The organism is Rhizobium sp. SAFR-030 (genome assembly GCF_059415005.1).
Genome location: NZ_JBPFDO010000006.1, coordinates 280,919 through 338,589, shown reverse-complemented (window position 1 = coordinate 338,589; position 57,671 = coordinate 280,919). Strand labels below are relative to the sequence as shown.

Genomic DNA, 57,671 nt, shown 5'->3' with positions numbered 1-57,671 from the left:
TCATCGACATCATCCTCTCGGGCATGACCCGTCTCGAGGCGTTGATGGACGAGGGCCAGCGGTCGCGGATCGCCGGTGTCGGCATTGCAGCGCCCTTCGAGCTGTGGAGCTGGGCCGAGGAGGTTGGCGCTCCCCCGGGCGCCATGGATGAGTGGCGCGGCGTCGATCTGCACGCCGAAATGTCGTCACGGATCCGCCATCCGGTCTACCTGCAGAACGATGCGACTAGCGCCTGCGGTGCAGAACTCGTGTTTGGCGTCGGCTCGTCCTATCCCGACTTCGTGTATTTCTTCATCGGCTCCTTCATCGGCGGCGGCATCGTCCTCAATTCGGCAGTATTCTCCGGCCGCACCGGAACGGCCGGGGCGCTCGGGCCGCTGCCGGTTCGCGGCAAGCAAGGCGAGAACCGCCAGCTGCTCGACATTGCCTCGATCTTCGTGCTCGAGAAACTGCTGCTGGAACAGGGCATCGATCCACAGCCTCTCTGGTATTCGGCAGACGAGTGGATCGACTTCGGCGAGCCGATGGAAAGATGGATCCGCGATACCGCCGAGGCACTGGCGCAGGCGGTGGTGGCGGCGGCTTCTGTCATTGATTTTGGCGCCGCGGTGATCGATGGCGGCTTTCCTGCCTGGGTGCGCAAGCGGATCGTCGAGGCGACGATCGCCGCCGTTTCCAAGCTCGACCTGCAGGGCGTCCTCATTCCCGACATCATCGAGGGCGCCGTCGGCGCCCAGGCGCGCGCCATCGGCGGTGCGAGCCTACCGATCTTCGCCCGCTACCTGACAGACCAGAGTGTGCTGTTCAAGGACCTCGCCTAACGCGGCTGGATCGTCGTTCCGAGCAAATTGCATCGGCATGACGTTCCTGATACTGGACAAAGATCGTCAACTTTTGGTCCGCCGGCCATGAACTTCCAACCGCGCATGCGCAACACCATCGAGGGCTTCTCGGTAGGCAACGGTTTCAGCCGCCGTTACTGGAACGGCATGGTCGCCGACGTCTGGAACGTCGAATGCGCCGCCTATGCCGGCGGACACTATACGGCATCGGATCCGCGGCTGTTCATCCTCCTCGGCATGCAGGGCGTCGGGCGGCAGGTCGTCAAGCGAAAGGCACAGGAAAAGGGCCAGGTGCAGAGCGCCGATCTCAGCCCGATCTCCTTCGTGCCCGCCGGCATGGACCTGTGGGTCGACATCAACGGCATCCAGTCGGTCAGCCATCTCGACATCCACTTCGACGCCGACGTCATCTGCCAGCGACTGCTGGATGATCTCGATCCGCGCCGGCTGGAGGATCCGAAGCTGCTGTTCTTCGACGAGCGGGCCATGGCGCTTGCCCGGCTGATCGCTGCCGAGTGCACCAATCCAACGCCGCTGCACGATCTCTACGGGGACGGCCTGGCGCTGTCGCTCATCGTCAGTGTGCTTGGTCTGCAAAAGCCGGAACAGCGAAAGCGCACGGCGCTTGCCTCCTGGCAGCTGCGGCGTGCCACCGATTTTCTCGAGGCGCATTGCCAGCGGACCGTGCGGCTGGACGAACTGGCGCGGCTGACCGGGCTCTCGGCCTCGCAGTTCAGCCACTCGTTCAAGGCATCAACGGGCGTCGCGCCGCATCAGTGGCAGATGAAGGAGCGGCTGCGGCGGGCAAAAGCCTTCCTCCTCGAAAGCGACCAGCCGCTGCATCTGGTGGCCGCCGACACCGGGTTTGCCGACCAGGCGCATTTCACCCGGGTTTTCCGGCAGTATGTCGGCACGACCCCGGCACGGTGGCGAAAAGTCCACACCTGATCCGCAAGTTCTTCCAACAGGGCGACGCCTCGGTCATTGCCCAAGATGGTGCAAAAGTCGTCGGCATTCGACAAGCGCTGCCGGATAATATGAACTAATCACTCATCTTATGAAGCCGCGAGGGGTAGCGTCGGCGCATCAGGGGCAGATCAACATGCAGACGAAGACGATGGGCGCGCGAAAGTCGGGAATGGCAGCCGGTATTGCCGTGGCGGCCCTGGTGGCCGGTTCTCCGGCGCTGGCGCAGGATGCTATCCAGCTGGATCCGGTCCTCATCCAGGGGCAGAAGGGCCAGGCCGGCGGCACGGGTCCGGTTCAGGGCTACGTTCCCCGCCAGACGACGGCCGGTGCCAAGACCGGTGCTGATCTCAAGGACATCCCGCAATCGGTCTCGGTCGTCGGCCGCGAAGAACTCGACGACCGGGGCGTGACAAACAAGATCGACGAAGCCCTGCGCTACACGGCAGGGGTCTCGGCCGAACCGTTCGGCACGGATGCCGACACGGACTGGGTCTACATTCGGGGCTTCGACGCCACCCAGACCGGCGTCTTCTACGACGGGCTGAACCTCTACGGCTACGGCTTTGGCGGCTTCCAGCTCGACCCGTTCATGCTGGAGCGCGTCGAGGTGCTGAAGGGACCGGCTTCGGTTCTCTATGGCGGCGCAAACGCCGGCGGCATCGTCAACCTGGTGCGCAAGCGACCGACCGACGAGCCGCTGACCTACACCGAAGCCGGCATCAACACGAACGGCAACGCCTTCTTCGGCTTCGACCTGTCGGACGCCGTCGGATCCAGCGAGACAATGACCTACCGGCTGACCGGCAAGATCGCCGGCGGCGACAACTATTCGGACTTCTCGAACGATTTTCGCGGCTTCATCATGCCGCAGCTGACGATCGCGCCGGATGAGGCAACGAAGGTGACGCTCTGGGGATCGTTTTCGGGCCTGGACCAGTTGCATGGCGGCGGCGGCTTCTTTCCCTATGTGGGAACGGTGGTTGATGCTCCCGGCTTCGGCAGGATCGCGCGCGATGCCTTCTATGGCGAGCCGGGGATCGATACCGGCGTCTCCAATCAGGAGATGGTCGGCTACGAGGTCGAACACGAATTCGACAGCGGCTGGAAAGTCTCGCAGAACGCCCGCTACGCGCATCTCTACAAGTACGAGAACGCCCCCTACCTCTATGGCTGGTACAGCCCGACGCTCGGTTCGGTATCGTCGCCTGCGACGTCGGATTTCCAGCTCAACCGGCTCGGCTTCGACCAGACGTCGAAGGTCAACACATTCCTCATCGACAATCGCCTGGAAGGCGAGGTCGACACCGGCCCGCTGCAGCATGCGCTGCTGTTCGGCCTCGATTACAAGTACTACGAGCTTTCCAACTACCAGGCCTCGACGTCGGCAACGCCGATCAGCGCCTCGAACCCCATCTATGGTGCTGCGCAGTCGGCCAACAACTCCTACAGCAACCAGACGATCACCCAGAAGCAGATCGGGCTTTACGCGCAGGACCAGCTCCGCTTCGGCGACGGCTGGCTGGTGACCCTCAACGGCCGCTATGACCATGTGGAAACGTCCACCCGCAACGGTCCGACCTTCTGGTCGCCGACGCAGGACTTTACCTATGACTATTCGAAGAGCGCCTGGACGGGTCGCGCCGGCCTCGCCTACGAATTCGACAACGGCCTGACGCCTTATGTCAGCGTCGCGAGCTTCTTCAACCCGGTCATCGCCGTCTCCGCTACGCCCGACAACAAGCCGGAAGAGGGCGTACAGTACGAGGCCGGCCTCAAATACGAGCCGACCTTCGTCGACGGCCTGTTCACGGCCTCGCTCTTCCACCTCACCAAGAAGAACGTCGTGGTCACCGATCCGGGTACGTTCCTCTCCAGCCAGATCGGCGAGGTGGAATCGCGCGGCGTCGAACTGGAAGCCAAGGTCAACCTGAACGACGACTGGAAGCTGCTCGGCAGCTTCACCTATACGGACCTCGAGGTGAAGGAAGACATCGTGCCGGCCTATGTCGGCAAGAGCCCGTACATCGTGCCCGACGTCCAGGCCGCCCTTTGGCTCGACTACAGCGTCCCGGTGCCGGCTCTCGAAGGGCTGAGCATCGGTGCCGGCGTCCGCTACCAGGGCGAAAGCTGGGCCAACCGCGAAAATACGCTGAAGGTGCCGGACGCGACCGTGTTCGATGCGGCCATCCGCTACAAGAAGGATGGCTGGGAGGGCTCGATCAACGTCGCCAACGTGTTCGACAAGGAATACGTCAGGGGATGCGGCGGCGCCACCACCTGCGGCTATGGCGAGGCGCGCACTGTCTTGTTCAAGCTGAGCAAAAGCTGGTAGCCGCAGCTGAAATGACGGGAAAGCGAAGGGCCGGCGGAGTGATCCGCCGGCCCTTCGCTTGTCCAGATACGGCCCGCTGGATCAGCGGAACAGGCTCGGCAGCCACAGCGAGAGCGCCGGGATGTAGGTGACGAGCAGCAGTACGGCGACGCTGGCACCGAAGAACGGCCAGATCGTTCGCATCGCCTCGCGGATGGTGATGCCGCCCACCGCGCAACTGACGAACAGCACCGTTCCAACCGGCGGCGTGTTCAACCCGATGCCGGCATTGAGGATCATGATGACTCCGAAGTGTACCGGGTCGATGCCGAAGGCTTTCACGACGGGAAGCAGGATGGGTGTCGAGATGATGACCATCGGTGCCATGTCCATGAAGGTGCCCAGCACCAGCAGGATGACGTTGATCATCAGGAGAACGATGATCGGATTGTCCGAGATCGCCGAGATGGCGGCAATGATCAGCGTCTGAACCTGGAGGAAGGCCATCAGCCAGCCGAACGAGGCGGCAGTGCCGATGACCAGCAGGACCATTGCCGTGGTGCGCACGGCGCCCATCACTGCCTCGACGAAGCCGTCCCAGTTCAGTTCTCGATACACCAGCATGGCGACGAGAAGAGCATAGATGACGGCAATACAGGAGCTTTCGGTTGCCGTGAATACGCCGGAGCGGACGCCGCCGAAGATGATGGCGATCAGCAGGATCCCCGGCATCGAGGCCAGAAAGTAATAACCGACGCGGGCAAAGCCTGGGAACACGTCGGCCGGATAGCCGCGCTTCACCGCAACCCACCAGGCGGTGAACATCAGGGCGCCAGCCAGCAGCAGGCCGGGGATGATGCCGGCGGTGAAGAGGTCGGCAACCGAGACGTTGCCGCCGGCGGCGATCGAGTAGAGGATCATATTGTGCGACGGCGGGATCATCAGCGCGATGATCGCGGCGTTGGCCGTGACGTTCACCGCATAATCCCGGTCGTAGCCGCGGGCAGCCATTTGCGGGATCATCAATCCGCCGACGGCGGACGCATCGGCAACTGCCGATCCGGAAATGCCGCCGAACAGCGTGGACGCGACGACGTTGACCTGACCGAGGCCGCCCCGCAGATGGCCGACAAGTCCGGCCGCAAAGCGGATCAGGCGGTGGGCGATGCCGCCGCGCACCATCAGGTCGCCGGCGAAGATGAAGAACGGGATCGCCATCATGGCAAACACGTTCATGCCGGAATTCAGCTGCTGGAAGACGACGATCGGCGGCAGGCCGATGTAGAGGACCGTCGCAAAGGATGCGATGCCCAGGCAGAAGGCGATCGGCATGCCGATCAGCATCAGGAGGGTGAACGAGGCGAAGAGAATTGTGTAGGCCATTACGCAGCCTCCTGCACGAGGACGTCGGCGGCGATTTCCTCGCCGATCGCGACATCTGCGAACCGTTCGGCAGCAAAGACCGCGATCATCACGCCGCCGAAGATCATCGGGAAGAAGTCGGTGCCGCCCGGCCAGCCGAGAACCGGAATGCTGGCGGTCCAGGTGCCCATGGCGAGCAGCGTCGAGTAGTAGGCCATGCCGATGCCGAAGAGGATGATGAGGCCGAGGCTGATGAGGTCCATGCCCTTCTGGATCGCCGGCGGCATCACGTAGCGGACGATATCGAGCCCGAGATGGACGCTTTCGCGAACGCCGACAGCGGCGCCGAGCATGATGAACCAGGACATCAGATAGAGCGATAGTGGCTCTGACCAGCTGGGCGAGTCATTCAGCACGTAGCGGCCAAAGACCTGCCAGCCGACGATCAAGGTCATGGCAACGATTCCGATACCGGCGATGTAGAGCATTAGGCGGCTCAGCACGGCGAGTGCCGGCCTTATCGTCCGCATGAAGTTTCTCATTTCCCCTAGTCCTCCTGCGCTTTCTGAAACATGCGCATGTACAGAGAAAGGGCCGTTCCGCTTTCGCGAACCGGCCCTTTCGGCAGTGATGTTACTGGACGGCCTGGATGCGCTCGAGGAGGTCCTTCAGCTTGGCGTCGGTGACGAACTTGTCGTAGACCGGCTTCATCGCGGCCGAGAATTCCGCCTTGTCGACCTTGATGACGTTGACGCCACCGGCCCGAACCTTCTCCTCGGAGGCCTTTTCACGCGCAGTCCACAGTTCGCGCATCTTGGCGACCGAATCCTTGGCGGCCTGGCGAACCAGTTTCTGGTCGTCTGGGGTCAGCTTGTCCCAGCTCATCTTCGACATCACCAGGATTTCCGGGTTCAGCGAGTGTTCCGTCAGCGTGTAGTTCTTGGCCACTTCGTAGTGGCGCGCGGACTCGTAGGACGGCCAGTTATTCTCAGCCCCGTCGACGACACCGGTCTCGAGCGACGAATAGACTTCGCCCATCGGCATCGGCGTCGGGTTGGCGCCGAAGGCCTGCATCATGGCGATCCACAGGTCCGACTGCTGGACGCGGATCTTCATGCCCTTGAGGTCGGCCAGCTTCTCGATCGGCTTCTTGGTGGTGTAGAAGGAGCGGGCGCCGGAATCGTAGTAGGCGAGGCCGATCAGGCCGTGCGGTTCGAATGCGGCAAGGATCTCGTCGCCGATCGGGCCGTCGACCGTCTTGTGCATATGGTCGGTCGAGCGGAACAGGAAGGGCATGCCGAGAACGACGGTTTCCTTCACCAGGTTGTTGAAGGGTGCGGCGTTGACGCGGTTAAGGTCGATAACGCCGAACCGGGTCTGCTCGATGGTGTCCTTTTCGCTGCCGAGCACCGAATTGTTCATCACCTGGACATTGATGCGGCCGTTGGACCGCTCCGACAGCAGCTGGCCCATGTACTTGACCGCCTCGACGGTCGGATAGCCGTCCGGATGGATGTCGGCCGAGCGCAGGCTGATTTCCTGGGCCTGGGCCAGTGTCGTGCTCATGGCAAGGCCAAGGGCCAGCCCGAGAAGTTTCGTCAGTTTCATGTTCGTCCTCCACTTTCGTTGTGCCAGGGTCTCCCGCCCTGGCGTACGGTCATGCGTCTCCTGCCCGCCATTTCGGCAGGCCGAACAGGGTCTCGGGATTGTCGACCAGCGCCTTGCGGCGGCCGTCATCATCGGCGATCCAGCCAAGAACGGTGTCGGTGAGCGCCCGGTCGTCGGGGTAGTCGTTCTGCTCGCGCGCCAGGTTGTGCGGCCAGTTCGTGCCCCAGACGATGCGCTCCGGCGCATGGGCGGCAAGCAGGCGGGCCACTGCGGCGACATCCTCGTAACCGGGACCGCCGCTCTTCGATGATTCGTAGACGCCGGCGAACTTGAACCAGCACCGGCCGCCGTCGATCAGCCGCCGGGTGGCCGCGATCTGAGGGCTCTCCGGCGTCACGCCGCTGAAGAACTTGCCGTGGTGGTCGAACACCCACCGTGATTTCAGCGCGGCAAGGCGCGCCTCGTGATCGAGGATCTTGCTGCCGTCGAACTGCACGGCGAGCATCCATCCGCGTGCCGCAGCCTTGGCGTCGAGAGCCTCCAACGCCGACAGGTCGGTCGCGCCGCCCGGAAGGTCCATGATCCTGAGCCCGACCACGCCCGCTTCTCCAAGTGCGTCGAGTTCGGCATCCGAGACATCCGCGCCGACGGCAGCCACGCCGCGTGCGACATCGCCCATCTCCTTGAGGCAGGCGACCAGGTTGCGGTTGTCACGCTGCTGGGCATTGCCCTGGGTGATGATGACGCGGTCGATGCCCAGCCACTGCATGAACTGGCGGTACTGCTGCGGCGTCGGCAGGTCGCCGGCCGGCAGGCCCGGGCCGCCGGGAAGCGACGGAAAGCCCGGCAGGTACATGTGCATCTGGGTGTCGACGCTCCCCTCCGGCAGCGTGATCAGGGGCTTTTCTCCGGACAGGGTGCGAACCAGCATCATGCGTCTCCCATGCGATATTCGGCGAGTGCGGCGCGGTCGATCTCGATACCGAGGCCGGGGCCGTCCGGGATCGCCACCACGCCGTCGACGTGGTCGATCGGCGTCTTGACGATTGCCTGCCGGAAAGGATTGTGGGTCCGGTCGAACTCGAGGATCGGTTCGATCGGGTTGACCCGGACCGGGCTCGGCACCATGGCCGCCATGAACTGCAGGGCGGCGGCGATATGCACTGCCGTCCCCCACACATGCGGAACGACGCGGATGCCATGCAGCGCTGCCAGATCGGCGACACGCTTTGCCTCGGTGAAGCCGCCGACGCCGGCGAGATCGGGCTGCAGGATGTCGACGCAGCGCGTTTCGACCGGCTCGCGCATGCCCCAGCGGGTATGCCAGGTTTCGCCGCCGGCGACAGGGATCGGCTGGCGGGCGCGTACTTCGCGATAGGCGGCGAGTTGTTCCGGCACGACTGGTTCCTCGAACCAGTCGATATCGAGTTCGGCGGCCGCCTGACCGAAACGGATCGCTTCGACGGCATCATAGCCGTGATTGGCATCGACCATGATGCGCATGTCGGGACCAACCGCCTCACGGGCGGCGCGTACGACCCGCAGATCCTCCTCGACGCCGAAGCCGATCTTGATCTTGGTGGCGTGGAAACCTTCGGTCCAGTAGCGCGCGACGTCGGTCGCATTGTCTTCCACCCGATCGACGCCATCCCGCTTGAAGCTGCCGGTGGCATAGGCCCGGACGCTCTCGCGGAAACGTCCGCCGAGCAGCACGGAGACCGGCACACCGAAGCGCTTGCCCTTGATGTCCCAGAGAGCCATGTCGATGCCCGACAGAGCGGTGATCGTCAGGCCGCGCTGCCCCTGGTCGCGCAGTGCATTGTAGAGCCTCGCCCAGATCTTCTCGTTCTGCAGCGGATCCTCGCCGACCAGCCAGCCGGCATAGGCCGCCACCACCGCGGCATTCGGGCGCGCCGGGCCGAGGCATTCGCCCCAGCCGATCGTGCCGTCGTCGCACTCGATCTCGACCAGCACGTGGGCGCGGCGATCGAAGCGCATGGAAGCGCTTTCGAAGGCAACGTCGAGCTTGTGCTCAAGAAGGTGGGTGCGGACCGCGGCGATCTTCATCGGCACACCATCAGCTCCGCTTCCAGGGACCGATGAGATCGAGCAGCATGCCTTCCTCTTCTCGTGTCAGGTCGTCGAGCGGCGCACGCACCTTGCCGGCGTCGAAGCCCTGCAGGCGCACGCCGGCCTTAATGGCGGCGACGGCATAGCCCTTGCGGCGGTTGCGGATGGCCATGAACGGATAGAAGAAGTCGCGCAGGATCTTCTCGCAGTGCTCGCGCTCGCCGGCGCGCAGCGCCTTGTAGAACTCGACCGCGAGACCCGGCACGAAGTTGAAGACGGCGGATGAATAGGTTGTGAAGCCGGCGCCGAGATAGGCTTCGGCAAACAGTTCCGCCGTCGGCATGCCGCCGAGATAGGTCAGCCGGTCGCCCATGGTGGCGGTAACCTGGCGAACGAGGCCGATATCGCCCGTGCCATCCTTGAAGCCGACGAGGTTGGGGCACTCGTCACACAAGCGCTTCAACGTATCGACGGACAGGATGGAGTTGTCGCGGTTGTAGACCATGACGCCGATGCCGACGGACTGGCAGATCTTCTTGACGTGGTTGTAAAGGCCTTCCTGCGGCGCGTCGATCAGGTAGTGGGGCAGGAGCAGGATCCCGTCGGCGCCGGCCTTCTCGACCGATTTCGCCAGCTCGACACCGACATGGCTGCCGAAGCCGCAGCCCGAAACAATCGCCGTATCGCCGGCCGCTTCCTTGGCGGCAGCGATGATCCCGGGGATCTCGTCGGGCGAGAGAGAGAAGAATTCGCCGGTACCGCCGGCGGCGAAGAGGACCGGTGCGTCAAATCCCGAAAGCCACTCGACATGGCGGCGGTAGCTCTCCGGCTGAAACTGTCCTTCCGCATCGAAGTGCGTCACCGGAAAGGACAGAAGGCCAGCGCCGAGCGCCGCCTTGATCTCTTGTGGCGTCATTCTTGGATTTCCTCTCTGGTTGTAGCCTCCGTTGGTTGTCGTATATATTCACCATACAAGTGTCAATTAGTTATCTTACAAATTGCCGTTGGCCACGCAGCAGCGCCCGATAGCGCGATTGGCTGCCGCGCAGGTGCCGGCGCATGGCTTCCCGCGCCGTGTCCTCGTCGCCGGTCGAGATGGCGCTGACGATGGCATCGTGCTCCTCCGTCAGCAGGCGAATATAGGCCGCCTGGTCTTCCTCGCTTTCCTCGTTGCGCAGGGCGGCGCGCGGAATGACGCTCTTGCCGATCATCGACAGGAAGTCCCGGAAGCGCGGATTGTTGGTGGCTTCGGCGATCGCCAGGTGCAGCGAGAAATCGGCCTCGCTGCTCGGTCGGCCGGCCTCCAGACACGCCTGGACCGCATAGTGACAGTCGATGATCACCTCTTCCTGAGCCGGTGAACGGCGCAGAGCCGCAAGACCGGCCGCCTCCACCTCGACGGCAGTTCGGAGCTCGAGGAACTCGATAACCGAGGAAACGCGGGCGTGATCGACGTTCTCGATCGAAAGGCCGGCTCCGGTCGTGCCTGACGGAAGATCCAGCACGAAGACGCCGGCGCCCTGCCGGGCCTCAACCAGTCGGTCGGAGCGCAGCGCCGCAATCGCTTCCCGAACAACGGTCCGGCTCACGCCGTGCGCCTCTCCCAGCTGTGCCTCGCTCGGCAACTTGCTGCCGGGCGGGTACTGCCCGCCGGCAATCGACTGGCGCAAGGCCTCGCTCAGGCGCGATGCCAGCGTACCTGAGCCCTGGTGAGGCCTGCCCCGGGTGGCGACGCTCATGTCGTTTCCTTCGTGTTCGGACCCTGCCGGAAGAACAAGGTGTCTCAATCGTACTAGCTCTAGCGTGTTGACGCTCGTCTGCCAACATGTATGATAAATCATCCTGTCTGGGAGACAAGTTGGCGCTCCCACACCGCCATCCGAGGAGGAATTTGCGTGAAAAGACTGCTGATCACCGGTGCTGCCGGGGCACTTGGGCGGGCCATGCGCGCCCGCCTGGCGCCGCTGGCCGAGACGTTGCGCCTTTCCGACATCAGCGACCTCGGTACGGCTGCGCCGCATGAGGAGCTCGTCCAGTGCGACCTTGGCGATGCGGAGGCTGTCCATCGGCTGGTGTCGGGCTGCGACGCCATCCTGCACCTGGGCGGCATTTCAGTGGAGGACAAGTTCTCCAAGATCCTCAACGCCAACCTGCTGGGGATGTACAACCTCTACGAGGCGGCGCGGGCGAACGGCCACCCGCGCATACTGTTTGCCAGCTCCAACCACACGGTCGGCTTCTATCGCCAGGACCAGCACATCGACACCACCGCGCCGATGCGTCCGGACGGCCTTTACGGCGTCTCCAAGTGTTTTGGCGAGGCGATCGCCCGGATGTATTTCGAGAAGTTCGGCCAGGAGACAGCGCTGGTGCGCATCGGCAGCTGCATGGAAAAGCCGAGCAACCAACGCATGCTGTCGACCTGGATGTCCTACAATGACTTCAAGCTGCTGATCGAGGCGGTGTTCCGCGCGCCGATGCTCGGCTGCCCGATCGTCTGGGGCATTTCCAACAACGATAGCCGGTGGTGGGACAATTCGCACGCAGCCTATCTGGGCTGGAAGCCGCAGGACAATGCCGAGAGCTACCGCGCCGAGCTCGATGCGACGCTTGGCCGGCCGGATCCCACCGCACCGCTTGCGGTCTACCAGGGCGGCAACTTCGTCAGGGATCCGATCTTTCCGGAAGCCTGACCTCCTTTGCCAAAATTAATGAAGCAGCCGGCGCCCCCAGCGCCGGCTGCTTTCGTTTGGGCTGGCGGCGGTGGACGGGCTTCCGGAACATCAGGCTCATTCCATTGTTCGCGCAGCTTTGGCGGATGCCGGGTCCGTCTCGAAGGGAAGCCGCATGCCGCAAGATTTCACCAAAGCCAGCCTTGCCGAGACCCTGCAGGTTCTGACCCGCGTCATCGGGCCGACCTTCGCCAAAGGGGTGATCATCCGCCGGCCATCGATGGAACACAGTGCCGCCCGCTTCGGTCTCGACAGCCGTGCGATCGCGACGCTGCAGCGGTTGCGCGATGCACATGGCGGACGCGCGGTCCTGCTCAATCTTCCAGTCCGGCCGCATCTGGTGCTGCTCGATCCGGCGGATGTCGACCACGTGCTGCAGCGCTCGCCGGATCCCTTCGCGACCGCGACGCGCGAGAAACGGGCGGCGCTGAACCATCTGGAGCCGGGCAATGTGCTGATTTCCGGCGCGCCGCGGCGGGCGCAGCTTCGGCCGCTGCACGAGGCGGCGCTGGCGACGGCCGAGCGCGTGCATCCGTTGGCGGCACGGTGCACGGCGCTGGTCGAGGCGGAGTTCGGCGCGGTGGCAGGGCATATGCCGGGCAGCGAGTGGGGCTGGGAGGATTTCTCGACTGCCTGGTTCCGCATCGTCCGGCGGCTGGTACTGGGCGACGCGGCGCGAAACGACGAGGCGTTCACGGCGCTCCTCGACCGTGTGCGCGGCCGGGCGAACTGGGCCTATTTCCTGCGGCAGAACAGGGCTTTGCGGGAAGAGCTCCTGCGGCGGATCGGCACATACCAGGCGAATGCGGATCCGGGATCGCTTGCCGCCCGCATGCCGCGCGACGAAGCGATCGAGCCGGCAAGCCAGATCACCCAGTGGCTGTTCGCCTTCGACCCTGCAGGCATGGCGACCTTCCGCACGCTTGCGCTCCTGGCGCTGCATCCGCATATCGCCTCGCAAGCCCGCGCCGAGGCCGCCGCCGGTCACGGGGACCGGCCTTTCACCCGCCGCTGCTTTCTCGAATCGCTGCGCCTCTGGCCAACGACGCCGGCCATCCTGCGCGAGGCGACAACGGATGTTGCATGGGGTGGAACGCGGCTGGAGAAGGGGACCGGCATCCTGATCTTCACGCCGTTCTTCCACCGGGATCGGGCGCGGTTCACCGACGCCGACCGGATGAACCCGGACATCTGGCTCTCCGGCGACAGCTTGCCGCTGCAGGGGCTGGTGCCGTTCAGTGCCGGTCCGGGTCTTTGTCCGGCGCACAATCTCGTGCCGCTGCTTGCAAGCCTTGCGATCGGTTTCTTTCTGTCACGCAGCCAGTTGTCGCTCGTCGGGCCGCGCATGGATCCCGAACGCCTGCCCGGCACGCTCGATCACCGGGCCATCCGGCTCGCGCAGACGCAGACTTCGGCCTAGCAAGAAGGTCAGTCTTCCGAGTAGCGCTGCTCTGACCACGGGTCGCCGCGCATGTGGTAGCCGTTCTTTTCCCAGAAGCCCGGCCCGTCCTGGCGGGTAAACTCGATGCGCGTCAGCCATTTGGCGCTCTTCCAGAGGTACAGATGCGGCAGCACGAGGCGCATCGGGCCGCCATGCTCGCGGGTGATCGGCTGACCCTCCCAGTGCGTGGCGAGGATCGCATCTTCGGCGGCGAAATCCGACAGCAGCAGATTGGTGGTGTAGCCGTCGAAACTGGTCAGCATGACCGCATCCGCTTCCGGCTTCGGGTGAACCAGATCAAGCAGGTCGCGGACCATCACACCCGCCCAGGTGTTGTCGTAGCGCGACCAGGTCGTCACGCAGTGGATGTCGGACATGGTCTTTGCCTGCGGCAAAGCGAGGAACTGCTGCCAGTTCAGCGTCACCGCGTCGTCGACCTCGCCACGCACATCCAGTCGCCACTGCATCTCGGAGATCTGCGGCTGCTGCCCAAGATCGAGCACCGGCCAATTCTTGACGAGATGCTGGCCGGGCGGCAGGCGATCGGTCTCGGGGCGCGAGATGCGGCCGGTGAGGAAGCGGCCTTCGGCGGCCCATTTGCGCTTGGTGGTGGTCAGCTTGGTATTTTCGGGTTCGGAAGGATCATCCGTCATCGTCGCCTCCTCGCGCTCGGGCAGGGTCCGGCGCAGTCCGCGCCCGACCCATGCCGGAATAGGTGGATGTCCCGGCCTCTGCGTCAAGTCCGCCTCGGGCGAAGCAGGGTAACGAAGGTGCCTTTCGGCACGGCTATATTTCCCGGGATACAACGCTAGTCAAAAGCCATGATGTCGATATATTCAACCATATATCGCGCTCGAACCGTGGAGCTTCCATGTCCCAGACCCGCCGCCGCTTCCAGCAAACTCTGGCGGCGCTGCTTGCTGCAGGGTGCATGACTCCGCTGCCCGCTGCGGCGCAGGACGCCGGCAAGGTGACGGTGTTTGCCGCCGCCAGCCTGAAAACGGCGCTCGATGCCGCGAATGCAGCCTATCGGGCCGAGACGGGGACGCCCGTCACCGTCTCCTATGCTTCAAGCTCGGCACTCGCCAAGCAGATCGAGGCGGGCGCCCCGGCCGATATCTTCATCTCCGCCGATCTCGACTGGATGGATTATCTGGCGGGCAAGAACCTCATCCGCACCGAGACCCGCAGCAATATTCTCGGCAACCGGCTGGTTCTCGTCGCGCCCGAGGATTGCGCAAAGCCGGTCGACATCAGGCCCGGCTTCGACCTTGCCGGCCTGCTCGCCGGTGGCCGGCTGGCCATGGGTTCGGTGGACAGCGTTCCGGCCGGCAAATACGGCAAGGCGGCGCTGCAGATGCTCGGCATCTGGGAGAGCGTGGAGGACAAGGTGGCAGGGGCGGAAAACGTTCGCTCGGCACTGGCGCTGGTGTCGCGTGGCGAGGCGCCCTACGGGATCGTCTACCAGACCGATGCGGTCGCCGAAGCAGGGGTGGCCGTCGTCGGTACCTTCCCGCAGGAGACGCATCCGCCCATCATCTATCCGGCTGCCTTGCTGGCGGACTCCAAGAATGCCTCGGCCCAAGCCTACCTGGATTTCCTGAAGTCCGATCGGGCAACGCCGTTCTTCACCAAGCAGGGCTTTACGGTTCTGAAGTAGGTTTACCGCACAACTGGCGGATCTTGCGGCAGTCGGCCGTACAATGCGCGTAACGAGGTGGAATGAGCTGGCTGTCTCTCAGCGCTGAGGAATGGGATGCGATCCGGCTGAGCCTCCTGGTCTCCGTCGTCGCCATGCTGTGCAGCCTGCCATTCGGCGTCGTCATCGCCTATGCCCTGGCGCGGGGCCGCTTCTGGGGCAAGTCGATCCTCAACGGCCTCGTGCATCTGCCGCTGATCCTGCCGCCGGTGGTGACCGGTTATGTCCTGCTCATCCTGTTCGGCCGGCGTGGGCCGATCGGAGCGTTTCTCGCCGACCATTTCGGCATCGTCCTGTCGTTCCGCTGGACCGGCGCTGCGCTCGCCTGCGCAGTCATGGGTTTCCCGCTGCTCGTGCGGTCGATCCGGCTGTCCATCGAGGCGATCGACGCCAGGCTCGAGGAGGCGGCCGGAACGCTCGGTGCCTCGCCGATCATGGTGTTTGCGACGATCACCCTGCCGCTGATGCTGCCGGGCGTGGTCGCCGGCATGATCCTGTCGTTTGCCAAGGCGATGGGTGAGTTCGGCGCCACGATCACCTTCGTCTCCAACATCCCCGGCGAGACGCAGACCCTGTCCGCCGCCATCTACACCTTTACCCAGGTGCCGGGCGGCGATGCCGGCGCCTTGCGCCTGACCATCGTCGCGATCGTCATCTCGATGGCGGCGCTGCTGGCCTCGGAAGCGATGGCGCGCATCATCGGGCGAAGGATCCAGCCCGCATGACGCTGACCGTCGACATCCGGCACCGCCAGGGCGACTTCCAGCTCGACGTTTCCTTCACTTCGGAGCGCGGCGTGACCGCGCTGTTCGGACGCTCCGGCTCGGGCAAGACCAGCGTGCTGCGGATTGTCGGCGGGCTGGTGCGACCGACCGAGGGCCGCATCACCCTGGATGGCGACGTACTGCTGGATACCGCGGCGCAGATCCACACACCCAGCCACCAGCGGCGCTTCGGCTACGTCTTCCAGGAGCCGCGGCTGTTCCCGCACCTCACGGTTCGGCAGAACCTCCTCTATGGTCGCTGGCTGGCACCGAAGGCGCAACGTTCGCAGGAGCCTTTGCGGATCTTCGAGATGCTCGGGCTCGAAACTCTGCTGGAGCGGCGAACGGCCAACCTCTCCGGCGGCGAGCAGCAGCGAGTGGCGATCGGCCGGGCGCTTCTCGGTTCACCCCGGCTGCTTCTGATGGATGAGCCTCTGTCGGCGCTGGATGAGGCGCGAAAGGCTGAAATCCTCCCCTATCTGGAGCGGTTGCGCGACGAGCTCGACCTGCCGATCCTCTATGTCAGCCATTCGGTGCCGGAAGTCGCGCGCCTGGCGGACCGTGTCGTTGTGCTCGCCGACGGCTGTGTCGAGGGTGCGGGTAGCGCCTCCGACATGCTCGGCAGCGTCTCGCAAAGCACCGGCCGGGAAGCGGGCAGCGTGTTGTCGGGGATCGTCCAGTCGGTCGATGTAGAGGCCGGGCTTTCGACCATACGGCTTTCGCGTGACACGCTGCTCTTGCCGCGCATCGATCTCATCCCCGGAGTGAGGCTCCGGCTGCATGTTCCGGCGCGCGAAGTGCTGCTGGCGACGGTTCGGCCGCAGGGCATCAGCGCGCTCAACATTCTCGAAGGCCGGATCGTGACGATCGCTGCGACCGGCGATGGCGCAGCCGATATTGGCGTGCGCTGCGGTGACGATCTGCTGCAGGCGCGGATCACCGAGGTTTCCGTCCGCCGCCTCGGGCTCGTCCCCGGCATGTCGGTCTTTGCCATCGTCAAGACGGTGGCGCTCGACGGGCATTGAGCCAGGCCAGATCGTCGTCAAGGGCGTCTTCGAGCCGTTCCTCCATCGCCCGGAAACGTGCCACGAGTTCTTCGCCGAAAGCGGTCAACTGGGCGCCGCCGCCCTGCTTGCCGCCGCGCTGGGGTTCGACCGCCGGCTCATCGAACATCCGGTTCAGCGCGTCGACCAGCAGCCAGGCGCGCCGGTAGGACATGTCCATGGCACGGCCGGCGGCGGAGATCGAGCCTGTCTCGCGGATATGCTCGAGCAGCGCGATCTTGCCGCGACCCAGCCTGTCGGTCGGCGGAAAATCGATCCGCAGGATGGGTGCCAGGTCGCGGTTGATGGTGTTGGACGTCATCTCGTGTGCCTCATGGAACCGTGCATCGGAAGCCCTGCCACCGCGCCAGTGCAGCCGGCGTGGCGGCCTATCAATGTCGTAATCGTTTCAATTGACAACCGTCCGGTAAGTGCAGAGTGTTCGGCTCTCACAGACGCAGCTTTCCGGGGGGACATGATGTCTAAGCGCGCGTGGTTTGCACTGTCTCTTCTTGTTGCTGCTCTCGTTTCCGGCCAGCCCGCCGGGGCCCAGCAGACCCAACGCCAGATCGAGACGGTGGAAGAGAGCGATTACCTCGGTTTCGACTTGCGAACTGTGAAGAACGTGCCTCTCGCCGAGTGCGAGAAAGCCTGCATCGACGACAGGTCCTGCCGCGCCTTCACCTTCAACGTCAAGGCCAAGTGGTGCTTCCTCAAGTCCGACTACAACACGCTGAACGGCTTTCCTGGCGCCGTCGCGGGCAAGATCGTCACCCCCGCAAGCGATCCCGACATCGGCGCGCCGAAGGCGCTGACGATGATCACACCCGAAGTGCAGCAGCAGGCGGATGCACTTTACAACGACCTGGAGATGCCGGCCGAGCTGGCCGGTCAGGGGTTGGAAAGCCTGAAGGCGCTGGCGCAGCTGGACCTTGTCGGTGGCGACGTTCCCGGAGCAATCCTTGCACTCACCGGTGCCCTGTCCATCGAACCCGATGATTCCTCCCTGTGGATCGAGATGTCGCGCGCCGCCGGAACGGTCCGGGGCGATGCGGATCTTGCTGCCAAGGCGGTTCTTTCGGCAATCAATGCACACGACACGTCGCGCACCGTCCAGCGCCGGGCCGAGGCACTGGCTCTTCTGGGCGAAGGACTGGAGACACAGGAAAATCATCGCGGCGCCATCACCGCGCTGAAGGAGAGCCTCGACCTTGCGCGCTCCAGTATCGTCCAGGCGCGCTACAACGATCTGCGCGAACGCTTCGGTTTCCGCGTCACCGATCACTCGGTCGATGCCGACAGCGTAAGCCCGCGCGTCTGCGTGCAGTTTTCCGAAGCCCTGGTGAAGGCCGGCACGGACTACACGCCCTTCGTCACGCTGAACGGTGCCGCCCCCAAGGCGCTCGAAGCCAAGGACAAGCAGATCTGCGTCGAAGGCCTGGTGCATGGCGAACGCTACAAGCTGACGCTGCGCCGCGGGCTTCCCTCGTCGGTCGGTGAAAATCTCGAGGCGGCCATCGATCTCGACATCTACGTCAAGGATCGCTCGCCGACCGTCCGCTTCACCGGCGACAGCTTCGTGCTGCCGTCGACCGCCCGGCGCGGCATCCCCCTCGTTTCGGTCAACACCACCAGCGCCAACCTCAAGCTCTACCGCATCGGCGACCGCAATATCGCGCCGCTGCTCGCCAACTCGCAGTTCCTGACGCAGATGGACGGCTACACGGCCGACCAGATCCAGGAGAACAACGGCGAACTGGTGTGGCAGGGATCGATCGAGATCGGCCAGGAGGTCAACAAGGACGTCACCACCAGCTTCCCCGTCGACGAGGTTCTGCCGAAGCGAAAGCCGGGCGTCTACGTGCTGACGGCGACGGCTGCCACCGGCACGACCAACGAATGGGACAACCAGGCGACCCAGTGGTTCGTCGTCTCCGATCTCGGCCTGTCCACCTATGCCGGCACCGATGGGCTCAACGTCTTCGTCCGCTCGCTGGAGAGTGCGGCACCCGTGGCCGGCGTCGACCTGCAGCTGCTGGCCCGCAACAACGAGGTGCTGGGCACTGCGACGACCGATGCCGATGGACGTGCCACTTTCACCGCCGGCCTGATCCGCGGCACCGCGGGCATGGTGCCCGCCGTTCTGACGGCGAAGAAGACCGACGAGGATTACGTGTTCCTCGACATGACGCGGGCCGGCTTTGATCTGTCCGATCGCGGCGTGACGGGCCGTCCGGCGCCGGGCGCCATCGATGTCTATGCCTGGACCGAGCGCGGGATCTATCGCCCCGGCGAGACGGTGCATGCGGCGCTCCTGGCACGCGACGGCGAGGCGCGTTCGATCGACAGCCTGCCGCTCACCTTCGTCTTCCTGCGCCCGGACGGCGTCGAGGATCGCCGGATGACCGGCAACGGAACGCTCGGCGGCTATGCCGTCGACCTGCCGGTGCTGGCAACGGCGCTGCGTGGCACATGGACGATGCAGGTGTTCACCGATCCCAAGGGGTCGGCAATCTCCGAGAAGCGTTTTCTCGTCGACGACTTCGTGCCGGACCGCATCGAGTTCGACCTTGCCAGCGTGGCCAAGGAGATTGTCGTCGGCGAGGATGTCGCCGTGACCGTCAATGGTCGCTATCTCTACGGCGCTCCGGCCGCGGGCCTCGGCCTGGAAGGCGAGATCGTGCTGAAGCGCACCCGCGAGCGCGAGGCTTACAAGGGTTACGTCTTCGGCCTTGCCGACGAGGAGGCGAGCGAGGCGGAACGCCTGCCGCTCGACGGTCTCGACGTGCTGGACGAGGACGGCAAGGCAAGTTTCAACGCCAGCGTGGCCGAACTTGCGTCGACGACGCAATTGACCGACGCGGAGATCGTCGTGCGCCTCAAGGAAGGCGGCGGCCGCGCTGTCGAGCGGACGCTGAAGCTGCCTGTGCGCGCCGACGGGCCGCGGATCGGCATCAAGCCGGAATTCTCCGGCGATCTCGCCGAGAATTCCATCGGCAATTTCAACGTCATGATGATCGGCGAGGACGGCCAGCGCCAGGCTTCGTCCGATCTCGTCTGGAAGCTGGTGAAGATCGAGCGCGACTACCAGTGGTACCGCGAGGGCACGTCCTGGCGCTATGAGGCGGTCAATCGCACCAAGCAGGTCGGCAACGGCCAGGTCGACGTGACGGTCGCCGATGGCGGCAAGATCGCTGTTCCCGTGGAATGGGGCCGCTACCGGCTGGAAGTGGAAAGCCCGGACGCGGACGGGCCGGCGAGCAGCGTCGAGTTCGATGCCGGATGGTTCGTCACCGCCAGCTCCACAGAAACTCCGGATGCGCTGGAAGTGGCGCTCGACAAGCCTGCTTACAAGGTCGGCGAGACCGCTAGGCTCAAGGTGTCGTCGCGCTACGGTGGGCAGCTGATGGTGACGAGCGGTGCCGAAAGCCTGATCGCCGTGCAGAACGTCGCGATCGGTGAAAGCGGCGGCGAGGTGGACATCCCGGTGACCGAAGCCTACGGCGCCGGCGCCTACGTGACCGTGACGCTCTATCGTCCGGGTCAGGCACAACAGACGCGCATGCCGATGCGGGCGATCGGCATCAGCTGGCTGAAGGTCGATCCGCAAGAGCGCGATCTCACCGTCACCGTGACGGCGCCGGACAAGATCCTGCCACGTCAGCCGCTCGACGTTGACATTGCCGTCACCGGCGCGGGGGCGCTCGAGGAAGCCTATGTGACGGTTGCAGCCGTCGATGTCGGCATCCTCAACCTCACGCGCTATGAGCCTCCGGCGCCCGACGACTGGTACTTTGGCCAGCGCCGCCTTGGTCTGGAAATCCGCGACATCTATGGCCGGTTGATCGATGGATCGCTCGGTGCGACCGGGCGGTTGCGCACCGGCGGCGACGGCGGCAGCGTTGCCCTGCAGGGAAGCCCGCCGAAGGAAAAGCTGGTCGCCTTCTTCTCCGGTATCGTCAAGCTTGATGGCGACGGCAAGGCCCAGGTGTCGTTCGACATCCCGCAGTTCAACGGTACGGCCCGGTTGATGGCGGTCGCCTGGACTAGGGATGGCATCGGTCACGGCACGAAGGACGTGGTGATCCGCGATCCGGTGGTGCTGACGGCAAGCCTGCCGCGCTTCATGGCGCCCGGCGACGAAGCGAGCCTGCGCCTGGACATCGCCAACACCGATGCGCCGGCCGGCGATTACACGCTTTCGGTCGCCAGTAACGGTTTCGTCGGCGCCGACGGCGGCAGTGGCGGCCGGACGATTCGCCTGGAGGCGGGGGGCAAGCAGACGCTGCACCTGCCGCTCAAGGGCATCCGGACCGGCGACGGCTCCCTCACCCTGACGCTGTCAGGCAATGGGCTTGCGGCGATGGAGCAGCGGCTCGACCTGCCGGTGCGCCCAGCCGTGCTGCCGGTTACCGAGCGCCGCGTGATCGCGCTTGCGCCCGGACAGAGCCTGACGGTGGATGACAACCTGCTTGCCGACGCGCAGCTGTCGGGCGCTTCCGTTGCCCTCAGTGTCACCCGTTCGGCGGACTTCGACATCCCCGCGCTGCTGATGGCGCTCGACCGCTACCCCTACGGCTGCGCCGAGCAGACGACCAGCCGGGCACTGCCGCTCCTCTACCTCTCCGAATTGTCGCGCAAGAATGGCGTGGCGGACGATCCGGAGGTCAAGAAGCGGGTGCAGGACGCGATCTTGCGTGTCCTCTCCTACCAGTCCTCGTCCGGCAGTTTCGGCCTTTGGGGACCGGGCAGCGGCGATCGCTGGCTCGACGCCTATGTCACCGATTTCCTGACGCGCTCGCGCGAGCAGGGCTACGACGTGCCCGATCAGGCGCTGTCGCAGGCTCTCGAAAACCTGCAGAACGCGCTCGCCTACGACGTCAACATCAAGGATCAGGGCGGTTCCATCGCCTATTCGCTCTACGTGCTGGCGCGCAACCGCAAGGCCTCGATCAGCGATCTCCGTTACTACGCCGATACGATGCTGGCCGACTTCCCGACGCCGATGTCCAAGGCACATCTGGCCGCAGCGCTTTCGCTCTACGGCGATGCACCGCGCTCGCGAAACGTCTTCGCCTCGGCCCTGCAGATGACCGAGCAGTCCATCGCCAAGCCGGTCAGCCTGTCGCGGTCGGATTACGGATCCTCCCTGCGTGACGGGGCGGCGGTTCTGGCGCTGGCGGCGGAAAGCCGCCCCGTCCCGCCGGTCGTGCCGGCGCTTGCGGAAGCGGTCGCCAAGCAGGCGCGCAGCAAGCGCTATACCAGCACTCAGGAGCAGGCCTGGATGCTGCTTGCCGCCCGCGCCCTGCAAAAGGGCGATGACGGACTGAAGGTCGATGTCAACGGCAAGCCGCAGACCGGTGCGTACGAACAGCGGATCAGCGGCGACGACCTGCTGGCCAGCCCCGTGACGCTCGCCAACCGCAGCACGGACCCTGTTTCGGCCGTGGTGACGACGATCGCTGCACCGCGTCAGCCGCTGCCGGCAGGCGGCGACGGCTTCGCTATCGAGCGCGCCTACTACACGATGGATGGCGAGGCCGCCAATGTCAGCGAGGTGCAGCAGAACGAGCGCTATGTCGTGGTGCTGACGGTGACTGAAACCAACGACTGGCCGTCTCGCGTGCTGATCCAGGACCTGCTGCCGGCAGGCTTCGAGATCGACAATCCAAGCCTCGTCGACAGTGCCCAGATGACCAATTTCGAATGGGTGGGCGCGGTGACCGCCGCGCATACGGAGTTCCGCAACGACCGCTTCGTCGCCGCCTTCGATCGCAGCCAGGGAGACAATCGCGAGATCAAGCTCGCCTATGTGGTTCGGGCGGTGACGCCGGGCACCTATGATCATCCGGCGGCCTATGTGGAAGACATGTATCGCCCGCAGCTTTCCGCCCGCACGGCCACCGGTCGCATGCAGGTTCGGGAGGCTCAGTAGCGGCGATGCGGCGCGCCACGCGATGGGCGGTCGGGACGACGGTTGGTGTGCTTGTCTGCCTCGGGCTCGGTTTTGGGCTGGTGCACGGGCTCGAAGCCGCAGACCGCGCCTATCCGCCGCCGCTTGCCGCCGCAGAGGTTGCCTCGCGCGAGGTTTTGGATGCCGATGGCCAGTTGCTGCGGGCATTTGCGACGCCAGACGGCCTGTGGCGGCTGAAGACCGAGGCAGGCGAGGTCGATCCGGGCTTCGTGCGCATGCTGATCGCCTACGAGGACCGCCGCTTTTTCGAGCATGGCGGGATCGACACCTACGCACTGGGTCGGGCGGCCTGGCAGCTCATCACCCACGGCCGGATCGTCTCCGGCGCCTCGACGCTGTCGATGCAGGTGGCGCGGCTGATCGAGCCCCGTGATGGCCGGTCGATTCTGGCCAAGCTTCGGCAGATGGCGCGCGCGGTGCAGATCGAGCGGCGGCTGTCGAAGGCTGAAATCCTCGATCTCTACCTCACCCACGCACCTTATGGCGGCAACCTGGAAGGGGTGCGGTCGGCAAGCCTTGCCTATTTCGGCAAGGAGCCGCGCCGCCTTTCGGTGGCCGAGGCAGCCCTCCTGGTTGCCCTGCCGCAATCGCCCGAAGCGCGGCGGCCGGATCGCTTTCCGGAGGCTGCCAAGGCATCCCGGCAACGGGTGCTGGGACGCGATGCCGTTGCGGCTCTTGTCGGCGAAGGCGAGGCGGAGCGCGCAATGCTCGTCGCAATCCCCGGGCAGAGACGCCAGCTTCCGGCTCTTGCGGCGCATCTGGCGGAGGCGGCGCTGCGCAAGGATCCGGCGGGCCGCATTCACCGGACGACGCTCAAGCGTTCGGTACAGGAGAGGCTGGAGGGGGTCGCCAGTGCTGCCACGCAGCGGCTGCCGCCCAAGGTGTCGCTCGCCATGCTGATGGCGGATTCATCGACAGGCGAGATCATCGCCGAAGTCGGATCGGCGGATTATTTCGATGCCGGCCGCTCCGGCTGGATCGACATGACGCGGACGGTCCGGTCACCCGGCTCGACGCTGAAGCCATTCATCTACGGGCTCGGTTTCGAAGAGGGGATGGTGGCGCAGGAGACCATCATCGAAGACCGTCCGTCCGATTTCTCCGGCTATCGGCCGCGCAACTTCGACATGAGCTACCAGGGCGATGTCAGCATTCGCCAGGCGCTGCAGCTCTCCCTCAACGTGCCGGCGGTCAGGCTTCTCGATGCGGTGGGCCCGAGCCGTCTGATGATGCGCTTTCGCCGCGCCGAGGTGCGGCCGATCCTGCCGCCGGGCGAGGCGCCGGGACTGGCGATCGGCCTGGGCGGGGTCGGCATGACGCTGAAGGATCTTGTCCAACTCTATGCCGGGCTTGCCAATCAGGGCTGGCCGGTGCGGCTCGGCGATGGCATCCGGGATCTGCCCAGACGCGACGCCGACCTGCCGCTCCTGTCAACGACCGCCGTCTGGACCATCACCGACATTCTCTCCGACGTGCTTCCGCCGGGCGGCAGCCCACGGCTCGGCCTCGCCTACAAGACCGGCACCAGCTACGGCTACCGCGACGCCTGGTCGGTCGGATATGACGGGCGATACGTGCTCGGCGTCTGGGTCGGCCGGCCCGACAATGCCGCCGTTCCCGGCATTACCGGCTATGGTACGGCGGCGCCCGTTCTGTTCGAGGCGTTCTCGAGGTCGGGCGTGCCGCTCAGCGCCCATCCGTCACCGCCGCCGGGTGCGACCCGCGTCGCCGTCACGGACCTGCCGATCGGTTTGCGCCGGTTTGCCATGACTTCCAGCGGCCTTGTGCGCAGCACCTCGCGCGAACAGGCACCGCAGATCATCTATCCGCCGGAGGGGGCACGCGTCGATCTCGGTGCCAGATCCGGCACCGAGCTTTCGCCGCTGGTGCTGAAGCTGCAGGGCGGGCGGGCGCCGTTCCGCTGGCTTGCCAACGGCAGGCCGCTGGCGGAACTTTCCCGCAAGCGCATCTCGGAATGGCGGCCGGATGGTGCCGGCTATTCGACACTGACGGTGATCGACGCAATGGGCCGTGCCGCCACCGTGCGGGTTTTTATCGAATAGGCGCCGACGCCGTCACGCTACTGCGTCACCCGGGCGATGGCGTGGAAGAAGGTGCCGGTCACCTGTCCGCGGCGCCCGCCGGAGAGGCCGATCGGCTGCCCGGTGCCATCCGCAATGGTGGCAAAAGCCTCGTCGGTGCCCGGATCGCTGACGCTCGCATAATGAAACTCATGGCCGCGGATTACCTGGCCGGCCACGCCCATCGGTCCGTCGGCGATGAGTGTCGCCTGCCGGTAGCCGAGGTTCATCTTGCGCCGGGCAAAGCTTGTTGCATGCGACAGCAGACCGGTCATCGCGTGGCTCACACCCTCGGCGTCCTCCAGCCGCTCTCCCAGAACCATGTAGCCGCCGCACTCGCCGTGCACCGACTTGTTCTTCGCAAATGCTGCAAGACCCGTCCGGAAGCGGTCGGCAGCGGCAATCTTCCCGGCATGCAGCTCGGGATAACCACCGGGGATCCAGCAGACGTCGCAGTCGAGCGAGGGGGGCTCATTGGCAAGCGGCGAGAAGGGCACTAGCTCGGCACCCACCGCGCGCCAATGGGCGCCCAGATGCGGATAAAGGAAGGTGAAGGCGGCATCGGAGGCGATGGCGATCCGCTGGCCGGGCGGCGGCAGATGCGCGCGGCTGTCGCCGGCCTCAGGCGTGATCGGCACCGCCAGCGACAGGATGGCATCGAGGTCGAGCGAGGCTTCCATGACGTCCGCCAGCCGGTCGATATGGCCCTGGATGGCCGGATGCTCGCTCGCCTGCACCAGCCCCAGATGCCGCTCCGGCAGCGACAGCTCGCCGTTGCGCAGCACGGCACCGACGACCGACATGCCTGTGTCCTCGATCGCCGCCGTCGACAGTCGCACATGCCGTTCGCTGCCGGCCCGGTTCAGCACCACGCCGGCCATTCGCACCTTCGGATCGTAGTGCCGGAAGCCGATGGCAACAGCGGCCGCCGTCTGGCTCTGGCCCGAGACGTCGAGGACCAGCAGCACCGGGATGCCGAGCAGGCGCGCAAGGTCTGCCGCTGCACCGGTGCGGCCTTCTCCGCCGGCGATGCCGTCGAACAGGCCCATGGCGCTTTCGATCAGCAGCAGGTCGGCATCCTCGGCCGCCTGTCCGAGCAGTTGCGCAACGAGATCCGGCTCCATGGCCCAGCTGTCGAGGTTCAGCCCGGCGCGGCCGGTCGCCGCGTGATGGAAGCCGGGATCGATGTAATCCGGGCCGGATTTGACGCCCCGCACGCGCAAGCCCCGCCGGGCAAAGGCGCGCAAGAGACCGATGGTGACGCTGGTCTTGCCGGAGCCGGAGCGCGGTGCACCGATGATGAGGGCGCGGGTCATGGGGTTTCCCCCGCAGGGGAGGCCAGCAGGTCGCGCATCAGCACGATCTCGCCGATGACGATCAGGGCCGGTGCTGCAAATCCCTGGCGTTCCACTTCACCGGCAACCGTTGCAAGTGTTGCCGTCAGCAGTCGCTCCTCGCCGGTCGTCGCGGCCATGATCACCGCGACCGGCGTCTCGGCCGCCCGTCCGCCCTCGATCAGCAGCCGGCTGATGAGGTCGAGGTTCTTCAGCCCCATGTAGACGACGATCGGTTCGCCGGTGCGGGCGAGTGCTGCCCAGTCGAGATCGTCGTCGGTGCCGGCCGCGTGGCCGGTCGCCAGTGTAATCGCCTTGCTGATGCCGCGCATGGTGGCTGGAATGCGCACCGAGGCAAGTGCTGCCAGCGCCGAGGTCATGCCCGGAAGAACCCGGAACGGGATGCCGGCCTTGACCAGCGCCTCTGCCTCTTCGCCGCCGCGGCCGAAGATGAACGGGTCGCCGCCCTTTAGCCGCAGTACCCGGTGGCCTTCCCTCGCCAGGCGGATCAGCGAGAGCGTGATGTCGTCCTGCGCCGTCGACGGCTTGCCGCCGCGCTTGCCGGCATACAACACCTTCGCCTGCGGGGCGAAGGCCAGCACGTCCTCGGATACCAGTGCGTCATGGACGATCACGTCAGCCTTGCCCAGCGCGTCAATGACCTCCAGCGTCAGGTAGCGCGGATCCCCCGGGCCGGCGCCGGCGAGCCACACATGGCCCGGCTCGAAGGTGGGAAGGCGGCTCGCCAGATTGGCAAGGGCGGCGGCGATAGTCATGGTCAAACCTTTTGCCGGTGACGGACGAAGCGCTCACCGGTATAGAAACAATCATGGAAGCGGAAAGCAACGAAGCCGAAAGCAAGGACCTGCGCCGTGGCTGGACGACAGGCGCCTGTGCTGCGGCCGCGACCAAGGCGGCCTGCCTGGCGCTGACAGGCCAGGGCTTCCCCGATCTGGTCGAGATCACGCTGCCCGGAGGCCAGCGTCCCGGCTTCACGCTGGCGCTGGAAGAAACGGGTGAGGGTTTTGCCCGCGCCGGTATCGTCAAGGATGCCGGCGACGATCCGGACGTCACGCACGGCGCGCTGATCGTCAGCACCGTCCGCCGGGGAGTGCCGGGTGCCGGCATCCGGTTCCTCGCCGGCGAAGGCGTCGGCATGGTCACCCGCCCCGGCCTTCCGATCGCGCCCGGCGAGCCGGCCATCAATCCGATGCCCCGCCAGATGATCGCCGAGGCGATAGCCGAGGTGGCGGGCGGTGAGACCGACTTCGATGTCGAGATTTCCGTGCCCGGCGGAGAGATCCTGGCGCAGAAAACGCTGAACGGTCGGCTCGGCATCGTCGGCGGCCTGTCCATCCTCGGCACGACGGGCATCGTCATCCCGTTTTCCTGCTCCGCCTGGATCCATTCCATCTGGCGCGGCATCGACGTGGCGCGTGCCTCCGGCCTCACCCATGTGGCGGGTGCCACGGGGATGACGTCCGAGCAGGCCGTGCAGGCGCATCACCAACTGCCCGAGACCGCCCTCATCGACATGGGCGATTTCGTCGGCGGCATGCTCAAATACCTGCGCCGGCACCCGGTCGAGCACATCACCATTGCCGGCGGCGTGGCAAAGATGACGAAGCTGGCGCAGGGCATGCTGGACGTGCACTCCAAGCGTGGCCTGGCGGATCTCGAGGCGCTGGCGCGGCTGGCTCTTGAAGCGGGCGCCAGCGAGGTGCTGGCCGGTGAGATCCGCACGGCCAATACGGTGGCGCTTGCCTTCCAGATGGCGGCGCGCGACGGCGTACCGCTCGGCGATACGATCGCGGCGCTCGCCTGGCAGACGGCGGCGGGCACTCTGCGCAGCCACGACATCGCGCTCGAGATCCTGATCTTCGACCGCGATGGCAAGCTGGTTGGCGAAGCGCCGTTCACGCCGTCCGATCATCCCTCGTCCTTGCTCCCGCTCGCGTCCTTCGGCGACCGGAACCGGCGCACGTAGTCGGTGCTATAGAGGGCGCTCTCGCGAAAATCTTCCGCCTTCAGGCCCGGCCCGACGAAGATCAGCGCGGTGCGCTCGATCGGGTCGTCTTTTACCTTCGCGGCGATATCGGCAAGCGTGCCGCGCACGATCTTCTCGTCCGGCCAGCTCGCCTTGACGACGATCGCCACCGGGCATTCGGCGCCATAGAAGGGCACAAGCTCCTCGACGATGCGCTCCAGCGCATGGATGGCAAGGTGGATGGCGAGCGTCGATCCGGTGGCGGCGAAATTCTTCAGCGTCTCCTTCTCCGGCATCTTCGAGGCGCGACCGGAAATGCGGGTGAGCACGAGGCTTTGCGCCACTTCCGGAATGGTCAGTTCGCGCTTCAGCGCCGCGGCCGCCGCCGCAAAAGAAGGCACGCCCGGCGTCAGCGTGTAATCGATGCCGAGACGATCCAGCCGGCGCATCTGTTCGGCCACCGCGCTCCAGACGGAAAGATCACCGGAATGCAGCCGTGCCACGTCCTCGCCGGCCTGTTCGGCCCGCACATATTCCGCCTCGATCTCGTCCAGCGACAGCGATGCGGTGTCGATCACGCGGGCGCCGGGCGGGCAGTAGTCGATCAGTTCGCGCGGCACGATCGAGCCGGCAAACAGGCAGACGGGGCAGCGGGCGATGAGATCGCGACCGCGTACGGTGATGAGGTCGGCGGCACCGGGGCCGGCGCCGATGAAGTGAACCGTCATGCCGCATCCTCGGTGATGGCGATGGCGCAGGTGACGCCGTCGGCCACATAGCGTGGCCCGAGCAGCCTTGAGGCCTCGCCTGCCGCGGCCAATACGGCGGCTTCGCAGAAACTCGGGATACCCACATGCGCAACGCTGTGCGGCGAGAGCGTCAGCGTGCGCGGCGATGCTGCCTGCATGTCCGGCTCCGAGACGACGGTCAGGTCGACGCCCAGCTGGCGGGCGGCTTCCAGGAGCCCGCCTTCTGCAGCCTTCTGCGGGCCGGTGGCGAGGATCTGCGGGCGGCTTCCCGAGCGCCCATGGGCGGTCAGGGCGGCATCCAGCACCGCCAGAATTGTGTCTGCGCTGGTGCCCTTGCGGCACCCGATCCCTGCAGCCATCATGTCGGCAACTCCATCTTCGTGTAACTCCACTGCGTGACCGGCATCGCCGGACGCCAGCCGGTCATGCGGCCCACCGGCTCGGCCCGGTCGATCGACATGCGCGTCAAGGTGCCGCCGAACTCGGCCTGTGCCGCCAACAGCACGCGCTCCATCTCCAGCGTTACGGCATTGGCAACCAGTCGGCCGCCGGGTTTCAGCGCCGTCATCGCCGCTTCCAGCACGCCGTCGCCACTGCCGCCGCCACCAATGAACACGGCATCCGGTGCGGGCAGACCGGCCAGCGCTTCCGGCGCCCGGCCTTCGACAAGCCGCAGGCCCGGCACACCGAAATTCGCGGCATTACGGCGGGCGCGTTCGGCGCGCTCGGCGTGCTGCTCGATGGCGATGGCGCGCATCGACGGGTGCGCCAGCATCCACTCGATGCCGATCGACCCGGAGCCGGCGCCAATATCCCACAGCAATTCGCCGCGCCGGGGCGACAGGGCCGCAAGCGTCATTGCGCGGATCTCGCGCTTGGTGATCTGTCCGTTGTGCTCGAACAGATCGTCGGGAAGCCCGAAGCCGAGCGGCAGGACGCGGGCATCCCGCTCAGCCTCCACCTCCACGGCGACGATGTTCAGCGGGTCGATAGCGTCCAGGGCGAGATCATTGGCCTTGCCCGAGCGGATCCTCTCCTGCGGACCGCCCAGCGCCTCCAGGATCGTGAGCCGACTAAGTCCGAAGCCGCTGCCGGTGAGCAGCGCTGCCAGTGCGGCTGGCCCTTGGGCATCGGAGGTCAGCGCCAGCACCTTGCGGCCCGGATGCAAAAGAGGCCGGATCAGGTCCAGCGACCGGCCGTGGAGGGAAACCGTCTCGACATCCTGCAGGGCCCAGCCCAGACGGGAGGCGGCAAGCGAGAAGGCAGACGGCGCAGGATAGGCCACGAACTCGCCGGGTTGCAGGTGGCGTGAAAGCGTCACGCCGACACCGAAGAAGAACGGATCGCCGGAGGCCAGCACGCAGACTTTTCGCCCGCGCAGCGCCAGAACGTCCTCCATCGCTGGATCGAAGGGCTGCGGCCAGGCGCGTGCCTCGCCGGTGATCGACCCGGCGGCAAGATCCAGGTGCCGGCGGCCGCCGAAGACGATCTCGGCCTCCGAGATCGCCTGCCGGGCATTGTCGCCGAGGCCGGCCAGACCATCCTCGCCGATACCGGCGATGGACAACCAGGGGGCTTGCGCTACAAGAGGTCCGGGCAGATCAGGAGCCATCGTGCGACACTCCATTCTCATTCTCGGCGGAACCACCGAAGCGCGGCAGATCGCCGAGCGACTGATGGCGGTGGACCGTTTCCGGTTGCAACTGTCGCTCGCCGGTCGCACCCGCCAGCCGGCCGAGCAGCCGGTTCCGGTGCGGGTCGGCGGGTTCGGCGGCGCAGAGGGGCTTGCGGCATATCTGACCAACAGCAAGGTCGACCTGCTGATCGATGCGACGCATCCCTATGCGGCGCGGATTTCCGCTAACGCTGCAAAGGCCGCCAGCCTGTCCGGCACTCCTCTCGTCGCGCTGCGCCGTCCCGGCTGGGAGCGGCAGGCGGGTGACCGGTGGACCGAGGTGGACAGCGTCGAGCAGGCGGTGGCATCGCTCGGTACTAAGCCGCGCCGGGCTTTTCTGGCGCTCGGCCGTCAGGAGCTTCTGCCGTTTGAGGCGGCGCCGCAGCATGTCTATCTGGTGCGCAGCGTCGATCCGGTGGAGCCGCCCCTCGCTCTGCCGCAGGTTAACTACCTGACGGCACGCGGACCTTTTCGCGAGGCGGACGAGCGGGCGCTTCTTCAGGCAAGCGGCATCGAGGTGATCGTCTGCAAGAACTCCGGCGGTGCGGCAAGCCATGGCAAGATCGCCGCTGCCCGTGACCTGGGGCTGGAGGTCGTGATGATCCGCCGTCCGGTTCTGCCGGATGTCGCCTCGTTCGATAGCGTGGATGCGCTCGCCGATCATGTGGCTCAGGCCTTCCCCCAGGAACGTGGCGAATAGACGATCGGGCGCTGGCCGGGACGTTCGATCAGGCGGGTTTCCACCGAGCCGACGATGATGCAGGTCGACATGTCGGCCATGTCGGCGCGGGCGTCTGCGAGGGTTTCGATGCGGATCTTCTCGTCCGGGCGGCCGGCAGCCCGACCGAAAATCACCGGCACGCTGCCGGGAAGATGGGAGCGCAGGATGTCGAAGGCCTGATCGAGCTGGTGCGGCCGCGCCTTGCTGACGGGATTGTAGAAGGCCATGACGAAGCCGGCTTGCGCCGCTGCGACCAGCCGCTTTTCGATGATTTCCCAGGGCTTCAGGTTGTCGGAAAGCGAGATGGCGCAGAAGTCGTGGCCGAGCGGCGCGCCGGCCTTGGCGGCAACGGCCAGCATGGCGGTAATTCCGGGAACGACGGAAAACTCGACCTTGCGCCATTCGGCCGGCCCGGCTTCCAGCGCCTCGCAGACGGCAGCCGCCATGGCGAACACGCCCGGATCGCCGCCGGAGACGACGCAGACTTTCGCACCGGTTGCGGCAAGCTTAAGCGCCTGGCTGGCGCGCGACATTTCCTCGCGGTTGTCGGAGGCGTGGCGCCGCTGGTCGGCACGCAGGTCGAGACGCTCGACATAGGGGCCATAGCCGAAGAAGTCGGAAGCTGCCTCCACCGCCGACAGCGCTTCCGGCGTGACCTGCAATGCATTGCCGGGACCAAGCCCGACGACGGTCAGCTTACCGGTCATGGCCGATGCTTCCAGCCAGGCACCAGCACCAGCGAGAAATAGGGTGCAGGGGCTTCGTCGCGTTCCATGAGCGGCATGAACCCGCCATTCGGCATGGTGCCGCGCTCGACGTAGATCGCTCCCTGCAGCTTGCCCACAGCGGCGAGCGCCCGGCGGATTTTTGGCAGGTTGCGGCCAACCTTCATGATCACCGCGCCATCGGTGCCGGCCAGCCTTTCGGCAAGGATGTCTTCGGGCAGCGTACCCGGCAGGACGCTCAGGATATCGTCGCCTTGCACAAGCGGCATGTTGGCCATCGACCAGCAGCCGGACATCGCCGTGACGCCCGGAATGACTTCGGCCGGAAAATGCGGTGCAAGCCGCAGATGCAGGTGCATGTAGGATCCATAGAACAGCGGGTCGCCTTCGCTCAGCACCGCGACGGTGCGGCCGGCCTGCAGGTGGACGGCGATCGCTGCGGCAGACTGGTCGAAGAAGCCGTCGATCGCCCGCTTGTAGCTGTCGGTCTCCTTCTCCTCCTCGACGGTCACCGGGTAGACGAGCGGCAGCTCGATCACGTCGGCGCGCATATGGCCATCGACGATCGTGCGGCCATTGCCGCGCGAGCCGCGCTTGCAGAAGAACGCCAGCACGTCGGCGCCGTTCAGCGCCTTGACGGCCTTCAGCGTCAAGAGTTCGGGATCGCCGGGACCGGTGCCGACGCCAAAAACCTTGCCAGGCATGATATCGCTCACAGGCCCGCCCTCGCCAGCGCATTGACGGCAGCAGCGGTCATTGCGGACCCGCCCATGCGGCCCCGGACGATCGCGTAGGGGATCTTATGGGGGCTTTCGGCCAGCGCCTCCTTGCTTTCGGCGGCGCCGACGAAGCCGACCGGCATGCCGATGATGGCGGCGGGCTTCGGGCATCCGCGGTCGAGCATTTCGAGCAGGTAGAAGAGTGCCGTCGGCGCATTGCCGATAGCGACCACGGCGCCCTCCAGCCGGTCCGCCCAGAGTTCCAGCGCGGCCGCCGATCGCGTGTTGCCGACACGCCTGGCGATCTCCGGCACCTGCGGATCGCGCAGCGTGCAGACCACCTCGTTTCGGGCCGGCAGGCGCGCCCGGGTGATGCCGTGGGCGACCATCTGCGCGTCACAGAGAACCGGCTTTCCGGCAAGAAGCGCACCGCGCGCCGCCGTTACGAACTCCGGCGAAAAGCGGAAGTGCGCTGCGGCCTCCACCAGTCCGCAGGCATGGATCATCCGGATCGCCACATCCGCCTCGTCTGGCGCGAAGGCGGAGAGATCGGCTTCCTCGCGGATGATGGCAAAGGATTTCGTATAGATCGCGTCGCCGTCGCGAATGTAGTCGTAGTCGGTCATTGGGTACCTTTAGAAAGCGCCGCCGCGATCCGGGCAGGACCGAGGCGGGCAAGACAGTCGCGGCTCGTTTCGCCGGGCCGGCGCTCGGTCTCCATCAGGGCAGACAGAACAGCCAGTGCCGCAGCCTCGGAGCCGGAGGCCAGCAGTTGCAGCGGGGTATCGGTGGTTTTGCCATCGAAGACAAGATGCGTTCCATCGGCCGCGCCGGCGAGCGTCAGCGTCGCCCGGGTGGGATGGGCGCAGCCCTTCTCGCAGCCGGAAAGATGCAGCCGCACGGAGCCATCCAGCAGCGCTGCCGCATTGCGCGCCGCATCCCGGCCCGTCTCATGCGTCGCATAGCGTCCGGATCTGCAGGCGCCAATGCCAGGGCATGCCGAAATCTCCGCGAGCTGATCGCCGGCACGGGTGATGAAGCCCTGCCGCGCGGCATGCTCCACCAGCGCCTCGCAGGCTTGGGTGCTTCCGAAGGCGATCAGCGCATGGTCGGGAGCCGGCCTCAGCCGCGTTATTCCCATTAGCTCCGCCTCCTGCGCCAGCGCGTGCAGCCGCTCGGCGCCGCATTGACCGAACGCCACTGCAATGCGTGCCGCCGCCCTTGTTCGAAGATCGAAGGTGCCGAATGGGGCAGGCACCGACGCGGTCGGTCGGCCCAGCGGCGCCGTCACCTGCATCCGCATCTGGGCTGGCAGATCGCCAGCTGCGAGATCACGACCGCGGGCCTTGGGGCCTAGCAGCGCCAGCCGCTCCAGCAGCGCCAGGACGATGTCGGCGGCATCGGCATCCGCCACCTCGCCGATCATCTGGCCCGTCGCCGCGGTGCCGCCCAGGGTCAGCTGCCAATTGATCGTCCCGTCGCTCATGACGGCGCGCAGGCGGATGTCGGCGAGCAGGTGATCAAGGCCGATCAGCCCGCCGCCATCAATGACGACCGAGATCTTTGGGGCCAGATGACCGGCCAGCCGAGCGGCACGCGCGACGATGGCAAGGCTTAGAGGACGCGGATCGATCGCCTCCTCCGGATCGTCGCCGGCAAGCGGCGACCATTCCACGGCAAGCCCTTCGCGCAGCGGCAGGTCAAGGCTGCGGACGTCGCGCTCGAGTGCCTGGGCGGACGTTTCGGTCAGACCGCGGATCTGCAGGTTGCCGCGGGCGGTGATATCCACCGTCGCATTGCCGTGGCGCTCCGACAGCGTGCAGAGCGACTGGAGCTGCTGCGGCGTCAAAGCGTCGGAGAACGCCAACCGGGTCAGATAACCGTCGCCGGTCAGCATCGGCGCGTCGAGCGCCGGGCAGGCGCCGCGGACGAAGGATGGGCGGGCAGCGGGGGCGGCGAGAGGAGAGGTTGGGGAGAGCGCGGTCATGCCCGCTCCCTTTCTCTCGCCCTGTCGCGCAGCAGTTCCAGATCACGATCCACAGAATTGCGGCGCGGTTGCCAGAGGCCGCGACGGCGGGCCGAGATCAGCCGGTCAGCGATGGCGCCGGCAGCTTCCGGGTTCTGGTCGAGCACGAAGTCGCGAATCCGTTCGTCGGCGACATAGGCATCGTAGACGGCGTCGATCAGGCTCTGCGGCACGGCCTGCGTGGTCTCGGCAAAGCCGACCAGCCGGTCGACGGTTTCGGCAAATTCGGCAGCTCCGCGCGGCCCGTGGCGCATCTGCCCGTCGATGAAGCGCGGGTTGACGGCGCGCGCCCGCACCACGCGCGTCACGGCCTCGGCAAGCGAGCGGGCGCGGGGGCGGGCCGGGTCGGTGGTGTCCAGCGCGATGATATCGGCCTTGCCGCCAAGAGCCGCCACGGCTGCGGCGAAACCGCCGATGAAGGCAACGTCGCCTGACCCGTCGAGCAGGTCGCGCCCGGGGTCGTCGCCCGTATGCACAAGCAGATCGGCGGAGCGCACCCGCTCCTCGAAATCGGCGGCAGCTGGCCGTTCCTCACCCTCCGGCCCACCGAAGGCGTGGCTGGTCATGGCGAGATAGGCGCGGCCAAGGTCCTCGCGCTCCTGCCAGTCGCCCGACGCCAGTTGCTCCTCGATCCCCGACCCGTAGGTGCCGGGTGCGGAGCCGAAGATGCGCGGTGGAATGACGCCCGCCGCCCGTGCGGCCTGGGCCAGCGGATTGTCACCGTCGGCCTCGTGCTCGCGCGCCGCGATGGCGCGGGCGGCGGCGTCCAGCAATGCGATCAGCGACGGGAACATGTCGCGGAACAGCCCGGAAATGCGGAAGGTCACATCGACGCGCGGGCGGCCGAGCACCGCCGGCGGCAGGACCTCGATGCCGGTGACGCGGCCGGTTGCCGGATCCTGAACCGGTCTTGCGCCCATCAGCGCCAGACCCTGCGCCACCTCTTCGCCGCCGCTGCGTAAGGTCGCGCTGCCCCAGAGGTCGATGACCAGGCTTTTCGGCCAGTCGCCGTGGTCCTGCATGTAGCGCCGGATGATTTCTTCCGCCGCCAGCCGGCCGAGCTCGAAGGCCGTCGGCGTCGGCATGGTGCGTGGATCGGAGGCGTAGAGGTTGCGGCCGGTCGGCAGCACGTCACGGCGTCCTCGGGCCGGCGCGCCGGACGGCCCGGGAGCAATGTAGCGACCGTCGAGTGCGGCGATCAGGCTCATCTGCTCGGCCCGGGCGCTGTCGATCCGCAGGCCATCCGTTTCCAGCGGGTCCGCATGGCCGAAGACGTGCTGGCCGTCCTTGATGGCGAAGTCCTTCAAGTCGCAGAGGAACGCGTCGATCCGCGCCAGGGCGGCCTCGGGATCGTCGGCCCGGCTTATCCCGGCCTCTCCGGCCAGGCCGGTTTCTTCCGCCGTCTCGACGATCAGCCTTGACAACCGGTCGCGGCGGCGGCGATCCAGCCCGTCGGCCTGCGCATATTCGTCGACCAGCAGTTCGAGCTTCTGCTGCTGCGGCGACAGACCCGCCTCGGCCAGCATCGGCGGCAGATGGCCGATGGTGAGTGCCCCGATGCGCCGCTTGGCAACCGCAGCCTCGCCGGGATTGGAGACGATGAACGGGTAGATGACCGGCAGGTTGCCGGTGACAATCTCCGGAAAGCAGGCGCTGGTCAGCGCAACATTCTTGCCCGGCAGCCATTCCAGCGTCCCGTGTGCGCCGACATGAACGATCGCGTTGCTTTGCAGCGTGGTCTGCATCCAGCAGCCGAAGGCGAGCAGCGCGTGGCGTGGCGGGCGGGCCGGATCGTGATAGTCGGTGCGTCGGTCCGCCTCGCGGCCGCGATCCGGCGCGAGCGCCACGGTGACATTGCCGAAACGGGCGGCCCGGAAACGGAAACCGTCGCCATCGGATGCTTCGTCGGCTAACGGATCACCCCAAGCGGCGCTGCCCGCGTCGCGAGATTCGGCCGGAAGTCCTTTGAAGTATCCGACATAGGCCGCTGCCGGCAGACGCTCGGCCCCCTTGAGGACCCGGTCCATGAGATCCTTCGCCGTCTCGGGCACGGCAGAGACTGCGTATCCCTCGGCCTGCAACAGTCGCAGCATGTGGAGTACGCTTTCCGGCACGTCCAGTCCGACGGCATAGCCGGTGCGCCCGGCAGCGCCCGGATAATCCGGCATCAGAATGGTGATGCGGCGTTTTTCGCGCGGCGTTTCCTTGAGCGTCAGATGTCGTGCGATGCGATCCGCCACGGCCTCGACGCGATCCGGCTCCGGGCGGTTGGCATAGCCGGAAAAGCCGTGGTCGCTCTGCGCTTCACGCGCATCCTTGAACGAGATCACGCCAGCCAGCACACGCCCGTCGAGTTCCGGCAGCACCACATGCATGGCAAGGTCGGAGGGGCCGAGCCCGCGGCGACCTTCCAGCCAGCCTTGGCGCCTGGTCGTCGCGATCACCGCCTGGAAAACGGGCACGCCGAGGACCTCGAACAGCGTCCTGCCGTCAAGCGCGGCATTGCTGGCAAAGGCGGTGGCGGTAACGATGGCGGCGGGCTGCATCTCGGCGAAGCTGTCGCGCAGGAAGGACAGGGTCTGTCGGTCCTTCAGCCCGGGAACGAAGACGGGCAGGGGTGCAAATCCGCGGGCTTCGAGCGCCTTCGCCAGTGCGTCGATCGGTGCCACGTCGGCTGCGAGCAGCATCGACCGGTAAAACAGCAGCGGCAGGATCTTGCGGCCTTCAAGGCCGCACAGAGCATCCGCCTGCGACACGACTCCAAGGCCCGGTCGATAGAAGCCGATCTTCGGCACTCTGACGGCAGAGATGCCGTCGGATGCGTTGCCGAGCGCAAGCCCGCGAAGCTCGTCCGTCAGCCGCTGCAGATTGTCCGGCCCGCCCTCACGGAAGAAAGACAGCAGCCGGGCGATCTCGGCCTCGCTCACCGTCGAGGCGGAAGCGAGCCTCTCATCCGTCTCGCTGCATTCACCCGGCAGCAGCACCAGCGGAATGCCCCGGCTCCTGGCCAGCCGCGAGAGTTCATCGACGCCGTAGCGCCACCGGTCATAGCCGCCCAGCACCCGCACCAGGATGACGCGCGCGTGGCGCGCCACCTTGTCGATCCACAGGTCGACCGACATCGGATGTCTGAGGTCGGACAGTTGCGCCAGGCGCAGCGTCAGCCCGTCGATCGTGCTGCGAGCCTCAGCCGCAGCCCAGGCGGACGCGATGCCGTTCAGATCGCTGTCGGTAAACGACAGCACCACCACATCGCCCGGCGTCTGGTCGAGGTCGACCGGTTCGATCAGGTCGTCGAGCGACGAGGATGTGGTGGCAAGGATATGCATCAGGCGGCCAGCATCCTCCCGATCCGGTCGACATCGATGCCCTTCTCACCGATGATGACCAAGCGCGAGCGACGGTCCTCGCCGTTCGCCCAGGGGCGATCGAAGTAGTGGTTGACGCGTGGGCCGACCGCCTGCACCAGAAGCCGCATCGGCTTGCCGGCAACTTCCACGTAACCCTTGATGCGCAGCACCTTCTCCGCCTCGGTCACCTGGGCGATGCGCAGGCTGAGTGCTTCCGGATCGGCGATCGCCGGAATGTCGAGGACAAAACTGTCGAAGTCGTCGTGCTCGTGGTCCAGTTCCCCGTCGTGGTGCGTCTTGCGGTTCTCGATGTCGTCTTCCACCGCAAGGCCGAGGCCGATGAAGACGGCCGGGTCGACGACACCATTGGCCGCTTCGACGATGCGCACGGCACGCGGCAGGTGGTCGCTGACATGCGCCCGCGCCCGGTCCAGGCCGTCAGCGGACAAAAGGTCGGCCTTGGTCAGGATGACGAGGTCGGCGCAGGCGATCTGGTCCTCGAAGACTTCCTCGACCGGATCGTCGTGATCCAGCGCCTCGTCTCCCGCACGCTGTGCGGCAAGCGCCTGCATGTCGTCGGCGACGCGACCCTCGGCCAGCGCCAGACCATCGACGACGGCGATGACGCCGTCCACCGTCACGCGGCTCTTGACGCTCGGCCACTGGAAGGCCTGCACCAGGGGCTTGGGCAGTGCCAGGCCGGAGGTTTCGATGAGGATGTGGTCGACCTTCGGCTGCATCGCCAGAATGCGGTCGATGGCGGGGACGAAATCTTCGGCGACCGTGCAGCAGATGCAGCCATTGGCCAGCTCGATGATGTTGTCTTCCGGGCAGCTCTCGACGCCGCAGCCCTTGAGGATCTCTCCGTCGATCCCGACATCGCCGAACTCGTTGACGATCACCGCCAGCCGCTTGCCCTCCAGGTTCTGCAGGGCATGGCGCAGCAGCGTCGTCTTGCCGGCGCCGAGAAAGCCGGTAACGACGGTGCAGGGGATGCGGGCGAGCGAAGAGGTCATGGACTGTCCTTTATGGCTTCTGATGGGGCGTGAAATCGAGGGGAGGCACGCGGGCGATCATGCCGCGTTTCAGGCTGTCGGGACGCCCCTTCCAGGGCATCAGGCCGTCCGTCGATCCGGCCAGCAGGCGGGCTCCGGTCAGCAGATCCTCGGCGCTTTCCGTCGTCAGGTCGCCGAAGACGTAGCTCCAGCCGTCAGGGTTGAGAATTGCGGCGCTGAGCCCGCGTTTGCAGTTGGCAAGGCAGGATACGCCGCGGACTTCGATCCCTGCGGCGGCCAGATCACGGGTTGCCTCGGCAAGCCGCGACCCGTCGCGCGGCAAGTCAGTGCCGTCTGCGGTGCCGCGGCATGTTTCGCAGACGTGGATCACCACGCGTGCCGGCTCGACCGCCTGCGTCGCGTCGCGTTCGTTCAATTGCCGAGAAAGATCCAAACCGACACCCCAAGCGTGCTTCATGGTGGGGCGCACATTCACGGCCACACGCCGGAATGTCAGGTAACATCCGTGCCGGAGCACCCCGCCCGGCTGGATTCATGATCGTCAACGGCAGGTCTCCTGGCTCGCGGATTGTCGCCCTTGCGCGGCCTTCCCGAAGGTATCCCTCCAGTGGCCTGGTGCGCCGGGTTCCCGCTCGTGATGGCGGGGGCCGCTTACAGTTGCGGGGGCAGCCGCGGTCTTGGCACTGATGCCGCACCGCGTTCCCTCTTAGCTTTCCCCGTTGCCGGGAAAAGACCGTTGCCATTCCACTATGCGCTTAGGCGCGGATGTGTCAATGGCGGCAGTCGGCCATTGCCGGAGCGGGCGCATCGACTATAGTCCCGCCTCCGCCTCAAAGCCTGCCGACAGGGGAGCCGCATATGAAAGACATCGAGGTCTCGGAGGCCGAGCGCCACAAGCGCAAGATGGAAAACCGCAAGGCCGTCCAGGATGCAGAAGTGGCCTCGAAGACCATCGAGAAGGGGCTGCTGATCGTCAATACCGGACCCGGCAAGGGCAAGTCGACGGCTGCCTTCGGGCTGGCGCTGCGCATGCTCGGGCATGGCCGCAAGGTCGCCGTCATCCAGTTCATCAAGGGCGCCTGGGATACCGGCGAGCGCGTCGCCATGCAGGCGTTCGGCGACCGGGTGATCTGGCGCACGATGGGCGAGGGGTTCACCTGGGACACCCAGGACCTGAAGCGCGACGTCGAGGCCGCCGAACGCGCCTGGGAGAAGGCGCTGGAGGTGATGGCGCAGCCGGAGGTTGGGCTCGTCATCCTCGACGAGTTGAACATCGCGTTGCGCTACGACTATCTGGATCTGGAAAAGGTGGTCGCCGATCTCGTCGCGCGCCGACCGGACCTGCACGTCATCGTTACCGGCCGCAATGCCAAGCCGGCGCTGGTGGAAGCCGCCGACATGGTGACCGAGATGACGCTGGTGAAGCATCACTTCAAGGCCGGCGTGAAGGCGCAGGCCGGGATCGAGTTCTGATGACTGCCGTGGCGACGGCAAGGGCGCTGATGTTCCAGGGCACCGGCTCCGACGTCGGCAAGTCGCTGATCGTCGCCGGCCTGGCGCGGGCGTTTACCCTGCGCGGGCTTCGCGTCCTGCCGTTCAAGCCGCAGAACATGTCCAACAATGCCGCCGTCACGGCAGACGGCGGCGAGATCGGACGGGCGCAGGCCCTGCAGGCGCGTGCCGCGAGAGTGCCGCTGTCGGTGCACATGAACCCGGTGCTGCTGAAGCCGCAGAGCGATGTCGGCGCCCAGCTGGTGGTTCAGGGCAAGGTCGAGGGAAATGCGAAAGCCGCAGAATACCAGCAGATGAAGGCCGGCCTCATGCCGCGCGTGCTCGACAGCTTTGCGCGGTTGAAGGCGGCGGCGGATCTGGTGCTGGTCGAAGGTGCGGGGAGCGCCTCGGAGATCAACCTACGGCGCAACGACATCGCCAATATGGGGTTTGCCCGCGCCGCCGAGGTACCCGTCGTGCTGATCGGCGATATCGACCGCGGCGGCGTGATCGCCAGCATCGCCGGCACCAAGCTGGTGCTCGATCCCGAGGACGCAGCGATGATCCGCGGCTTCATCGTCAACCGGTTTCGGGGCGACCCGACGCTGTTTGCCGAGGGCATGCGGATGATCGAAGGCTTTACCGGCTGGTCGCCGATCGGTCTCCTGCCGCATTTCGCCGAGGCCATTCGCCTGCCGGCCGAAGATGCGCTGGCTTTGAACTCGGCACCCGCCGAGAAGGCCGGTGCGAGGATCCGCATCGCCGTGCCGCTGCTGCCGCATGTGTCGAATTTCGACGATCTGGATCCGCTTGACGCCGAGCCGCAGGTGCAACTGGTTCGGGTCCGGCCGGGCGAGGTGCTGCCGGCGGATGCGGATCTCATCCTGCTGCTGGGATCGAAAGCCACTATCGCCGATCTGCGGGCTCTGAAGGGCGCCGGCTTCGACATCGACATCGCTGCCCATGTGCGGCGCGGCCGGCCGGTGCTCGGATTGTGCGGTGGGTACCAGATGCTCGGCCAGTCGGTCGGCGATCCTGACGGCATCGAGGGACCGGCCGGCGCCGTGGAGACGGGGCTCGGGCTGCTCGACGTGGCGACGCGGCTGACCGGCGAAAAACATCTGGTTGCCGTTGCCGGCGAGACTTCGGACGGTACGTCGTTTGCCGGCTATGAAATGCATGTCGGCGAAACCGACGGTCCCGATCGAGCGCGACCTTTCGGCCGGATCGACGGCACTCGGGAGGGCGCGATATCCGCTTCGGGCCTCGTCAGCGGCACCTATGTCCACGGGTTGTTTTCGAACGATCGGCAGCGGTCCGCCTGGCTGAAGCGGCTGGGTGGAACGTCGAGCCGGCTCGATTACGAGCAGGGTGTCGAAGAGGTGCTCGACCGGCTGGCCGCGCACATGGAGAAGCACCTCGATCTCGACCGGCTGCTCACCCTAGCACGCTGAATCCGTCGGCCAGCAGGCCGAAGAGGATGATCAGCAGCAGGTCGGCGACGCGCGCCAGCGCCAGCGCCCGTCTTATGTCATCGGCAGTCGCCTCGCGGCGCCCGCCTTCGCCCATCATGTGGTCGTCGACCAGCACGCCGTCGTAGACACGCGGGCCGGCAAGTGCCAGCCCCAGCGCGCCGGCCATTGCTGCCTCCGGCCAGCCGGCATTCGGCGACTTGTGCTTTCGGGCGTCACGCCGGACGGCCGCCCATGCGGCCTTCGCCGAGGTGCCGGGCACGATGGCGGCCGCGGCGATGAACAACAGCGCCGTCAGCCGTGAGGCCGGCAAGTTGACGAGGTCGTCGAAGCGCGCGGCGGCCCAGCCGAAGGCGCCGTAGCGGGCGTTCCGGTGGCCGATCATGCTGTCGGCAGTGTTCGTTGCCTTGTAGAGCGCGGCACCGGGCAGACCGAGCAGGCCGAGCCAGACGACGGGCGCGGTGATGCCATCGGAAAAGTTCTCGGCCAGGCTCTCGATCGCCGCACGGCTGACGCCCGCCTCATCCAGTTGATCGGGATCGCGGCCGACAATCATCGATACGGCCTTGCGCCCGCCATCCAGGCCGCCTGTCTCCAGGCCGACGGCGACCGCCTTCACATGCGCTTCCAGGCTTTTCTGGGCAATCAGGCTCGACGAGACGATCGCGACGACGAACAGACCGAACGGCAGCCAGAGGAGGCTGCGCTCGACGAACAGTGCGATGATGAGCGTGACGGCGGCGAGGATCAGGAAGGCGATGACGCCATTGCGGCGCCGGTGGCCGAAGGACAGCGACAGGTCGTTGAAGCGCTTCTCCAGCCTGTCGATCAGCGCCCCGATCCACATCACCGGATGGCCGATCCGGGCAACCAGCCATTGCGGATAGCCGACAAGCCGTTCAATAAGCAGGGCGAGGAAGGCGAGAGAAAAGGCCATGGATCTCAAACAGGGCAAGCAGGACGGACAGGCGATCGAGCACGGCGGCAATCTGGCGCGTGCGCAGCAGATGTTTCCGGATGCGCCGACACCGTGGATCGACCTGTCCACCGGCATCAACCCGCACTCCTATCCCTATTCCCCCCCTCCGGCCACCGCTTTTTCCCGGCTGCCGGAGCCCGCCGATCTGGCCTGCCTGAGGGTCGAGGCGGCACGGGCCTATGGCGCGCCGTCGGCTGATCACCTGGCCGCGGCACCCGGCACGCACATCCTGCTGCCGCTGATCATCGAGGCGGTTTTCGGCCCCTCCGGCCCCTCCGGCAGAACTGCCGCGATTCTGTCGCCCACCTATGCCGAGCATGCGCGCCTCGCCCGTCTCTGCGGCTTCACCGTCCACGAGACCGCCCATTTCGAAGACCTGTCCTCCGCCGATCTGGCAATCGTGGTGAACCCCAACAATCCCGACGGCCGGCTGATCGGGCGCGACGATCTGCTTGCTCTGTCGCGTCGCCTGTCGAGCAAGGGTGGCCTGCTGCTGGTCGACGAGGCCTTCATGGAGGTGATCGCGCCATCACACAGTGTCGTGGATGGCGTGCATGACGGGCTGATCGTGCTGCGCTCGTTCGGCAAGTTCTATGGGCTTGCCGGCGTGCGGCTGGGCTTTGCCGTTGCGCCTCAACCGATCGCCGAATGGCTGTCGGCACGGCTCGGACCCTGGGCTATTCCAGGACCGACCTTGCATGTGGGACGCGAAGCGTTTCGCGACCATGCGTGGCAGGCGCAAATGCGCGAGCGTCTGACAAAAGACGCAGGCCGCCTGGATGGACTGCTCGCCACCGCCGGCCTCAATGTCTGTGGCGGCACCTCGCTGTTCCGCTATCTGCGCGATCGGCGCGCACAGGCCGTGTTTGAGCATCTGGGAGAGGCCGGCATCCTCGTCCGGCGCTTCTCCGACCATCCGGACGTGCTGCGCATCGGCCTGCCTGGCGTGGACGGCTGGGGACGTCTGGAATCCGCGCTCTGCGCAAAAATGCGGCATTCCTGATCGCTGCAAGAAAGGTTGGCGTTTGGCTTCGGCTGGAGTAGGGTCGCCGTCGTTTTCCGTTATCGCATGCAGGTGAAATTCGATGTCCATGAGCAGCAGCAACCATCCCGAAATCTTCGATGCCGTCGACAGAAAAAGGGAGGTGTTCAAGGAGCTCGCGGACCGCGTCTGGGCGACGCCCGAGACCTGCTACATGGAAGTCGAGTCTGCTGCAGCCCACCGCGAGATGCTGGAGACGCAGGGTTTCACGATCACCCAGAACGTCGCCGGCATTCCGACCGCTTTGATCGGCGAGGCGGGCGAGGGCGGACCGGTCATCGCCTTCCTCGGCGAATATGATGCGCTGGCCGGCCTCAGCCAGAAGGCCGGCACCACGGATCACGATCCGCTGACGCCGGGCGCCAACGGTCACGGCTGCGGCCACAACCTGCTCGGCTCCGCGTCACTGCTGGCGGCGACCGCGCTCAAGGACTGGCTGGAGGAGACGGGCACTCCGGGACGGGTGCGCTATTATGGCTGCCCGGCCGAAGAAGGCGGTGCCGCCAAGGCATTCATGGTTCGCGCCGGCGCCTTCGAAGATGTCGATGTGGCGATCTGCTGGCATCCGAGCAATTTTGCCGGGGTACAGCGCGAGACATCGCTCGCCAATTGCCGAATCGATTTCACCTTCTCCGGTCGCGCCTCGCATGCGTCGGCCAGCCCCGAACTTGGCCGCAGCGCGCTTGATGCGGTCGAGCTGATGAATGTCGGCGTCAACTATCTGCGCGAGCACATGCAGCAGGATTGCCGCATCCACTACGCACTTCTGGATGCCGGCGGTATTTCGCCGAACGTCGTGCAGGCGCATGCCAAGGTCCGTTACGTCGTGCGGGCACCGGAGCTCGCGGGCCTGTTTTCGCTGATCGAGCGGGTGAAGAAGGTTGCCGAGGGCGCGGCACTGATGACCGAGACGAAGATGGAAAACATCGTCCTCTCCGGCGTGTCGAACCTGATCGTCAACACGCCGCTGATGGACACCATGCAGGATATCTGGGAGAGCCTCGGCGCGCCCGATTTCGATGACAAGGACCACGCCTTCGCGCAGGCCATCCGCGATACGCTGACCGGCGAGGATATCGCCGCAAGCTGGGCGCAGGAGCGGCTGGAGGAGCGCGACATCCCGCTTGCCGACTTCATTTTGCCGCGCCACAACGAGGTGCGGCAGATGGGCGGCTCCACCGACGTTTCGGACGTTAGCTGGGTGGTGCCGACGGTGCAGGCCTACGGCCCGACGCTTGCCATCGGCACCCAGCTGCACACGTGGCAGGTCGTCTCGCAGGGCAAGAGCCCGCTCGCCCACAAGGGAATGATCTCGGCTGCCAAGGCGATGGCGGCGACGGGGCTGGCGGCACTGCAGAGCGAGCAACTGCGAGAGGCCGCCTGGGCGGATCTGAAGCGCCGGCTGAAGGGCCAGACCTATCGCAGCCCGATCCCGGCAGGCACCGAGCCGCCGATCGTTGCCATGGGCGGTCGCCTGAACTGAGGTCGGCCTATCTTGCCGTCCGCTGCTCCAGCTGGCAGCGGATGGCATCGTCGCTCTCGGTTTCCTGAACCACGACACCGCACCATCCGAGCCCGTCATAATCCTCGTAGCCGAGCGTGCGGGCATAGGCGACGATCGCTCCGTCGTCGTTGTAGTAGCTGCCTTTCTGACGGTCGCCGTCGCGGCGAAGCGCGAAATGCGAGAACAGCTGCTCCGGACGGTTGCAGGCAATCACTCGTGCATTCTCGTCGAGCAGCATGACTGTCGAACGCTGCGCCTGCTGCTCGGGCAGGTTCGCCTCCTTCTCGACGATCGCGTGGCCCTGGTTCTGCCAGTCGAAATAGACGCCCAGCGTGCCGATCAGCCTGCCATCGCCCGTGCCGCCCTCGCGGACGCCGGTGGCGTAGACCAGAACATGGTGACCGTTGTGAAGCGGGCTCTCCTTCACCTCGTCGACGATATAGTCGTCCCCTGACCGGCATTGGGCCGCCTTCTGGAACCACGGATCTCCGGCCAGCGAGCGTCCGGCGATCCTGCGCTGGTGGGCGGGATTGGCAGAGGCGATGATGCGGCCGGAAAGATCGGTGAGGACCAGGTCGTGATAGACGGTGTAGAACCGGTTGATCACGCCGAGCCGGCTTGCGGCAAACTCCGATCGTTCCGAACCGGGCTCCTGCAGCGCCTGCCACAGCGCCGGGTCCGTCGCCCACCAGCGGACATCGGCTGTGCGCTCGAAAAGGTTGCGGACAATCAGCTGCACCAGCGTCTGGGCGAGGTCCGTCAGCCGCACGCCCTCCATCTCGTTGACCAGGGCATCTGCCATCAGCTGGCCGACGCCGATGCGTCCCAGCACGTTGCTCTCGAAGCGGCCGGCGATGTCGGTCGCCACATGCGCAAGACGCTGCACCTCGTTGGCGACCACGGCAAAACCCTTACCGGTCTCGCCGGCGCGCGCCGCCTCGATCAGCGCGTTAATGGCCAGAAGCTTGATCTGCTTCACCACATGCGTGTTGTCGGCACTGAAGCGCGAGAGCTCGGTGCTGATGCTGCCGGTGACGACGCGCATCGAGCGCGGAGTGGCTGCAACAGTCTGCTGAAGAACGGGCATGCCATGTGCGGTCGTCATGATGACCTCGTTGCAGACGTCGGCGGGAAAGCGGGTCTCTCTGGGCGGCTACTGTGCCTGTTTATGGTTATCAGTCGGTAAATATGTCCGATACCGTACAGTGGCTCCAGATGTCGGGCTGCCATCCCCGTCTCGGACGATGTTCGAAATAGCCGATTGCGGGCTTGGGGCTCCTGCGTATATCTGGGGCATGCTGGATCTCCTGTCGCCCTACTGGCCGCACATCGTCTTTGCCCTGTCGGTGCTGATGGGGGCGACGGCTGCCATCCATGCGGCCATGACCAAGGAAGAGGTACGCTCGGCGATCGGCTGGGTCGGCGTCATCGTGCTGTCGCCACTGATCGGCGCGCTTCTCTACCTGGTGGTCGGCATCAACCGGATCCGGCGCACCGCGGTGTTCAACCAGCGTCTCCTGCGGCAGGGCGATTTCTCCGGCCACATGGCCTCCTTCGACGCTTCGGACGATATCGTCGCGCTGCAGTTCGGCCGGCGCTTCATGGCGATGAAGACGCTGGGCGACCGGGTTGCCCGACGGCTGGTGACGACCGGCAATAGCGTCGCCGTCCTGGACGGCGGCGATGCCGCCTACGCCTCGATGCTGGAGGCGATCGGCAGTGCCCGGCGCAGCATCATCCTCGAAACCTACATCTTCGACCGCGACCGGATCGGCCGGCGCATCGTCAAGGCGCTGTCGGAAGCTGCATCGCGCGGCGTCGAGGTGCGGGTGCTGATCGATGCCGTCGGTGCCCGCTATTCGGTGCCGAGCGTGCTCGGCATGCTGCGCGACGGCGGCGTGACCGTCGATGTGTTCAACGGCAACGTCATCATGGGGCTGCGCATGCCCTATGCCAATCTGCGCACGCACCGCAAGATCATGGTGGTGGACGGCGCGACCGCGTTTACCGGCGGCATCAATATCCGCGAGGCATTCTCGCGTGAGTTCACCGGCGACGACTGCGCCATCGACACACATTTCAGGATCACCGGCCCGGCCGTCGCTGATCTGTTCGCCGTGGCTGCCGAAGACTGGCGTTTCGCCAATGGCGAGGTGCTGACAGACGAACCCTGGCGGATAGAACCGCCGTCTGGCGAGCCTGGCGAGGCGCTCCTGGCGCGCGTTGTGGCGTCCGGCCCCGACCGCAGCCTTGAGACAAACCATAAGATGCTGATGGGCGCGGTATCCGTCGCCCGCTCGTCGATCAAGATTATTTCGCCCTATTTCCTGCCGGACCGCGAACTGATCAGCGCCATGGCGACGGCGGCGCGACGCGGCGTCGAGGTCGACATCATCGTGCCGGCGTCAAACAATCTGACGCTTGTCGACCGGGCGATGACTGCGCAGTTCGACCAGATCCTCAAGGGTGACTGCCGTATCTGGCGCGCCTCGGGGCCCTTCAACCACTCCAAGCTGATGGTGGTCGACGGACGCTGGGCCTATGTCGGCTCGTCGAACATGGACCCGAGATCGCTGCGCCTCAACTTCGAGGTCGACGTCGAGATTTTCGACAGCGCGTTTGCCGAAGCCCTGGAGGCCCGGTTCGTCAAGGCTCTGGAAAGCTCGGCGCCGGTGCTGCTCGACGTGCTGCGCGCGCGGCCACTGCCGGTGCGGCTGTTCGAGCGCATCCTCTGGCTCGGCTCGCCCTATCTTTGATCCGGGACTGGAAGCAGGTCGCCGCCGCGCTATACTGGCATCATGGTTTTCGATCCCACCCGACGGTCCTCTGGACAGAGGCCCAATCTCCCCGCCAGCATCATCTCATCGCTGCGCAATCGCAAGCAACGCGGCCTTGAAGGAAGCGCGGCTTCGGAGCGGGATGCCGCCGCGCTTCTCGTCGCCTCCTACAATGTCCACAAATGCGTCGGAGTCGATGGACGGTTCGACCCGAGCCGCATTGCCAACGTTATCCGCGAGATCGGCCCGGACGTATTGGCGCTGCAGGAGGCGGACAGCCGGTTCGGCGAACGGCGGGGTCTCCTCGATCTCGGCTGGATGGAGCGCGAGGCGGGACTGCTGCCGGTGCCGATCGGCGGTGTCAGCAAGGCGCATGGATGGCACGGCAATGTGCTGTTCTTCCGCGAAGGAATAGTGCGCGACGTGCATCCGCTGCGGCTGCCCGGACTTGAGCCGCGCGGCGCGCTGATGACCGAACTGGAGCTGAAGGACGGCACCGTGCTGCGGGTGATTGCCGCCCATCTCGGTCTGCTCAACCGGTCACGTCAGCAGCAGGCCCGGATGATCCTCGACATTCTCAGTTCCCGAGACGATCACCCGACACTGCTGATGGGCGACCTCAACGAATGGCGCCTGGGCGATCGCTCCTCGCTGAATTCGCTGGCAAGGACCTTCCGCGGCATGCCGGCTGCGGTTCCAAGCTTTCCATCGCGGTTGCCGGTGCTGGCGCTCGACCGCATCATGAGCAACCGGCCCGGCCTCATCGATGCGGTGAAGGTGCATGATTCGGCGCTTGCCCGCGTGGCGTCCGATCACCTGCCGATCAAGGCGCTCATCCGGCCGAACATGGCAGACGAGGGCCTCAGCGAGACGGAACGCCGCTAGCGGCCTGGCGACGGTCCGGGAGGATCAGGTCAGCCACATGGCCGGCGATGGCGAGCGATGCCGTCAGCCCCGGGCTCTCGATGCCGAACAGGTTGACGAGCCCGGGGACGCCATGCATTTGCGGGCCATCGACGCGGAAATCTGCAGCCGGGTCGGCAGGCCTGCTGATCTTCGGACGGATGCCGGAATAGCCCGGCACCAGGGCATCGTCCGGCAGGTCTGGCCAGTAGCGGCGGATCGCTTCGTCGAACCCCGCGCGGCGGGCCGGATCGACGGCGTAGTCGATCGTTTCCACCCATTCGACGTCGGGACCGAAGCGCGCCTGGCCGCCGAGGTCGAGCGTCAGGTGAACGCCCAGACCATGGGCGTGCGGTGCCGGATAGATGAGATGCGTGAACGGCGCCTTGCCGGTCAGCATGAAATAGCTGCCCTTGGCATAGCGCGTCGGCGGGATGTGTTGCGGAGCCAGGCCCTCGATGCTCCCGGCAACCGTTGAGGCGGCTAGGCCTGCGGCGTTAATCAGCATGCGGCAGGAGAGCTCAAGCGGATCGGCTCCACCGGCGCTGACGATGAAACCCTCGGGCTCGATCCGGGCACTCAGAAGCGGTGCCCGCAGAGCGATCTGTGCGCCGGCATCCTCGGCGTCACCCTGGAGCGCCAGCATGTAGGCGTGGCTGTCGATGATGCCGGTCGACGGCGACAAAAGGGCGCCGACGCAGGCGAGCGATGGTTCGAGCCGTCGCGCCTCGTCCGCGGACAGCAGGCGCAGATCGGTGCAGCCATTGGCCTCGCCCTTCTGCCTGAGATTCTCGATCACCGGGAGCTCCTGATCGGTGGATGCGACAATCAGCTTGCCGCAGCGCCGATGCGCAACACCGTGCGTCTGGCAGAAATCGTACAGCCGTTCGCGTCCTTCCAGGCACAACCGGGCCTTCAGGCTGCCGTGCGGATAGTAGAGCCCGGCATGGATGACTTCGCTGTTGCGTGACGAGGTGCCGGCGCCGATAGCGGTCTCGCCTTCGAGGATCAGGACCGATGCACCCGACAGCGCCAGTTCGCGGGCGCAGGCAAGGCCTATCACGCCCGCACCGACCACAACCGCATCGATATCCGCCATGCAATCCCTCTCCCACCCGTTCTGGGACGCACTCTTCCGCTTCCGGTCTGCCGGTCAAGTCGGTTGGAAGAATTTTCCCGAAGTGCCGGTCTCGGTGGAAGATGATCTCTACCAATCCGGTAGAGATCAATTAACATCTGTGACGTGATTGTGACGCAGGAGGAGCGACAATGACCCATCGACATCAAAGGGTATCGGTACGACGCGACGGTGTTGCGAGCCTTGTCCTCGACCGGGGGGTGCTGCGGACCTGCTACGGGGCGCTCACCGTTGCTGCCTTCGGGTTCGTCGGCGCGCTGGTGCTCGGCCTCGTCCACTGAGCAAAACGACACTCTCGATCCTCCCGGAGAAAGCCTTCCGCACGCAGCGGGAGGCTTTTTTGTTTGCGTGGGAAGTCCTCAGGCGGGCTTGAGGAAGGTTTCCGCGATTTCCACCCACATCGCCACGCCGATTGGCAGCGCGTCGTCGTTGAAGTCGAAGCGCGGGTGGTGAAGCGGCGGGTCGTTGTCCGTCCGGCCGGTGCCGAGCAGGAAGTAGCTGCCGGGACGTTCGGCGAGCATGAAGGCGAAGTCTTCGCTGCCCATTGACGGCCGCGGCAGGTCGACCACGTTCTCCTGACCGACCACCCGCTGCGCCACGCTGCGCACGAAGTCGGTCTCTGCCGCGTGGTTGATGGTCGGCTCGTAGCCGCGCTCGTAGGTGATCGTGACGCTCATGCCGTAGCTTGCCGCCTGGCCCTCGGCGACTTCCCGAATACGCGTCTCCAGCATGTCGCGCACCGTCTGGTCGAAAGAGCGGATGGTGATCGCCATCTCCGCCCGCTCGGGGATGACGTTGCTCGCCTTGCCGGCGTTGAAGGCGCCGATCGTCACGACGGCCTGCTCCATCGGGTGCAGGTTGCGCGACACAACGGTCTGCAGCGCCATGATGATGCTGGCGCCGCAGACGATCGGGTCGGAGGCGTCCTGCGGCTCGGCGCCATGTCCGCCGCGACCGTTGACGACGATCAGGCACTCGTCCGCCGCAGCCATGATCGGGCCTTCCTTGACGGCAATCTTGCCGAACGGAAGCGCCGGCTCGTTGTGCAGGCCGAACACCGCGTCGCAGGGGAAACGGTCGAACAGCCCGTCGTCAATCATCAGCTTGGCGCCGGCGAAGTTCTCTTCGGCGGGCTGGAAGATCAGATGCACCGTGCCGTCAAAATTACGGCGCTCCGACAGGGATTTCGCCGCGCCGAGCAGCATCGCCGTGTGTCCGTCGTGGCCGCAGGCATGCATCATGCCGGTGTTCAGGCTCGTGTGTTCGGCGCCAGTTTCCTCGGTGATCGGCAGGGCATCGATATCGGCACGGATGCCGATGGCGCGGGTGCCGGATCCGTTCCTCAGCGTTGCGACGAGGCCGGTCTGGCCAAGGCCACGCGTCACCTCGTAGCCAAGAGCCGTCAGTTGCGCGGCAATGAAATCGGAGGTCTTGAACTCGGAAAGCCCAAGCTCGGGGTGCTGGTGGAGATAGCGGCGCACCGCCACGAGTTCGGGCATGTCATTGGAGAACTGGATCGTCATGGGTCTCACCATTCACAGCGTCTTTGCGCGTTCCGCGCAGTCTTGGCAGGCCGATAGCTCTAGCAGGATAGCCTGACGTCGGTAAGGGTCTTGCACGCCGACGACGGCGAGGGGGCCGTGCGCCGGCACGCCTGCCGGAGGGCCGGAGGGCGTCGATCCGGCGCTTGCCGTGCCATGGAACCAAGTGAAGGTTCGCGGCTTTACGCGCTGAGCGGCGTTCCGCGTCATGCCTTCCATGCACAAACAGGTCATATTATCGATTCCAAGCGGCTGAATACGTTCAGGATTCATTCATGCCTTCAGGAATAGAGGCGAGAGGTCATAGTTTTGGAGAAACTGGTGTACAGGTTTTGCCTTTCTGCTTGCTCTGCCAACGTCACCTGTCTGCGGCACCTGCCGCGCGCATCCCTCTTTGCTACGAGGTCTTCCGGTTCGTTCGCGCGGTAATCCGCACGCCTGCGAACATCCGGGTCTTCCTTGCCTCGACAGTGCCCCTCATTCTCAGAAGCCGACACCATGTCATTTCATAATACGCCCGCTGCCACCTCGCGCGAAACCGAAGGCAAGCAGATCGACCACAACGAGGCGATCCGAGCGACCTACTACAATGCCGAGGCGTTGAAGACCTGCGGCGAGGCGCTGGCGCGCGACGGTGCGCAGACGCTGCCGGGCTTCATGGCATTCGACTTCCGCGAGCGGCACAAGGAGAACGAGCGGGAGATCCTGCGCGTCTACCGGTCGACGGCCAAGGATGTCGAGGCGGGCGCGGCGATCACGCCAGCAGCCGAGTGGCTGCTCGACAACCACTACATCGTCGAGGAAGCGATCCAGGAGGTGCGGCGCGACTTCCCGCGCAAGTTCTACAAGCAGTTGCCGACGATGATGGTCGGCAGCATCGAAATCCCGCGCGTGCTGGCGGTCGCCTGGCTGTATGTGGCGCACACCCACAGCACCGTGTCGCGCGATAACCTGACGGCGATGACGGAAGGCTTCCAGATCCACCAGTCGCTGGAAATCGGCGAACTCTGGGCCCTGCCGTCCTTCCTGCGCTTCGTGCTGATCGAGAACCTGCGTCGCATTTCCAGCCGCGTCGAGCGTTCGCGTCGAATGCGCCAGCAGGCCAACGAGGCCGCCGACGAGATCATCCGCCTGAACGACGAGGCGGCGAGCGCCGAGCTGCTGCGCAAGATCGAGCCGCTCACTGAAGACAACACGTTCTCGACGCAGTTCCTCTACCGCCTGCGCAATGCCTCCCAGTCGCCGGGCTTCGCCATCGCATGGCTCGAGGCGCGGCTGGAAAAGGCTGGCACGGACACCGAAGAAGTGATGATGGCGGAACACAACCGCCTGTCCTCCGGCAACGTGACGATGGGCAACATCATCAAGAGCCTGCGGGAGATCGACGACACCGAGTGGAGCGTCTGGTTCGAGGATGTCTGCCTCGTCGACCGGGTTCTGCGCGACCAGAGCGACTACAGCGACCTCGATTTCGGTTCGCGCAACTCCTACCGGAACCGCATCGAGAAGCTTGCCCGCGAGAGCGGCATGAGCGAAATCGAGGTGGCCAAAGTGGCGATCGCGCTGGCCGAAGAGGCCAAGCGCGCGCCGGAACCGGATCCGCACAAGGCCAATGTCGGCGCCTTCCTCACCGGCATGTACCGGCCGGAACTGGAGCAGGCGGTCGGTTATCGCCCGACCGTGGCGCAGCGGGTCATCCGTGCCGTCCAGAAGATGAACTGGTTCGCGGTTGCCGGGCCGGTTCTGCTTCTCACCTTCCTGGCGCTCGCACTGGTGGGCCTGTTCCTGTCCGGAACCGGCATGAGCTGGCCGCTCATCCTGCTGTTCCTGCTGATGTTCTCGCTGCCGGCCTCCGAAGGAGCGACGGGTCTCTTCAACACGCTCGTCACGTATATCGTGAAGCCCTCGCGGCTGGTCGGCTACGAGTTCAAGACTGGCATCCCCGAAGAAGCCCGCACCCTGGTCGCCGTCCCGTGCATGATCACCAACCGCGATACGGTCGATGAACTGGTGCGCAATCTCGAGGTTCACTACCTCGCCAACCCGCACGGCGAAATCTACTTCGCGTTGTTGAGCGACTGGCGCGACAGCGCCATCGAACAGACGGACGCCGATCTGGAGGTGCTGGAATATGCCCGCCAGGAAGTGGCACAGCTCAGCGCCCGCTACGCGTTCGACGGCAAGACGCGCTTCTATCTCCTGCATCGCCGCCGGCTCTACAATCCGTCCGAAGGCGCCTGGATGGGCTGGGAACGCAAGCGCGGCAAGCTGCATGAGCTGAACCTCCTGTTGCGCGGCGATAAGGACACCACCTATCTGCCCGGCGCCAACACCGTGCCGGAAAACGTCCAGTACGTGATGACGCTCGATGCCGACACGCGCCTGATGCGCGATGCGGTGACCAAGCTCGTCGGCAAGCTGCACCATCCGATCAACCAGCCGGTTCACGACCCGCATTCCGGCCGCGTCATCCATGGCTACGGCCTGTTGCAGCCGCGCGTCACGCCGTCGCTGACCACCGGCAAGGATGCCTCCGTCTTCCAGCGGGTCTATTCGATCAGCCGCGGCATCGACCCTTACGTGTTCACCGTCTCCGACGTCTATCAGGATCTGACCGGCGAAGGCTCGTTCACCGGCAAGGGCCTCTATCACGTCGATGCCTTCGAGACGGCCCTTCGCGGCCGCATCGAAGAGAACGCCGTCCTCAGCCACGACCTTCTCGAAGGTTCGTTCGCCCGCTGCGCGCTGGTCACCGACGTCGAACTGGTCGAGGATTTCCCGACCCGCTACGAGGTCGAAGTGTCGCGCCAGCATCGCTGGGCCCGTGGCGACTGGCAGCTCCTGCCTTACATCCTCGATCCGATGCGCGGCGTCACCGCGCTCGGGCGTTGGAAGATGGTCGACAACCTGCGCCGTTCGCTGACACCCATCGCCTGGTTCTTTGCCTCGGTGCTCGGCTGGTACTTCATGGACCCGTTCGGCGCACTGGTCTGGCAGATCCTGCTGATCTTCTCGCTGTTCGTCGCGCCGACCGTGTCCCTGGTGACCGGCATCGTGCCGCGCTCCACCGACATCGTGCCGCGGGCGCACTTCTATTCGGTCTGGTCGGACATTCGTTCCGCCAACGCGCAGGTTGCGCTGCGCATCGTGTTCATCGCCGATTCGGCGTTCATGATGCTGGATGCCATCATCCGCTCGGTCTACCGCCTGTTCGTGTCGCGCAAGATGATGCTGGAATGGCGCACCGCCGCCAGCATCCAGTCGTCTGCGCAGGGCAGCCCGCAGGCCTATTACCGCTCGATGTGGCACGCGCCGCTGGCCGCCGTGCTGGGCCTGATGCTGGCCTCGCTTCCCGACGACAACGCCTTCCTGGTCGGCCTGCCCTTCGTGCTTCTCTGGGTCCTGTCGCCGATCGTCGCCTGGTATGTCAGCCAGTCGGCTGAAACCGAGGACCGGCTGTTCGTGCCGGAAGCCGTCTCGGTCGAACTGCGCAAGATCTCGCGGCGCACCTGGCGCTACTACGAAGCCTTCGTCACCGAAGACCAGCATTTCCTGCCGCCGGACAATTTCCAGGAAAAGCCGGAGCCGGTCGTCGCCAAGCGCACCTCGCCGACAAATATCGGCGTCTATCTTCTGTCGGTGGTATCTGCCCGTCACTTCGGCTGGATCAGCTTCCAGGAAACGCTGAGCCGCATCGAGGCGACGGTTGCCACGGTCGACAAGATGGAGAAGTTCCGCGGCCATCTGTACAACTGGTACTACACCGACACGCTTCTGACGCTTGGCCCGCGCTATGTATCGACGGTCGACAGCGGAAACCTTGCCGGCCATCTGATTGCCGTGTCGTCGGCCTGCCGCGAATGGGCGGAGGCGCCGTCCGCGCATCTGCAGGCGAGCCTTGACGGCATTGGAGACGTTGCCGGCATTCTGTCTGAAGCGCTGAACGAGCTGCCCGACGACCGGAAGACGGTTCGCCCGCTGCGCCGGCGTCTCGAAGAGCGGATCATCGGCTTCGGCAATGCGCTGGTCTCGGTCAAGCGGGAGCACGAGTTCGCCTCGATCCGCATCATCAACCTGTCGGTGCTGGCGCGCGACATCCAGAAGCTCGCCGCCAATCTCGACCACGAAGTCGGCTCAATACAGAGCTCGGAAGTCACCCGGTGGGCGGAATCGCTCGTCCAGGCCTGTGAGGCGCATATCGCCGACACGACCTTCGACATGACCAATATCGAACCGCTGCGCCAGCGGCTGATCCAGCTGCGCGACAAGGCGCGCCAGCTGGCCTTCTCGATGGACTTCACCTTCCTCTATCGGAAGGACCGCCGTCTGCTGTCGATCGGCTACCGGGTGGACAGCAATGATCTCGACGAGGCGTGCTACGACCTTCTGGCGTCCGAATGCCGGCTGACCAGCCTGTTTGCCATCGCCAAGGGCGATCTGCCGACCGAGCACTGGTATCGCCTCGGCCGCCAGGTCGTGCCGATCGGCGCGCGCGGCGCGCTGATCTCGTGGTCCGGCTCGATGTTCGAATACCTGATGCCGCCGCTCGTCATGCAGGAGCGCCAGGGCGGCATCCTCAACCAGACGAACAATCTGATCGTCGAGGAGCAGATGAACCACGGCCGCCGTCTGAACATCCCCTGGGGGATTTCGGAGGCCGCGTTCAATGCCCGCGACCATAACCTCAATTATCAGTACACCAACTTCGGCGTGCCGACGCTCGGCCTGAAGCGCGGGCTTGGCCAGAATGCCGTCATCGCGCCCTACGCGTCGATCCTCGCCAGCCAGTACAAGCCGCTCGAGGCGCTCGAGAACCTGCAGAGACTGCGGGCGGTCGGCGCGCTCGGCAAATACGGCTTCCACGATGCAGTCGATTTCACTCCGACACGCGTGCCGGAAGGCAAGAAGTGCGCGGTGGTGTTCAACTATTATGCCCACCACCATGGGATGTCGATCGCGGCGATCGCCAACGTCGTCAACAATGGCAAGCTGCGCGAACTCTTCCACTCCGACCCGGTGGTCGAAGCCGCCGAACTGCTGCTGCAGGAAAAGGCGCCGCGCGACGTTCCGGTGATGGGCTCGAAATACGAGCCGGAAACGCCCGGCAAGGGCCAGGCCGACCTGTTGCGTCCCGAGGTCCGCACGGTTCAGGATCCGGCCAGCCGCGACCGCGAGATGGTGTTCCTCTCCAACGGCCACTACTCGACCATGCTGACCGCAACAGGTACCGGCTATTCGCGCTGGAACGGTCTGGCCGTGTCGCGCTGGAAGGCCGATCCGGTCGAGGACCGCTGGGGCAACTTCTTGTTCCTGCGCGATACGGCGACCGGCGAATGGTGGTCGACGACCACCGAGCCGCGGCGCGCCGAAGGCGAAAAGAGCAAGACCGTCTTCAGTGACGAGAAGGCCGAGTTCCACAAGACCGTCGGCACGCTGACCAGCACCGTCGAATGCATCGTGGCGACCGAGCACGATGCTGAAGGCCGACGCCTGACGCTGCTCAACACCGGCAGCGAGGACCGTTTCATAGAGGTCACGTCCTACCTTGAGCCGGTGATTGCTCACGAAGACGACGACAACGCCCACCCGGTTTTCTCGCGGATGTTCATCCGCACCGAGATCGGCC

45 protein-coding genes and 1 riboswitch (2 of these 46 running past the window's edge) are annotated in these 57,671 nt (G+C 65.8%); of the genes, 20 read left to right on the top strand and 25 right to left on the bottom strand.

Annotation, left to right across the window (positions count from 1 at the left end):
* The 3 genes from ACR65N_RS19635 to ACR65N_RS19625 form a co-directional block, all read left to right on the top strand.
* Positions 1–821, top strand: the 3' portion of a protein-coding gene (locus tag ACR65N_RS19635) for an ROK family transcriptional regulator (RefSeq protein WP_440458362.1). Its footprint begins 412 nt before the window's first position; 821 of the gene's 1,233 nt are visible here — the last part of the coding sequence; its start codon lies off the left edge, out of view; its stop codon occupies positions 819–821.
* Between the two features lie 87 nt (positions 822–908).
* Positions 909–1,790, top strand: a complete 882-nt coding sequence (locus ACR65N_RS19630; protein WP_440458361.1) for a helix-turn-helix domain-containing protein — start codon at positions 909–911, stop codon at positions 1,788–1,790.
* A gap of 154 nt (positions 1,791–1,944) precedes the next feature.
* Positions 1,945–4,143 (top strand): TonB-dependent siderophore receptor, encoded by a 2,199-nt coding sequence (locus ACR65N_RS19625; RefSeq protein ID WP_440458360.1) that lies wholly within the window; start codon positions 1,945–1,947, stop codon positions 4,141–4,143.
* An 81-nt stretch (positions 4,144–4,224) separates the two neighbouring features.
* Here ACR65N_RS19625 and ACR65N_RS19620 read toward each other — a convergent pair whose 3' ends face one another.
* The 7 genes from ACR65N_RS19620 to ACR65N_RS19590 all read right to left on the bottom strand — a co-directional run bounded on the left by ACR65N_RS19620 (position 4,225) and on the right by ACR65N_RS19590 (position 10,901).
* Positions 4,225–5,505 carry a TRAP transporter large permease gene (locus tag ACR65N_RS19620; protein WP_430307725.1) on the bottom strand — a complete coding sequence of 427 codons (1,281 nt, stop codon included), beginning with the start codon at positions 5,503–5,505 and terminating at the stop codon, positions 4,225–4,227.
* Complete coding sequence (locus ACR65N_RS19615) at positions 5,505–6,026, bottom strand: TRAP transporter small permease (protein WP_430307724.1); 522 nt, start codon at positions 6,024–6,026, stop codon at positions 5,505–5,507. Before ACR65N_RS19615 ends, ACR65N_RS19620 begins: the two co-directional genes overlap by 1 nt.
* Positions 6,027–6,117: 91 nt before the next feature.
* A complete protein-coding gene (locus tag ACR65N_RS19610) occupies positions 6,118–7,092 on the bottom strand; it encodes a TRAP transporter substrate-binding protein (RefSeq protein ID WP_440458359.1) in 975 nt (324 codons plus the stop codon).
* Between the two features lie 49 nt (positions 7,093–7,141).
* A complete protein-coding gene (locus tag ACR65N_RS19605; protein ID WP_440458394.1) occupies positions 7,142–8,023 on the bottom strand; it encodes an amidohydrolase family protein in 882 nt (293 codons plus the stop codon).
* Positions 8,023–9,159 carry a mandelate racemase/muconate lactonizing enzyme family protein gene (locus ACR65N_RS19600; protein WP_440458393.1) on the bottom strand — a complete coding sequence of 379 codons (1,137 nt, stop codon included), beginning with the start codon at positions 9,157–9,159 and terminating at the stop codon, positions 8,023–8,025. Before ACR65N_RS19600 ends, ACR65N_RS19605 begins: the two co-directional genes overlap by 1 nt.
* A gap of 10 nt (positions 9,160–9,169) precedes the next feature.
* Complete coding sequence (gene kdgD, locus ACR65N_RS19595) at positions 9,170–10,078, bottom strand: 5-dehydro-4-deoxyglucarate dehydratase (protein ID WP_430307721.1); 909 nt, start codon at positions 10,076–10,078, stop codon at positions 9,170–9,172.
* Positions 10,079–10,148: 70 nt separating this feature from the next.
* Positions 10,149–10,901, bottom strand: a complete 753-nt coding sequence (locus ACR65N_RS19590) for a FadR/GntR family transcriptional regulator (RefSeq protein ID WP_440458358.1) — start codon at positions 10,899–10,901, stop codon at positions 10,149–10,151.
* A 156-nt stretch (positions 10,902–11,057) separates the two neighbouring features.
* On the opposite strand from ACR65N_RS19590, the gene ACR65N_RS19585 reads away from it, so the two are divergent.
* Positions 11,058–11,855 (top strand): NAD-dependent epimerase/dehydratase family protein, encoded by a 798-nt coding sequence (locus tag ACR65N_RS19585; RefSeq protein WP_440458357.1) that lies wholly within the window; start codon positions 11,058–11,060, stop codon positions 11,853–11,855.
* 154 nt (positions 11,856–12,009) lie between these two features.
* The gene (locus tag ACR65N_RS19580) at positions 12,010–13,314 is read left to right on the top strand and encodes a cytochrome P450 (RefSeq protein ID WP_440458356.1); all 1,305 of its coding nucleotides are present in this window, start codon (positions 12,010–12,012) and stop codon (positions 13,312–13,314) included.
* An 8-nt stretch (positions 13,315–13,322) separates the two neighbouring features.
* Here the strand turns inward: ACR65N_RS19580 and ACR65N_RS19575 are convergent, their stop codons facing one another.
* Entirely contained in the window at positions 13,323–13,988 is a 666-nt protein-coding gene (locus ACR65N_RS19575; RefSeq protein ID WP_440458355.1) for a sulfite oxidase-like oxidoreductase, read from the bottom strand.
* A gap of 218 nt (positions 13,989–14,206) precedes the next feature.
* Between ACR65N_RS19575 and modA the strand changes: the two genes are divergently transcribed.
* The 3 genes from modA (at position 14,207) to modC (ending at position 16,823) form a co-directional block, all read left to right on the top strand.
* On the top strand, positions 14,207–14,995 hold the full coding sequence (gene modA / locus ACR65N_RS19570) for a molybdate ABC transporter substrate-binding protein (RefSeq protein WP_440458354.1): 789 nt from the start codon (positions 14,207–14,209) through the stop codon (positions 14,993–14,995).
* Positions 14,996–15,057: 62 nt separating this feature from the next.
* Complete coding sequence (gene modB, locus ACR65N_RS19565; protein ID WP_440458353.1) at positions 15,058–15,759, top strand: molybdate ABC transporter permease subunit; 702 nt, start codon at positions 15,058–15,060, stop codon at positions 15,757–15,759.
* Positions 15,756–16,823 carry a molybdenum ABC transporter ATP-binding protein gene (gene modC / locus ACR65N_RS19560; RefSeq protein WP_440458352.1) on the top strand — a complete coding sequence of 356 codons (1,068 nt, stop codon included), beginning with the start codon at positions 15,756–15,758 and terminating at the stop codon, positions 16,821–16,823. The genes modB and modC overlap by 4 nt, the downstream gene beginning before the upstream one ends.
* On the opposite strand, the gene ACR65N_RS19555 is transcribed toward modC, so the two are convergent.
* A complete protein-coding gene (locus tag ACR65N_RS19555; RefSeq protein WP_440458351.1) occupies positions 16,795–17,163 on the bottom strand; it encodes a winged helix-turn-helix domain-containing protein in 369 nt (122 codons plus the stop codon). The two genes, modC and ACR65N_RS19555, sit on opposite strands and share 29 nt — an antisense overlap.
* Positions 17,164–17,319: 156 nt before the next feature.
* Between ACR65N_RS19555 and ACR65N_RS19550 the strand changes: the two genes are divergently transcribed.
* Both ACR65N_RS19550 and pbpC read left to right on the top strand, forming a co-directional pair.
* Positions 17,320–22,776, top strand: a complete 5,457-nt coding sequence (locus ACR65N_RS19550) for an alpha-2-macroglobulin family protein (RefSeq protein ID WP_440458392.1) — start codon at positions 17,320–17,322, stop codon at positions 22,774–22,776.
* Between the two features lie 5 nt (positions 22,777–22,781).
* Entirely contained in the window at positions 22,782–24,878 is a 2,097-nt protein-coding gene (gene pbpC, locus ACR65N_RS19545; RefSeq protein ID WP_440458350.1) for a penicillin-binding protein 1C, read from the top strand.
* A gap of 17 nt (positions 24,879–24,895) precedes the next feature.
* Here the strand turns inward: pbpC and ACR65N_RS19540 are convergent, their stop codons facing one another.
* Together ACR65N_RS19540 and cobA are read right to left on the bottom strand one after the other, a co-directional pair.
* Positions 24,896–26,212: a cobyrinic acid a,c-diamide synthase CobB gene (locus ACR65N_RS19540; RefSeq protein ID WP_440458349.1), complete on the bottom strand. Its 1,317-nt coding sequence runs from the start codon at positions 26,210–26,212 to the stop codon at positions 24,896–24,898.
* A complete protein-coding gene (gene cobA / locus ACR65N_RS19535; protein WP_440458348.1) occupies positions 26,209–27,006 on the bottom strand; it encodes a uroporphyrinogen-III C-methyltransferase in 798 nt (265 codons plus the stop codon). Before cobA ends, ACR65N_RS19540 begins: the two co-directional genes overlap by 4 nt.
* Before the next feature lie 53 nt (positions 27,007–27,059).
* Here cobA and ACR65N_RS19530 point away from each other — a divergent pair, with 53 nt between their 5' ends.
* On the top strand, positions 27,060–28,217 hold the full coding sequence (locus ACR65N_RS19530) for a cobalt-precorrin-5B (C(1))-methyltransferase (RefSeq protein ID WP_440458347.1): 1,158 nt from the start codon (positions 27,060–27,062) through the stop codon (positions 28,215–28,217).
* Here the strand turns inward: ACR65N_RS19530 and cobM are convergent.
* Genes cobM through cbiE form a run of 3 tightly spaced genes read right to left on the bottom strand, consistent with a single transcriptional unit; the run spans position 28,160 to position 30,578 of the window.
* Positions 28,160–28,945, bottom strand: a complete 786-nt coding sequence (cobM, locus tag ACR65N_RS19525) for a precorrin-4 C(11)-methyltransferase (protein ID WP_440458346.1) — start codon at positions 28,943–28,945, stop codon at positions 28,160–28,162. The genes ACR65N_RS19530 and cobM overlap by 58 nt on opposite strands.
* Complete coding sequence (locus ACR65N_RS19520) at positions 28,942–29,328, bottom strand: cobalamin biosynthesis protein (RefSeq protein ID WP_440458345.1); 387 nt, start codon at positions 29,326–29,328, stop codon at positions 28,942–28,944. The genes cobM and ACR65N_RS19520 overlap by 4 nt, the downstream gene beginning before the upstream one ends.
* Positions 29,325–30,578, bottom strand: coding sequence for a precorrin-6y C5,15-methyltransferase (decarboxylating) subunit CbiE (gene cbiE / locus ACR65N_RS19515; protein WP_440458344.1), 1,254 nt, complete (start codon positions 30,576–30,578; stop codon positions 29,325–29,327). The genes ACR65N_RS19520 and cbiE overlap by 4 nt, the downstream gene beginning before the upstream one ends.
* Before the next feature lies 1 nt (position 30,579).
* Here cbiE and ACR65N_RS19510 point away from each other — a divergent pair, with 1 nt between their 5' ends.
* On the top strand, positions 30,580–31,341 hold the full coding sequence (locus tag ACR65N_RS19510; RefSeq protein WP_440458343.1) for a cobalt-precorrin-6A reductase: 762 nt from the start codon (positions 30,580–30,582) through the stop codon (positions 31,339–31,341).
* Here the strand turns inward: ACR65N_RS19510 and ACR65N_RS19505 are convergent.
* The 7 genes from ACR65N_RS19505 to ACR65N_RS19475 are packed head-to-tail and all read right to left on the bottom strand — an operon-like array spanning position 31,311 to position 39,613.
* Entirely contained in the window at positions 31,311–32,069 is a 759-nt protein-coding gene (locus ACR65N_RS19505; RefSeq protein WP_440458342.1) for a precorrin-3B C(17)-methyltransferase, read from the bottom strand. The two genes, ACR65N_RS19510 and ACR65N_RS19505, sit on opposite strands and share 31 nt — an antisense overlap.
* Positions 32,066–32,791 (bottom strand): precorrin-2 C(20)-methyltransferase, encoded by a 726-nt coding sequence (locus ACR65N_RS19500; protein WP_440458341.1) that lies wholly within the window; start codon positions 32,789–32,791, stop codon positions 32,066–32,068. The genes ACR65N_RS19505 and ACR65N_RS19500 overlap by 4 nt, the downstream gene beginning before the upstream one ends.
* An 8-nt stretch (positions 32,792–32,799) precedes the next feature.
* Positions 32,800–33,432 carry a precorrin-8X methylmutase gene (locus tag ACR65N_RS19495; RefSeq protein ID WP_440458340.1) on the bottom strand — a complete coding sequence of 211 codons (633 nt, stop codon included), beginning with the start codon at positions 33,430–33,432 and terminating at the stop codon, positions 32,800–32,802.
* Entirely contained in the window at positions 33,429–34,793 is a 1,365-nt protein-coding gene (gene cobG, locus ACR65N_RS19490; protein WP_440458339.1) for a precorrin-3B synthase, read from the bottom strand. The genes ACR65N_RS19495 and cobG overlap by 4 nt, the downstream gene beginning before the upstream one ends.
* Positions 34,790–38,161, bottom strand: a complete 3,372-nt coding sequence (gene cobN / locus ACR65N_RS19485) for a cobaltochelatase subunit CobN (protein WP_440458338.1) — start codon at positions 38,159–38,161, stop codon at positions 34,790–34,792. The genes cobG and cobN overlap by 4 nt, the downstream gene beginning before the upstream one ends.
* Positions 38,161–39,198 (bottom strand): cobalamin biosynthesis protein CobW, encoded by a 1,038-nt coding sequence (gene cobW, locus ACR65N_RS19480; RefSeq protein ID WP_440458337.1) that lies wholly within the window; start codon positions 39,196–39,198, stop codon positions 38,161–38,163. The genes cobN and cobW overlap by 1 nt, the downstream gene beginning before the upstream one ends.
* 10 nt (positions 39,199–39,208) lie before the next feature.
* Positions 39,209–39,613: a DUF1636 family protein gene (locus tag ACR65N_RS19475; protein WP_440458336.1), complete on the bottom strand. Its 405-nt coding sequence runs from the start codon at positions 39,611–39,613 to the stop codon at positions 39,209–39,211.
* 114 nt (positions 39,614–39,727) lie between these two features.
* Positions 39,728–39,951, bottom strand: a riboswitch (cobalamin riboswitch).
* A gap of 105 nt (positions 39,952–40,056) precedes the next feature.
* Here ACR65N_RS19475 and cobO point away from each other — a divergent pair.
* A complete protein-coding gene (cobO, locus tag ACR65N_RS19470; RefSeq protein ID WP_440458335.1) occupies positions 40,057–40,671 on the top strand; it encodes a cob(I)yrinic acid a,c-diamide adenosyltransferase in 615 nt (204 codons plus the stop codon).
* Positions 40,671–42,143, top strand: a complete 1,473-nt coding sequence (locus ACR65N_RS19465) for a cobyric acid synthase (protein WP_440458334.1) — start codon at positions 40,671–40,673, stop codon at positions 42,141–42,143. The genes cobO and ACR65N_RS19465 overlap by 1 nt, the downstream gene beginning before the upstream one ends.
* On the opposite strand, the gene cbiB is transcribed toward ACR65N_RS19465, so the two are convergent.
* Entirely contained in the window at positions 42,127–43,098 is a 972-nt protein-coding gene (gene cbiB, locus ACR65N_RS19460; protein WP_440458333.1) for an adenosylcobinamide-phosphate synthase CbiB, read from the bottom strand. The genes ACR65N_RS19465 and cbiB overlap by 17 nt on opposite strands.
* Here cbiB and cobD point away from each other — a divergent pair.
* Both cobD and ACR65N_RS19450 read left to right on the top strand, forming a co-directional pair.
* Positions 43,097–44,143 (top strand): threonine-phosphate decarboxylase CobD, encoded by a 1,047-nt coding sequence (gene cobD, locus ACR65N_RS19455; protein ID WP_440458332.1) that lies wholly within the window; start codon positions 43,097–43,099, stop codon positions 44,141–44,143. The two genes, cbiB and cobD, sit on opposite strands and share 2 nt — an antisense overlap.
* 82 nt (positions 44,144–44,225) lie before the next feature.
* A complete protein-coding gene (locus ACR65N_RS19450) occupies positions 44,226–45,665 on the top strand; it encodes a M20 family metallopeptidase (protein ID WP_440458331.1) in 1,440 nt (479 codons plus the stop codon).
* Between the two features lie 7 nt (positions 45,666–45,672).
* Here ACR65N_RS19450 and ACR65N_RS19445 read toward each other — a convergent pair whose 3' ends face one another.
* On the bottom strand, positions 45,673–46,791 hold the full coding sequence (locus tag ACR65N_RS19445) for a methyl-accepting chemotaxis protein (protein ID WP_440458330.1): 1,119 nt from the start codon (positions 46,789–46,791) through the stop codon (positions 45,673–45,675).
* Between the two features lie 190 nt (positions 46,792–46,981).
* Between ACR65N_RS19445 and cls the strand changes: the two genes are divergently transcribed.
* A complete protein-coding gene (gene cls, locus ACR65N_RS19440) occupies positions 46,982–48,442 on the top strand; it encodes a cardiolipin synthase (protein WP_440458391.1) in 1,461 nt (486 codons plus the stop codon).
* A 42-nt stretch (positions 48,443–48,484) separates the two neighbouring features.
* The gene (locus ACR65N_RS19435) at positions 48,485–49,348 is read left to right on the top strand and encodes an endonuclease/exonuclease/phosphatase family protein (RefSeq protein ID WP_440458329.1); all 864 of its coding nucleotides are present in this window, start codon (positions 48,485–48,487) and stop codon (positions 49,346–49,348) included.
* Here the strand turns inward: ACR65N_RS19435 and ACR65N_RS19430 are convergent.
* Positions 49,326–50,465, bottom strand: coding sequence for an NAD(P)/FAD-dependent oxidoreductase (locus ACR65N_RS19430; RefSeq protein WP_440458328.1), 1,140 nt, complete (start codon positions 50,463–50,465; stop codon positions 49,326–49,328). The genes ACR65N_RS19435 and ACR65N_RS19430 overlap by 23 nt on opposite strands.
* A 170-nt stretch (positions 50,466–50,635) precedes the next feature.
* Here ACR65N_RS19430 and ACR65N_RS19425 point away from each other — a divergent pair, with 170 nt between their 5' ends.
* Positions 50,636–50,785, top strand: coding sequence for a hypothetical protein (locus ACR65N_RS19425; protein WP_430307688.1), 150 nt, complete (start codon positions 50,636–50,638; stop codon positions 50,783–50,785).
* A gap of 78 nt (positions 50,786–50,863) precedes the next feature.
* On the opposite strand, the gene ACR65N_RS19420 is transcribed toward ACR65N_RS19425, so the two are convergent.
* Positions 50,864–52,027, bottom strand: coding sequence for a M20 aminoacylase family protein (locus tag ACR65N_RS19420; protein ID WP_440458327.1), 1,164 nt, complete (start codon positions 52,025–52,027; stop codon positions 50,864–50,866).
* Positions 52,028–52,543: 516 nt separating this feature from the next.
* On the opposite strand from ACR65N_RS19420, the gene ACR65N_RS19415 reads away from it, so the two are divergent.
* On the top strand, positions 52,544–57,671 hold the 5' portion of the coding sequence (locus ACR65N_RS19415; protein ID WP_440458326.1) for a GH36-type glycosyl hydrolase domain-containing protein. It continues 3,347 nt past the right edge of the window; the window shows 5,128 of its 8,475 coding nt (coding positions 1–5,128); the start codon lies at positions 52,544–52,546; its stop codon lies off the right edge, out of view.

Coding starts and splice junctions, on each gene's coding strand:
- ACR65N_RS19630 (WP_440458361.1), top strand. CDS start 909: ATGAACTTCCAACCGCGCATGCGCAACACCATCGAGGGCTTCTCGGTA.
- ACR65N_RS19625 (WP_440458360.1), top strand. CDS start 1,945: ATGCAGACGAAGACGATGGGCGCGCGAAAGTCGGGAATGGCAGCCGGT.
- ACR65N_RS19620 (WP_430307725.1), bottom strand. CDS start 5,505: ATGGCCTACACAATTCTCTTCGCCTCGTTCACCCTCCTGATGCTGATC.
- ACR65N_RS19615 (WP_430307724.1), bottom strand. CDS start 6,026: ATGAGAAACTTCATGCGGACGATAAGGCCGGCACTCGCCGTGCTGAGC.
- ACR65N_RS19610 (WP_440458359.1), bottom strand. CDS start 7,092: ATGAAACTGACGAAACTTCTCGGGCTGGCCCTTGGCCTTGCCATGAGC.
- ACR65N_RS19605 (WP_440458394.1), bottom strand. CDS start 8,023: ATGCTGGTTCGCACCCTGTCCGGAGAAAAGCCCCTGATCACGCTGCCG.
- ACR65N_RS19600 (WP_440458393.1), bottom strand. CDS start 9,159: ATGAAGATCGCCGCGGTCCGCACCCACCTTCTTGAGCACAAGCTCGAC.
- kdgD (WP_430307721.1), bottom strand. CDS start 10,078: ATGACGCCACAAGAGATCAAGGCGGCGCTCGGCGCTGGCCTTCTGTCC.
- ACR65N_RS19590 (WP_440458358.1), bottom strand. CDS start 10,901: ATGAGCGTCGCCACCCGGGGCAGGCCTCACCAGGGCTCAGGTACGCTG.
- ACR65N_RS19580 (WP_440458356.1), top strand. CDS start 12,010: ATGCCGCAAGATTTCACCAAAGCCAGCCTTGCCGAGACCCTGCAGGTT.
- ACR65N_RS19575 (WP_440458355.1), bottom strand. CDS start 13,988: ATGACGGATGATCCTTCCGAACCCGAAAATACCAAGCTGACCACCACC.
- modA (WP_440458354.1), top strand. CDS start 14,207: ATGTCCCAGACCCGCCGCCGCTTCCAGCAAACTCTGGCGGCGCTGCTT.
- modB (WP_440458353.1), top strand. CDS start 15,058: ATGAGCTGGCTGTCTCTCAGCGCTGAGGAATGGGATGCGATCCGGCTG.
- modC (WP_440458352.1), top strand. CDS start 15,756: ATGACGCTGACCGTCGACATCCGGCACCGCCAGGGCGACTTCCAGCTC.
- ACR65N_RS19555 (WP_440458351.1), bottom strand. CDS start 17,163: ATGACGTCCAACACCATCAACCGCGACCTGGCACCCATCCTGCGGATC.
- ACR65N_RS19550 (WP_440458392.1), top strand. CDS start 17,320: ATGTCTAAGCGCGCGTGGTTTGCACTGTCTCTTCTTGTTGCTGCTCTC.
- pbpC (WP_440458350.1), top strand. CDS start 22,782: ATGCGGCGCGCCACGCGATGGGCGGTCGGGACGACGGTTGGTGTGCTT.
- ACR65N_RS19540 (WP_440458349.1), bottom strand. CDS start 26,212: ATGACCCGCGCCCTCATCATCGGTGCACCGCGCTCCGGCTCCGGCAAG.
- cobA (WP_440458348.1), bottom strand. CDS start 27,006: ATGACTATCGCCGCCGCCCTTGCCAATCTGGCGAGCCGCCTTCCCACC.
- ACR65N_RS19530 (WP_440458347.1), top strand. CDS start 27,060: ATGGAAGCGGAAAGCAACGAAGCCGAAAGCAAGGACCTGCGCCGTGGC.
- cobM (WP_440458346.1), bottom strand. CDS start 28,945: ATGACGGTTCACTTCATCGGCGCCGGCCCCGGTGCCGCCGACCTCATC.
- ACR65N_RS19520 (WP_440458345.1), bottom strand. CDS start 29,328: ATGATGGCTGCAGGGATCGGGTGCCGCAAGGGCACCAGCGCAGACACA.
- cbiE (WP_440458344.1), bottom strand. CDS start 30,578: ATGGCTCCTGATCTGCCCGGACCTCTTGTAGCGCAAGCCCCCTGGTTG.
- ACR65N_RS19505 (WP_440458342.1), bottom strand. CDS start 32,069: ATGACCGGTAAGCTGACCGTCGTCGGGCTTGGTCCCGGCAATGCATTG.
- ACR65N_RS19500 (WP_440458341.1), bottom strand. CDS start 32,791: ATGCCTGGCAAGGTTTTTGGCGTCGGCACCGGTCCCGGCGATCCCGAA.
- ACR65N_RS19495 (WP_440458340.1), bottom strand. CDS start 33,432: ATGACCGACTACGACTACATTCGCGACGGCGACGCGATCTATACGAAA.
- cobG (WP_440458339.1), bottom strand. CDS start 34,793: ATGACCGCGCTCTCCCCAACCTCTCCTCTCGCCGCCCCCGCTGCCCGC.
- cobN (WP_440458338.1), bottom strand. CDS start 38,161: ATGCATATCCTTGCCACCACATCCTCGTCGCTCGACGACCTGATCGAA.
- cobW (WP_440458337.1), bottom strand. CDS start 39,198: ATGACCTCTTCGCTCGCCCGCATCCCCTGCACCGTCGTTACCGGCTTT.
- cobO (WP_440458335.1), top strand. CDS start 40,057: ATGAAAGACATCGAGGTCTCGGAGGCCGAGCGCCACAAGCGCAAGATG.
- ACR65N_RS19465 (WP_440458334.1), top strand. CDS start 40,671: ATGACTGCCGTGGCGACGGCAAGGGCGCTGATGTTCCAGGGCACCGGC.
- cobD (WP_440458332.1), top strand. CDS start 43,097: ATGGATCTCAAACAGGGCAAGCAGGACGGACAGGCGATCGAGCACGGC.
- cbiB (WP_440458333.1), bottom strand. CDS start 43,098: ATGGCCTTTTCTCTCGCCTTCCTCGCCCTGCTTATTGAACGGCTTGTC.
- ACR65N_RS19450 (WP_440458331.1), top strand. CDS start 44,226: ATGTCCATGAGCAGCAGCAACCATCCCGAAATCTTCGATGCCGTCGAC.
- ACR65N_RS19445 (WP_440458330.1), bottom strand. CDS start 46,791: ATGACGACCGCACATGGCATGCCCGTTCTTCAGCAGACTGTTGCAGCC.
- cls (WP_440458391.1), top strand. CDS start 46,982: ATGCTGGATCTCCTGTCGCCCTACTGGCCGCACATCGTCTTTGCCCTG.
- ACR65N_RS19435 (WP_440458329.1), top strand. CDS start 48,485: ATGGTTTTCGATCCCACCCGACGGTCCTCTGGACAGAGGCCCAATCTC.
- ACR65N_RS19430 (WP_440458328.1), bottom strand. CDS start 50,465: ATGGCGGATATCGATGCGGTTGTGGTCGGTGCGGGCGTGATAGGCCTT.
- ACR65N_RS19425 (WP_430307688.1), top strand. CDS start 50,636: ATGACCCATCGACATCAAAGGGTATCGGTACGACGCGACGGTGTTGCG.
- ACR65N_RS19420 (WP_440458327.1), bottom strand. CDS start 52,027: ATGACGATCCAGTTCTCCAATGACATGCCCGAACTCGTGGCGGTGCGC.